The organism is uncultured Thiohalocapsa sp., assembly GCF_913062725.1.
Classification (GTDB): domain Bacteria; phylum Pseudomonadota; class Gammaproteobacteria; order Chromatiales; family Chromatiaceae; genus Thiohalocapsa.
In genome coordinates, this window is record NZ_CAJXWY010000029.1 from 1 (window position 1) to 49,027 (window position 49,027).

Here is a 49,027-nt window from a genome sequence, read left to right on the forward strand (position 1 = left end):
CTCGGCGAGGAAGCCCGGATAGTCCATCTGATGGCGATGGTTGTTGAAGTAGGTCCAAGCGCTGTAGGCGTCGTCGCTGGCTTGTGGCGAGCACGCGGTGCGACGCGAGAGCCGACAAGATCAAGGTCATCAAGCGTCGCTGCTATGGCCTGCTCAACCGCAACCATCTCTTTCAACGGCTCTATTTGGATCTCTTCGGCTACGCACTCTACGGACCGAGAAACAATGGGTTAGCGCCGACACCCCTCGGGTCGATGGCGTGATGACTTGTCACGGTGTGGACGCTAACCCGTTGAAGTGACGAGATTATTTTTCCACGGGAAATCCTGGAGAGCTGGGGACCGATCGCAAGCCACAGTTTCAAAAAGTAAAACGAGCTTCTCGTTCAGGCACAAGATAGCAAAGTAGTACTATAAAGCTGGTGGTTGTTGGGTGGATACATTTCTCTTGGCCACAAGCGCAGTTCCTGATTTATTGATTCCTCAAAACCGACATACCCCTTGGTGGTATCGCTTGATCCAGAACCATTTTGTTTTTTTTCGCGTTCCAAGTAAACGCCCTTTCACAACATTTTGCGCTAGCTCTAACGGCGAAGTTAGGATCTCCACAATAAAGACCACAAAGACTAAGCCAAACCTTATCTCCTTCGACAGAAATCCCACCCGCAGGATTTTCACCTGCATTTAGATACGTAGACCGTCTTGAGACAAAGAAGTAAGCATCCCCGCCGCTATTTCCAGTAAAAAAGGATGCAGAGATATCACATCCTAAATCACCAGAGTAAACTACATAATCAGTAGAGTTATCGCTGTTAAAATTACCTTTATAAAGCGCTTTTTCCTTACCTATAAGCGTCCCACCAATACCTTTACATTTTTCCTCAAAATCACTAAGAAGAGCATACACAGGGGCAGGCAGCGCCTTATCTGAAACCTCACTGGATCTGAAAGCATTATCTTGGCATCTAACCAATCGACTAGGAAGATCTACTTGACCAGAAATCTCAAGCTCATTATTTCCATTGGCTTTTAGAGAGAACGTAACCGCCTCTGAGGAACCTTCTTCGCCTCTCAGCTCATAAAGAGCTGTGAAGACAGAATCGTTTTCAAGCACTTTAATCAGGTAGTAGCTTTGATAGTAAGCTGGAGTGATGGCAGTTGGTTCTATAAAAATGTTTCTGCTTGGAAGTCCTTTGTCTTCTGGTTCACATTTTCCAGGAGCGTTCCAAATCCCGTGATAACGACTTGGTATTACCGAAGCAATTTCTGAGCTTACCGTTGTAAGAGAAAAAGATCTGTCTACTTGTGCTAACGTTTTAGCAACCTGATTACCTATTTCCCCGAACGTTTCAATGTCTTTATAAACCTCGTTAGAAACGCAAGCGGAAGAAAGCAGCAGGATAACAATAGGGAAAATCGTTCTGTTCTGTTTCATAGTCGTTCTCCAGTACCTCAAATACAGGATCGATCAAAAATACTATTTTTTGTCCTTGAAGATTATCAATCTCTAATGGATAGTAAATCCAAGTCACCTTGAGCGCCCAAGTGGGCTCAGGTCATGATCCAGCACATCAACATTAAATTTTTTAGCGAGTATATCAGCATATTTAATAACACCATACCGGCCATCAATATTTTTCAATGCCACATTTCCGTCGGGAAGAGGAATCAAATGATCAAGCGGGTGCTCCAACGCATCAGCGGTAGTCTCCAGCAATGATTTAGACCATTTCATTTCAGCGCCTCATTTTGAGATAATTTACAAGAGCCTTTCGAGCATGACATGGGCTTTTCACAAGATTGACTATTAGATTCAAATCAAATTATAAATACCTATCATTTTTTGCGCTTGCTCTGCCATGGTGTCGTGCAAAGCTTCGGGTTGAATCACCTCCAGATTATCCAACAGAACCAGTCAGACAGACTCAAGTCGCCTGCAACGGCGCTGCCTGCTTCAATCGGCACTCCACCACCAGTCGCCGCAGAAACTGCTCGGGCGTCCAATCGGCATCCAGCAAGGCCCGTTGGCGGCACACATTGGCAAAATCACCCACAGTGAGGCTATCCAGCGCCGCCAGGTTGCGGCTGATCAGTGCCGTTACCTCGGCCTGGGCATCGCCATGGACCTCCCGTGCGAAGAGCGCCACGCGCTGCTCCGGTTTGAGCGCCTGGAAATGCAGCTTGATATCAAACCGGCGTAAGGCGGCCGCATCGATGCCGCTCATCAGGTTGGTCGCGGCGATGAAGATACCGGGGAATCTTTCCATCTGCTGCAGCAGTTCATTCACCTGGGTGCGCTCCCACTGGCGCTTGGCATCGGCGCGGTTGGCCAGGAAGCTGTCCACCTCGTCGAGCAGGATGATGCTCTGGGCGGGATCGGCCCCATTGAAGAGCACGGCTAGATTCTGCTCGGTCTCGCCGACATAGGGAGAGATCAGGTCCGAGGCCTGGCGGGCGATCAATTCGCGATCCAGCGCATCGGCCAGTACTTCGGCGAACTGGGTCTTGCCAGTGCCGGGTGGCCCATAAAAGCAGAGACTGCCGCGCCCCAGCCGTTCCAGCGCGCGCAGGATCATCGCCGGTGTGAACTCCCCGTCCAGGTTCAGGAAGGCCGCATTGAAGTCGGTGGCGGGCTCGCGGCGACGCGGACCGGCGCTGCCACGCAGCAGGGTGCGCTGGGCACTGATGGTTGTGCGTGCGACCTGATTGGGATCGGTCCCGACGCGCAGATCGGCGAGCTTGCGCGCCACTCCGAACTGGGCCGGCGTTAGCTGATCATCCGCGGCCAGGTCATCGAGCAACTGCGGCGACAGGCCGATTTCACCAAGGTGCCGGTCCACCATCTGGCGACGCACCGAGAGCGGCGGCGTGCGAAAGGCCAGCGGCAGCACGAAACGGCGCAGGAAAGCGGGATCCATGCCGCTGGTGTTGTTGGTGATCCAGATCGCCGGGACCTGGTTGTCTTCGAGAATGCGATTGATCCAGCCCTTCTGGCGACCGACCTGACGTGGACGGAAGAAGGCCAGGCCTTCGAACTCTGACTCGAAGACGTCCTCAATCTCATCGAAGATGAGGATCGCATCGCGCCGGCGCGAGAGCAGGCGCTGGGCCAGCAGATAGGCCGAGAGCCGACCGCGGCGATTGAGACCATCGCCGTCTTCATCGCCGCTGCGGACCTGAAAGACGCGCAGCCCCTGATCGGCGGCGATGGCGCGCGCGAACTCGGTCTTGCCGGTGCCGGGTGGGCCGTGGAGTAGGGCATTGATGCCAGGGGTGCGGGTGCTGAGGGCGCGTGCCAGGGACTCCGACAGGTGACTGGCGGCTTCTTGCAGGTGCGGGAAATCGGCCTGCGACCACTCGGCCTTGGGCGCTGCCTCGATCAGCAGGCCGAGCAGTTCATCGACCGTCTGGACCTCGACATCGAGCAACTGGCGGAGAAGACCAGACGGCCGGATAAAGTCCTCCATGTCCGCATGTTCCTCGTAATTGAGCAGACCGAAGGCGCGCAAGGGAGCGACCGCCTTGAGCGCCTGGGTGACCTGTACGGGATCCAGGCCCAGCACCTCGGCCAGGCGCGCCCGCTGGACGCGAGCGCTGTCGTGCGGGCAGTCGCGCAGCATGTCGCGCAGGGGTTCGGAGGCGACGTAGTGGTCGAGGTAGTCGAGGATCTGTGCCTCGGTGTCGTCGAGTTGCAGTGCGTCGACCAGCAAGCGGATGCCGGCGCTCAGCGGCTGCCTGTCGTCGATGTCGCGCAGGCGTTTGCGCAAGCGATCGGGTCTACTCTGCAGCAGGTGCTTGGCCAGCAAGTTGGTATCCGAGCTGTCCATGGTGTCTTGGAACGCGGAGATCGCCTGGGGGCTGTCATCGGCATTGAGCAACGCGATTGCTGCCAGTGTCTCGGGTTCCAGCCGCTTTTCATGTTCTGCCGCCCATTGCTGAAGTGCCGTGGGATCGATCAGTGGCAGCAGGAGTTGGAGCAGTTCCTCGCTGTTGGCGAGGCCGGCATAGGACCGGTCTATCGACTGAATGGCGATCGCCAACTGGGCGAGGCGCAGGGTGCGGGCGTGCAGGGCGCTGAAGTCGGTGCGCCAGAGATCCGGCTTGCGTTGACGGGTGGAAGCTATGCGGGTTGTCGTGCGGGCCGGCGAGGTAGCGCCCGGGCGACGCTGGGAGTGGTTGGTGCCTTGGGTGGTCCTTTTGCTGTTGTTGCTGGGCATTGGGGTCTCCTGAGCATGCGATGCCTGGTTGTTCGTTTCGGGGCAGTTGTCTGACGACTGCGCGACAGGGTTTCGATCAGTTTGCGCGATCAGTCCTGCGTCCAAGGCTCGAAGCGGCGACCATCGACATGGAAAGTCACGAAGTCGCCACGGTTGGGGTTGCGATCCCAGATCAGCCCGATCACCAGCGACAAGGGTTCGCGGAAGTAGGTGCTGCCGCTCTCGGGGGCGTTATCCATGATGGGTGGATCCAAGACCTCCATGACCACGGCTGGCGTGCCGTTACGCGGGCAACGGCGATTGGCGAGTCCGGGCTTCCAGCGCACCAGGTCGCCGGGCTTGAACGCGTGCGTCACCTGCATCTGCTGTTGGCGCGCGCGCAAGACGGCGCCGAGGTCGCCATCGAGGTCGTCGAGCAGGCTGTCGAGCGGTTCGTCTTGCAGCAGGCTGTCGGGCTGGTCATCGCCGAGGCCGAGGCGGTGCAGGAGGTCTTTGGAGGAGAGGGGTTGGTTCTTGCGTGACATGGGCGCTTCTGGATGATTGCTCGTGATGTGTCCATTAAAACCGATGGGTGCGTCAGGCTATGTCGCCCAGCGACGGAGACTATCTGACGCACTCTGGGAGGCTATCCGGCTTATCGGGGTATCGGCCGGGTACAATAGGGCCGGGTTGTCGCAGACAAGCGTGGCTGCCACGGCGGTCAACTTCGTGACGGTGGATCGGGAGACGCCGGACATGTCCGCCGGGGGCACGGCATGGACCGGTCTCCGTCGACGCGCCCGGCTGGTCGTTTCCCGCTTGGCGCCCCGGGTTGCTTATCGGTAGACTCCGGGGTTTGGGGAATTTCCCCACTCCCGGCGGTCTCATGCGGGCTGCCCGGATGTTTCCCTCGCTGACAGCAGCAGTTTTCGGCTTCAAGAGATCCTCATGGCGAACGACAGCAACGTCACCTGGCATGAGCACCAGGTGACACGCGAGGCGCGCGAGCGCCTCAATGGGCACAAGGGCTGTGTGATTTGGTTCACGGGCCTCTCGGGCTCGGGCAAGAGCACGGTGGCGAACACGCTGGACCACCTGTTGTGGGGCTACGGCTTCCACAGCGCCGTGCTCGACGGTGACAACGTCCGCCACGCCCTGAACGCCGGGCCGGGCATTCTGCGCGAGGCGCATGGGGAGGATTTCGCGCAGCGCTTCGGGCTGGGCTTCTCGGCCACGGACCGGGAGGAGAACATCCGCCGCATCGGTGCGGTTGCCAGTCTGTTCTGCCAGGCGGGGCTGATCGCGCTGACGGCCTTCATCAGCCCGTACCGGCTGGATCGGGATCGGGTGCGCCGCAACCTGCCCGCCGGGGAGTTCATCGAGGTGTTCGTGGACACGCCACTCGCGGTCTGCGAGCGGCGCGACCCCAAGGGCCTGTACAAGAAGGCGCGCGCCGGCGAGATCAAGCAGTTCACCGGCATCGACGACCCCTACGAGGCGCCGGCGGCCCCTGAGCTGACTCTGCTCGCCGGCGAGCGTACGCCGGAGGAACTGGCGCATCAGGTGATCGACTACCTGGTGGCGCAGGCGATCATTCCGCAGCCCGCCGGGCGTTGAGATCCGCACCGCTGGCGCACGGCCCGGCGGCGTGCGCGGTGGAGTCGGCGCGCGGGCCTTGCATCCGGGCGCTACCGGCGGCGAGCGTCGCGGGGTCGGCTGCCAGAGCCGCGGCGGTGCTGGTTCTGGCGCTGGCGGCGGCAATGCTGCTGCTCACCGCCGGCTGCGCACGTCAGCGTCCACCGGCGGATACCCTGGTTGTCGGGCAGGTGGCGGCCCCGCGCTCCCTCGACCCGCAGGTCACCACGGCGCTGAACGACTTCCGCATTCTGGTGAATCTCTACGAGGGGCTGGTGCGCTATCGCCCCGGCAGCCTGACGTTGATGCCGGGGCTGGCGGCGTCCTGGACGGTCTCCGAAGACGGTCTGGTCTATCGGTTCAAGCTCCGCGAGGGCGTGCGCTTCCACGACGGCAGCCGGTTCGATGCCGCGGCAGTGCGCTTCAATTTCCAGCGCATGCTGGACCCGGAGCATCCCTTCCACCACACCGGGCCGTTCCCGCTGGCGTTCTTCTTCCAGCAGGTGGAGCGCGTGGTGGCAGAGGACCCGCTGACGGTGCGCTTCGAGCTCAGCGAGCCCTTCGCGCCCTTCCTCTCGAATCTCGCGTATCCCTCGGCCTTGCTGGTGTCGCCGGCGGCGGTGCGCCGTTGGGGTGACGAGTACGGCCGCCATCCGAGCGGCACCGGGCCATTTCGCTTTGCGGGCTGGCAGCGCGGCGGCCAGGTGCGGCTGCGGCGGTTCGAGGCTTGGCATGGCGGCGAGGTGCCGCTGTCGACCCTCATTTTCCGCCCGCTCACCGATCCCATGACCCGGGTTGCGGAATTGATGGCCGGCGGCGTCGATCTGGCACTGGAGTTATCGCCGGACAATGTGGCGGCCTTTCGGGCGCGCGCCGGCTACCAGGTGTTGGAGGCGACGGGTCCGCACCTGTGGTTCCTGATACTCAACACCCGCGACGGCCCCCTGCGCGATGTGCGCGTGCGCCGCGCGCTGAGCCATGCCATCGACCGGCGGGCCTTGGTGCAGGACGTGCTGCGGGGCACGGCGGAGGTGGCGGACGGGCCGGTGCCAAGGGCCTTCCATTGGGCCTTTGATCCGCATGTACCCAGTTATGCCTACGATCCGGCGCGCGCCCGCGCGCTGCTCACCGAGGCAGGATATGGTGATGAGCTTACCCTGAATTTTGTGGTGCCGCAGGGGGGCTCGGGCATGCTGGCGCCCCTGGCAATGGCCACGGCGGTGCAGGGCGATCTGGCGCGGGTGGGGGTGGAAGTACGTATCCAGAGCTATGAGTGGAATGCCTATCTGGCGCGCGTCAATGACGGTCTCGACGGCGAGACGGACCTGGCGGCCATGGCCTGGATGACCAATGATCCGGATACGCTGCCCTCTCTGGCGCTGCGCTGCGGCGCGGTGCCATCGGCGGGCGGCTTCAACTCCGGCTGGTACTGCAATCCGGCGGCGGACCAGCTCATCGAGCAGGCGCGCACGGCCACTGATCGCAAGGCCCGCGCCCGGTTGTACCGGGCACTGGCGCAGGTCGTGCAGCGCGATGCACCCTGGGTGACCATCGCCAGCTGGCGGCAGAATCTGGTGCTGCGCGACGACGTGCGCGGCATCGGCCTGGAGCCGTCCTTTGCGCTGCGGCTTCAGCGCGCCAGCAAGCGGTAGCCGCCGCCTGCGCAGACCATGGCTAGGGCTTGCCGCCGGTCTCGATGCGGATGGGAAAGCCGCCGCCCGACGGGGGCTGTTGCGGGCGTTGCTGCCAGGGGGCGGTCAACTGGTCGGCGAGCCAGATGCCGAAGGGACCGAGCAGCGCCAGCCAGACCCAGGCGGGCAGCGGCAGGCCCAGGAGCTCCGGGCCGCCGATGAGCGGCAGCCTGATGAGCCAGGCCGGGCCCAGCAGGGCATTCAGTGCCTGCGCCACCACACCCAGCAGCAGGGCCGCCAGGGCGGGCAGCAGGATGCGGCTCCAGTCGCCGTTGGCGATGCCGGCGAGCGGTGTCGGACGCCCGCGCAGTTGCTGCAGCGCGATGGCCAGCAGCAGCGGGGCGGTCATGGCCAGCCCATAGAGCCAGTCCGGCCAGAGTGCGGCGCCGGCGAGGGCGAGCAGCGCCACCAGCAGCACAATCCAGCCCTCCTGCGGCGCCGTCTCGCCGGCATCCAGCGGTGCTGCCCGGCGTACCATGCCGAGGATGCGCGGAAAGGAGGCGAGCCACTGCCGCAGGCTGAGCAGCGCCGGCAGCAGCACGGCGTAGCCGAGGGACGTGCCGAGCACGAAGGGCACGGTTTCCGTGGCGCCGGGATAGACCCACAGCTGCAGGAAGAGGTTCAGCCAGTGGAATAGCCAGCCCGCGACCAGACTGGCGGCGAACAGGCTGCGGAAATAGCCCGGCTGCCGGGTCATCAGGGCGCTGCCGGTGCGCCGCTGGGTGTCGGCGTTGGCGAACAGGGCGAGCGCCAGCATCACCAGACCGGTGGCGGTGCTCACGGCGGCGCCGTCGGCGGCGACGACGGCGAGCAGCAAGGCGAAGACCCCGAGCCATGCAAAGCGCGGCATGCGGCCTGGCGATGGTGTTGCCGGGCGCTCGGTGGGTGGGCGTGATGGCCATGCGAAATAGGCGGTGGCGGCAATCAGTGCCAGTGCCAGCAGGTCGGTCAGCCAGGTCCAGAGGGGGCTCGCCGCCAGCGGATCCCAGGCCCGGGCGCTGAGCGGCAGGCGCAGCAGCTCACCGAGCGGAAGGCCGCCGAGCAGCGCGCCGAGCAGCGGCAGCATCAGCACCGAGACGGCGGCTGCGGCCACCGGCAGCAGATGCCTCAGGCGTGTGTGCAGCGTCGCCATTGGCATGGTGATGACCGTCGGAACGCGCGAGCGTAGCGCTGGTGCACGGCTTAGGGGCGCACCCGATCGATGGCGACGCTCACGGTGCCTGAGCCGGTGCCGGAGACCGGGCCCGTGGCGCCCTCCAGGTCGCCGGGCTGGGGCATGGCCTGGCCGCTGGGCGAGACGCGGGCGCCCACCACCACCTGTGGGAAGGACGATAGCCGCATTTGCGGCATCATGGCCATGCTGTCGTCGAGCCGCACGGTGGCCGGCAGATCCGCAAGGCGCAGCCGTTGCACGGCCAGGGGCATGGGCGGGCCGGCGGCGGCCCGGGCGAAAACGAAAACGGTCGTGGTGGGCGGCATGCGCCCGGCGAGCTCGGGCGCGAGTGACACACGCACGTCAAGCCCCGGCGTGGCGGCGCTTTGCGGCGGGGCCGCCGCGGACGGCTCGCCCGCAGCGCCCGCAGCGCCCGCCGACGGGGCGCCGCCGGCCGCCGGCGCCGATGGGGCGGGCTGCGCAGGTGCAGCGCCGGGGGCCGGTTGGGCGGCTGGCGGGCTCGCCGGCGTCGACGCCTGCCCGGCGGCTGGCGTTGCGGCAACTTGGGCCTCGGGCGGCGACTGCGGCGACTGCGGCGCGTCGGCCCCGGCGGTGGGCTGTGGCTGTTCGCTCGCCGCGGCGGTGGTGCCCCCGGTGTTGGCCGCAAGCTGCATGTCTGCCGGGATGCCGGCGCGCTGTTGTGCCTCGCCGATGAGCTGGCGCAGCTCGGCGGCGTCTTCGCTGTCGGGGTCCACCTGCTCGAGCACCCGTTTCCAGGCGGTGGCCGCGGATTGGAACTGCCCACGCTGGAAGGCCACCATGCCCGCCAGCCAGCGCGCCGTGGCATTGTCCGGCTCGGCGGCGAGGGCTTCGGAGATCAGCGCCGCCGGCCGGCCTTCCAGGTCGCGGTTGTTGTTGGCGGCGATGCTTTCCGCGTAGGCCAGCGTCACTTGGGTGTCGTCCGGCAGCAGTTCGTGGGCGCGTCCCAGGGCCTGCTCGGCATCCTGCATACGCCCCATGGCGAAGTAGGTGCGCCCGAGCATGGTCCAGCCCTCGCCGTCGTCGGGGACCTGCTGCAGGCGTTCTTCCAGACGCTGCACCAGCACCGTCAGCGACGGCAGGCCGTCGGCGCCGGCGGGCTGCTGCGTGGACTGACCACCGCCGCCAGCCATGCGCTCCAGCTGCGGGATGATGGCACGCTCGCCGAGCGCCAGGTACAGCACCAGCGCCAACCCGGGCACCGCAAACACCAGGGCGGCGGCGGTGAGCGCCGGCCCAGGGAGCTTGATGTGGGCCGCGGGCTTGGGGTCTTCGGGGCCCAGGTCGGCGGTGTCACGCAGCAGCTCGCGCTCCAGGTCGCGGCGGGCCGCCTCGTACTGGGTGCGGTCGAGCTTGCCGGCCGCCAAATCCGTGTCCAGCTCCGCGACCTGTTGCTTGAACAGCTCGAGGTTGATGCGAGCCTGGTCGGCTTCCGTGGCGCCGTCGCCGCTACCGCGGCCCGCGAGCAGTGGCGCGGCCATGAAGAGCGCCGCCAGCACGGCGAGGCCGGCGGCGAGAATCCAGAAAATGGTCATAGCAAAGAGGTGTCGGGGCGGTTCGCGGGCGCGTTCTGGGCCTGTGGCGGGGCGAAGCGCTCAGATGGATTGTTTCGGCGTCGGCGGGCTGGGCTCGCCGGCACGGATATCCGCATCGGTGTCGAGCAGTGTGCGCAGGCGCTCCCGCTCGGCATCGGACATGGCGTCGTCGCCGGTGGGTTTGCGCCGCAGCACCGAGCGCACCATAAAGAAGGCGGCGACGCCGATGATGACGAAGGGGCCGAACCACAGCACATAGGTGGAGGGCTTCAGCGGCGGATCGTACAGCACGAAGTCGCCATAGCGCGCAACCAGGAAGTCGAGGATTTCGTCCTCGGACTGGCCGGCGCGCAGCATGCGATAGACCTCGTTGCGCAGATCCTGTGCCAGCTCCGCCTGGGAGCCGGCCAGCGACTCGTTCTGGCACACCAGACAACGCAGTTTGGCGATAAGCGCCCGGAATTCCTGCTCCTGGGCCGGGCTGTCGAACTTGAACTCCTCCAGCGTGTAGGCGGGCGCGGCCGCCGTGACGGCCAGCAACGCGGCGAAGAGCAGGGGTCTGATCAGTGGTGACATGGGTTTTGTTCGAGTAAGGCGTCCGTCGCACGACCTGGATGCTGCGCCGGGGCGGCCGCAGGGTCGTATCGATGGCACGCGATCCGATGGCTTTGAGTCGTTGCAGCCGCTCACACCGCCGGGTGGGCCGGGGGCTGTCTGGCCCCCGGCGGGCGGCGCTGACCGGCTCGGTGCTCGCTAGCTCCTGGCCCGCAGCTCCGCAACCAGGGGCTGCAGCTTCTGCTCCCACACCTCCCGGTCGATGGGGCCGATATGCTTGTAGCGGATGATGCCTTCCTGGTCGACGACGAAGGTCTCAGGCGCACCGTAGACACCCCAGTGGATGCCGACGGTGTTGTCCGGGTCGTAGCCGTTCAGGTCGTAGGGATTGCCCGTGAGCTGCAACACGCGTAAAGCATCCGTGGCCTCGTCCTTCCAGTTGAGGCCGACGATCTGAAAGTCGGGAATCTCCGACAGCACCATCAGCGCCTGGTGCTCGGCCCGACAGGAGTTGCACCAGGACGCCCAGACGTTCACCAAAGAGATCTTACCCTTGAGATCGGCATCGGAGACGGTGCGGTCCGGGTCCTCGAGCGCCGGCAGGCTGAACGTGGGCACCGGCTTGCCGATGAGCGGCGAGGGCACCTCCCGGGGGTCCTGACCGAGTCCCCACACCAGCAACACCACCAGACCCGCGAAGACGATCAGCGGGGTCAGATAGCGCACGGACTTGGACATTGCCATGACCGGCGCCTCCCTAGGCCGTGACCGCGGCGGTATCCGCGGCGGACTTGCGCGCCCGGGCACCGGCGAGGCGATAGCGCGGATCGGACACCGCAAGGGCGCCGCCGAGGGCCATCAGGATGGCGCCGAGCCAGATCCAGCGTACGAAGGGCTTGTAGTAGAGTCTGAGCGCCCAGTCACCGCCGTTGCCGACGGCCTCGCCCAAAGAGACGTAGATGTCGCGGAACAGGCCCGGGTCGATGGCGGCTTCGGTCATGGGCATGCCGCCGCCCATGTAGGCGCGCTTCTCGGGGAACAGCTGCGTCACCCGGCGCTCGCCGCGATAGACGTTGAAGGCGCCGCGCTGGGCCATGTAGTTGGGCCCCGGTACCTGCTGGGCACCAAGGAACTCGAAGCGATAGCCGGCGAGCTCGTAGCTATCGCCGGGCGCCATGCGCACGTCCTCTTCCAGTTGGTAGTTGGAGAGGACGGTGACGCCGACGATGAACATCGCCACGCCCACGTGGGCCGTCACCATGCCATAGAAGCTGCGCCCGCCGCCGCGCAGGTCGGCCAGGATGGCCGGACCCATGCGGCTCAGCCCGCCCTTGTTGCGCAGGCGTTCGTACACGATAGCGACGTGGGCGAAGAACAGCCACGCGGCCAGCGCCAGGCCCACCGGCACCCACAGGGTGTTGGTGCTGAACACCGGCAGGGCGCTGATGACCAGCACCGTGGCGCTCAGCGCCAGTGCCCACCACAGGGTCTTGAGCATGCGCACGGGCTCATCGTGCTTCCAGCGGGTGGCCGGCCCGATGCCGATGAGCACCGCGAGGAAGGGGGAGAGCGCAAGGAACATCTTGTTGAACCAGGGGAAGCCGACGGAAATCTTGCCCCAGTTGAACGCCTCGTAGATGAGCGGTGCCAGGGTGCCGAACAACACCAGCACCGTGAAGGCGACGAAGATCAGGTTGTTGCCGAGCAGCGCCGACTCCCGGGACAGCAGGCTGAAGCGACCGCCGTCGGAGACCTCGGGGGCGCGCCAGGCGTAGAGCGCCAGCGAGCCGCCGACGACGATGCACAGAAAGATGAGGATGAACAGACCGCGGGACGGATCGGTGGCGAAGGCGTGCACCGATGTGAGCACGCCGGAGCGCACCAGGAAGGTGCCGAGCAGGCTGAGCGAGAAGGCACAGATGGCGAGCAGCACCGTCCAGCTCTTAAAAGCCGCGCGCTTTTCCGTCACCGCCAGGGAGTGGATCAGGGCGGTGCCCACCAGCCAGGGCATCAGCGAGGCATTCTCCACCGGGTCCCAGAACCACCAGCCGCCCCAGCCGAGCTCGTAGTAAGCCCACCAGGAGCCGAGCATGATGCCGATGGTGAGGAACACCCAGGCGACGGTAGTCCAGGGCCGGGACCAGCGGGCCCAGGCGGCGTCCAGCCGCCCGCCGATCAATGCGGCGACGGCGAAGGCGAAGGCCACGGAGAAGCCCACATAGCCCATGTAGAGCATGGGCGGGTGGATGGCGAGCCCCGGGTCCTGCAACAGCGGGTTCAGGTCACGGCCGTCGGCGGGCACGGGGAAGATCCGCTCGAAGGGGTTGGATGTGAGCAGCATGAACAGCAGGAAGCCGATGGCGATCATGCCCTGCACCGAGATAACCCGGGAGACGACGGTGAGCGGCAGGTTCTTGCTGAAGGCCGCCACGGCCGCACCCCAGGCGGCCATCATCAGCACCCACAGCAGCAATGAGCCCTCGTGCCCGCCCCAAACCGCCGAGACCTTGTAGATGGTGGGCAGCAGGGAGTTGGAGTGCTCGGCGACGTAGAGCACCGAGAAGTCGCTGGTGAGGAAGGCTTGCGTCAGCGCCGCGAAGGCGACGGCGAGCAGGGTGAGCTGCCCGTAAGCCAGGGGCCTCGCCATGGTCATCCAGGGGCGGTTGCCCGAGAGCGAGCCGGCCAGCGGGAAGGCCGCCTGCACCACCGCCAGCAGCAGTGCAAGGATGAGTGCGAAGTGTCCGAGCTCGGGAATCATTGGGTCACCGTCCTGCCTGCGGCGGGCATGGATTGGCCTGCGGTCTCCACCACGCCCTCGGCGTGGGCGGTTTGCAGCGTGTCTTCCACCTCGGGCGGCATGTACGACTCGTCATGCTTGGCCAGTACCTGGTCGGCGTAGAAGACGCCGTCGGTGCCGATGCGGCCCTTGGCCACCACACCCTGGCCCTCGCCGAACAAGTCCGGCAGGATGCCGGTGTAGCTGACGGGGACGGTTCGGGCGTTGTCGGTGACGTCGAAGCGCACCGTCAGGCCGTCCTCCTGGCGCTTCAGGGTGTCCTCCACCACCAGCCCGCCGACACGGAACACGGCATCGGTGGGATGCTCGCCGGCGTGCACCTGGCTTGGGCTGAAGAAGTAGGCGATGTTGCTGTTGAGCGCGCTCAGCGCGAGCGTGGCGGCGATGCCGACGCCGATCACGGCGACGCCGACGAAGATCAGGCGTTTTTGTCTTGCTTTCATCGATGCTCTCCCGGTGGCACGTTCTGCATACGCAGCCTGGCCAATCGACCGACGCGCTGCAAAATGGTTCGGCGGCTGCGGCGCAGCACCAGCGCCTCTGCGATGAGCAGGGCGAAGGTCATGCCGAAGGCGCTCCAGACATAGAAGGCGTAGCCGCCCTGGCTGAGGAAGTCGATCAGACCCTGCATCAGGCGCTCACCCCCCGGCGGTTCGCATCCAGCGCGTCCCCGCCGCCCGCGTTGGCCGGCCCACCGGCGCCCGCCGCATCCACCATGGTGCGCACCCAGGCGCTGTCCTGCTCGCGCAGCAAAATGATGTTGCGCAGCCGCGCGAAGGCGGCCGCAAACGAGTACAGCCAGAAGCCCAGGGTCATGACCAGCATGGCGGTGAGGATGTTCGATTCGATGTCGGTGAGAGAAGAGCGCTGGTGCAGCGCCGCGCAGTTGTTCGGGTCAGGGCAGTTGATGGACCAGTAGATGATGGGCAGCATCACGAGGCCGACGATGGCCAGCAGCGCCGCCGCCCGGTCCGCCCGACGGCTGTCATCGATGGCCGAGTGCAGGGCCATGAAGCCGATGTACAGGAAAAAGAGAATCAGCTCGGAGGTGAGCCGGGGATCCCAGTCCCAGTAGGTGCCCCAGCTGGGGCGGCCCCAGAAGGCCCCGGTCCAGAGCGCCAGGAAGGTGAAGATGGCCCCCGTGGGCGCCACGGCATTGGTCATCATGAAGCTCAGGCGGGTGTTGAACACCAGCCCCACCGCCGACCAGGCCGCCAGCACCAGGTAGAGCCACATGGACATCCAGGCCGCCGGCACGTGGATGAAGATAATGCGGTAGTACTCTTTTTGCGGATTGGTGCCGCCGAGGCGCTCGGGCGTCTCGAAGAAGCCCCAGTAGAGTGCAAACAGCACCAGCGCCGCCGCGGCCACCGCGAGCACGGGCACCAGACGGCCGGCCAGCGGATAGAAGGCGGTGGGGGCGGCGTATTTGAACCAGTTGATCTTCATGGCCTTTGAGCGCTTATCAGTGTATCACCGTCGCTTCGGAGTGCGTGGGTGAGGATAGGGCGTCGAGATCAGTGGAACCCGCAATACTTCGGGGTTACCGATGGCAGACGCGCTGGCACCGTGACTTACGACATCCCTTATTCCATAGAAATCCGCAGCGCCGCGGCGGCCGCCGGCGGCGCCAGCACCAGCCCGCCGAGCAAGAACGCTCCTAACAGGGCGAAGTAGGGTTGCGTATCGGCGATTTCGATGACGCTCACGCTCACGGCGCCGGCGCCGTACACCAGCACCGGGATGTAGAGCGGCAGGATCAGCAGCGACAGCAGGATGCCGCCGCCGCGCAGCCCCAGCGTCAGCGCGGCCCCGATGGCCCCGAGCAGGCTCAGTACCGGGGTGCCCAGGGCGAGCGCGGCCATCATCACCCAGATGGCGGTGGCTTCCAAGGCATATTGCATGGCCATCAGCGGCGCGATGATCACCAGCGGCAGTCCGGTGAGGAGCCAGTGGGCGACGATCTTCGCCAGCACCAGCAGCGACAGCGGCTGGCCCGCCAGCAGCAGCTGCTCCAGGGTGCCGTCGTCGTAGTCCGCGGCGAACAGGCGCTCCAGCGCCAGCATGGAGGCCAGCAGCGCCGCCACCCAGACCACGCCCGGGCCCAGCAGGCGCAGGAGCTCGCGCTCGCTGCCCACCCCCAGGGGGAACAGGCTCACCACGATGACGAAAAACAACAGCGTCGTCAGCACGTCGGTGCGGCGGCGCAGCGCCAGCGTCAGGTCGCGGTTCAGGACGCACAGGAAAACGCTCAGCATCCGATCGCCCCCAGCTCCAACCGCCGAATCTCGCCCCGTGTCAGCGACACTTCCTGATGGGTGGTCAGCACCGCGGCGCCGCCGTCGGCGACATGGCCGGCGATGAGGCGCTCCAGCAGGGCCACCGCATCCGTGTCCAGTGCCGTGAAAGGCTCGTCCAGAATCCACAGCGGCGCCTTGCTCAAGATCAAGCGCGCCAGCGCGACGCGCTTCTTTTGCCCCTGCGAGAGCATGCGTGTGGGCAGATCTTCGAAGCCGGCGAGTCCGATCTGCGCCAGGGCGTCGGTGATTGCGCCATCGGTCAGCGGGTCTTGATCGAGGGTCGCGGCCACGCGCAGATTCTCCTGTCCCGTCAGGTCGGCCTTGATGCCGTTGAGATGGCCGAAGTACAGGATCTCGCGATTATAGTCGTCCGCAAGCTCGCTGATAGGCTCTCCGCGCCAGCGGATGGCGCCGGCGTCCGGGCGCAACAGCCCGCACAGCGCCCGCAGCAGCGTGGTTTTGCCGCTGCCGTTGCGCCCGCGCACGTGCAACAGCGTGCTCGCCGGCAGCATGAAGCTGAGGGCCGTGAACAGCGTGCGGTCGCCCCGCCGGCATGACAGGTTGTCGACCTCGAGCATGGGGCTGGATGGGCTATCGGTTGGCATGTTTGCGGGTGTTGGCAACCCCAAAGGCGGTAGAGACGATACAGGCTGGCCGTCGCGGCCACAACCTGCGCCGTGGCGGCGCGGTATCCACCCGTGCCCGGTTAGAATGTCGCGTGCGCCCCTGCCCGCCCGGGCGGGTGCTCAAGGGTGTGGTGTTGTCGCCGCATCGTCGCTGTCTTTTGGGGAGCCCTGCTTTGGAGCCGTTCTACATGATGGTGTTCGCCGCCGGCCTCGCGGCCGCTGGCCTCGTGTTCCACGTGCTGGGGCTGTTCTCGCGCCTGCTGCGACCACGCCGGCTGCTTGCGTACCAGCGCCGCGAGGGCTTTCTGGACTTCCAGCAGCGGCTTTGTCTGGGCACCATCGAGGAGGCGGTCGGGGGCGATTTCCGCATCTTTGCGCGTGTGGCCGCGGGCGCCGTGCTGTCGGCGGATGAGCGCCTGGGCCGGCGCCGACGGCGCGCTGCGGAGCGGGCGTTGGCGGGCGGCGTGCTCGACTTCCTGGTGTGCTCGGCCGCAGACACCTATCCGTTGTGTGCGGTGCTGGCGAGCCCGCCGGAGCCGGGTCGAGCGCGCCGTCGGGCGCTCGCCGCGCTGCGCATGGCCTGCGATGATGCGGGGCTGGCGCTGGTGGAGCTGACCCTCGCGGACGGCTATGACCTTGGCGCGATCCGCCGGGAGCTGCTCGCTGCCATCGGCGGTACGGAGGTGCAAAGCGCCTCCGCACCCGATCCGGTGGCGCCCGAGGAGGAGTCGCTGTTGGCGGAGCTGGCGGCGGTCATGCAGGAGCCGGACGGCCACGATACCGGCGCCCGGGGGCGGCGCTGAGGCACGGGCGTCACCCGCCGCCGTCAGGTCGCCGGTCGGGAGGTGTCCAACAGCAGGCGGCCGTCGCGCTCTAGCAGGCGGAATGTGGCGATGGGCTCGTCCGCCGGTGGCTCCTGGGGCTCGCCGGTCTCGAGGCTGAACCAGCTGCCGTGCAGGGAGCATTTGATGTAGGCGCCATCCAGGCAGCCGTACGACAGCGGATAGTCTTCATGACTGCAATTGTCCTCGACGGCATAGAAGCGATCTTCGACACGCGCGATGATGTAGCTGCGCCCGTCGATCTTGGCGGTGGTGAATTTGCCGGGAGCGAGATCGGCGGCGGCACCGACATCCTGCAACTGCGCATCCATGGTGAAGCCCCCTCAGCGCAGCCGCCGCGCCGCCGCACCCGAATCGAGCACGGCGCGGATGCGATCGGCCCCCGCCTGCTGGGTCTGCGCCCGCCCCAGATGCCAAAGCACCAGGGCGCCGGCGCACACCAGACTGTCGTAGGTGGGACCGCGCTGCCCTTCGAGCGCCGCCATGCCGGCGTGCGCCGCGGCCTCGGCGGTGGCGCGCACGTCGACGGCCACGGCGATGTCGTCGCCCGGGCGGCTCGCGGTGGGCAGATCTTCGGGCAGCTGCGGTGCGCGTACGCTCTGCTCGATGCCGAGTGCGGCGGGGTCGATGTCGAACGGTTGTTCCTCGCCCATGTGCTGGTAGTTGAAACACACGCCCTTCTGGCGTAGCGAGGGCACGACGCCGCCCTCGACACCGCGCACCAGCAGGGCCGAGTCGAAGCCGGCATGGCGGGCGAGCAGGGCGTAGATGCGCGGGTAGGGCTTGTGCACATAGCCCGTCACCAGGTGGGTTTTCTTGCGGCCATGGATGGGTCGGGCCATGACTTCGACGGTGGTGATCACCTGGCGCTTGACGATGGTGCCGCGCAGGGGGACGAGATCGTGCAGTTTCGGCGCGAAGGCGCGCTGGTCGACATAGCTCCAGCCGATGGCGGGGTCTGCGATGCGTGTGGCGGCGTCCTGCGGCGAGAGGTCGACGGCGATGCCGGCGGCCTCCAACACGTGGCGGTGGGTGACGCCGAACTTCGGGCCGACGGCGTCGAGCCCATGGCTCACCGCCGGCATGCCGCACTCGGCGAGCACCGGGGCCAGGAAGGGCGAGGCCGGCAGGCAGCGGTTGTAACCGTCGTAGGGGTCGGCGATGTCCACCACCTCGTCGACGTCGGCCACCTGATGCAGGGTGGCGGCGCGCACGGCCTCGAGCACGCCGCGCTGCTCATCGTCGGTCTCGCGCTTCATGCGCAGGGCGATCATGAAAATGCCGCTCTGCACCGGGTCCACCTCGGCGTCGAGGATGGCCCGCATGCCGAGGCGCGCCTCGTCGAGGGAAATATCCTTGGAGAGCTCGGGACCCGTGGCGATGCGCTGGATGATGGAGCGCATCGAGCGTTGAATGTCGTTCATCGCGTCTGACTACCTGCTGTGTTGAGTCGTCGCGCCACCGCGCGTCGTTGCCGCATGCACGTCGGGGTTGCAGGGCGACGCTTCAACCTGGCAGCCGCCGTCGACGGCGTCATGCTCGTGGCGAAGACCAGCACGGCGCATCGGCGTCAACGTTTCTTGGGTGGCAGCAGATCCGTGATGGAGCCGTGGGCCATTTCCGCCGCAAGCCCGATGGTCTCGTTCAGCGTCGGGTGGGGGTGGATGCTCATGCCGATGTCTTCCATGTCCGCGCCCATCTCCAGCGCTAGCACCGTCTCGCCGATGAGCTCGCCGGCGTTGGGGCCGACGATGCCGGCGCCGAGGATGCGCTTGGTCTCAGGGTCGAAGAGCAGCTTGGTCAGGCCCTCGTCGCGGTGGATGCCGAGGGCCCGGCCGCTGGCGGCCCAGGGGAAGACGCCCTTTTCCACCGCGATACCTTGCGCGCTGGCCTCGTGCTCGGTGAGGCCCATCCAGGCCACCTCGGGATCCGTGTAGGCGACGGATGGAATGGTGAGCGGGTCGAACAGCGCGGGCTCACCGGCGATGACCTCCGCCGCGACCTTGCCCTCGTGGGTGGCCTTGTGGGCGAGCATGGGGCCGCCGACGACATCACCGATGGCGAAAATGTTGGGCACGTTGGTGCGCATGTGCTGATCGGTTTTGATGAAGCCGTGCGCGTCCACGTTGACGCCGGCGGTCTCGGCGTTGATGAGCTTGCCGTTGGGCCGGCGGCCGATGGCCACCAGCACCTTGTCGTAGGTGGCCTCGCCGGGGGACTTACCCTCGAATTCCACCTTGATGCCCTCGCCGGTGGCTTCCATGCGCGCGACCTTGGTCTCGAGGAAGATCTTGCGGTAGCGCTTCTTGATCACCTTCTGGAAGGCGCGCACCAGGTCCAGGTCGACCCCCGGCATCAGCTGGCTCTTGAGCTCCACGACATCGATGTGACTGCCCAGGGCCGCGTAGACGCTGGCCATTTCCAGGCCGATGATACCGCCGCCCACCACCAGCATGCGCTCGGGGATGGCGTCGATTTGCAGGGCATCGGTGGAGTCCATGACCCGCGGATCATCGTGGGGGAAGCCCGGGATGCGGATGGGCGCGGAGCCGGCGGCGATGATGCAGTTGTCGAAGGTGACCGTCACTTTGCCCTCGCGGCTGTCCACGCCGATGCGATTCGGCGCCTCGAAGCGCCCGCTGCCCTGCACCACCTCCACGCCGCGTTGCTTGGCCATGCCGGATAGGCCCGTGGTGAGCTTTTTCACCACCTTGTCCTTGCCGGCGCGCATTGTGTCCAGATCGATCTCGGGCGGCGCGAAGGTGACGCCCATGGCACCCATGGTTTTGGTCTCTTCGATGATGGCCGCCGTGTGCAGCAACGCCTTGGACGGGATGCAGCCGACATTGAGGCAGACGCCACCGAGGGTGGGATAGCGCTCGATGAGCACCACGCGGAGCCCCAGGTCAGCAGCGCGGAAGGCCGCCGTATAGCCGCCGGGCCCGGCACCGAGTACGGCGACCTGGGCGCTGAGCTCTTTGACGGAAGGGGAGTCGGTCATGGGCGTGCCTCTGGCGTGCGGAGATGGGTCGGTTGCCTGGGGTGGCGTCTGATGCGGTGGTTTCTGGCCAGCGGGGCAGCCGCGGTGAGCCCCGGCGGGCTCAGGCATGACGCAGCAACGACGTGACCGTCACCGCGACATGCCGACGGTCGGGTCGACGCGCAGGCCGAGACGCTCCGGTCCCGGCGCTGGCGCTGGCGTTGGTGGGATGATGCGCCCATTCGCCCATCCCAGCCAAGCCCAGCGGTGCTGAATGGCCCCGTCGCCGGGGATTGGGCGCATGGATCACGCGACGATTGGGCTGCAGCCGTCGGCGGCCGGGCATGCCGACGGCGCGCAGCCCGGGCGCGCTCACACACGTACGCCGCAGCCGCCGAGCTGCCGACGCACGATGGGGTCGGTGCGGTTTTTCGAGGTGGCTGCTTTCATGAAGACGACGACGCGGTCGATATCGCGAATCACACCGAGCAGGGTCGACGGGTCCGGCCAGCGGTCCTTGAGCGATTCGAAGGCCATTTCCATCAGCGGCTCGTCGGCGCGGGCGATGCCCACGGCATAGGCCGTCGCGCAGGCGAGGCCGGGATGGCGGTGATGGATGCGGCTGGCGAAGCGCCGCCAGGACGTCACCCAGCCGGCCCATTCCAGATCGGACACGTCCGCTTTGGCGGTGCGCAGGAAGAGCACCGTCTTCACCAGTTCGTCCTGCCAGTGCCACTCCGGCAGACCGGTCTTGGCGCGCAGCCGGTCGATGACCTTGCCGTGGAACACGCGGCAGTGGTCGCACTGGTAGTAGAGCGCCAGAGCGTAGGCGATATATTCGCGCTCCAGCTCACTGAGGGTGAAGGGGTCGGACTCCCCGGGGGAGCCGGAGAAGGTGTGTGCATGGAGCTCGTTCAGCACATCGTTGAACGACTGACCCTGGATGGACTCTCGTACGGCTCGCCCCGTCATGATTCGCACCTCATACAGCTGCGGTGGTATTTCAGTATCAGGTGATATTGTGGGGCTTGAGCGCCGGTTTGCCCATGTCCGGGGTCACGTTTGCGCGATGCGCGCCGGATCGTGACGTCCGTCGGACATCGCAGTGCGCCTATAACAATAAGCGCCGAATATCCCCGAGCAGGCGCGCCAACAGTGTCGTAAAGCGCACGCCATCGGCGCCGTCGACGACACGATGGTCGTAGGACAGCGACAGCGGCAGCAGCAGCCGCGGCGCGAACTCCGAGCCGTTCCAGACGGGCTTCAGCTCGGAGCGGGCGACGCCGAGGATGGCCACCTCCGGCGCGTTGACGATGGGCGTGAAGCCGGTGCCGCCGATGCCGCCGAGGCTGGAGATGCTGAACACGCCGCCCTGCATGTCGCCGGGCAGGAGCTTGCCGTCGCGGGCCTTGGCGCTCAATGCCATCAGCTCACGGGCGAGGTCGAACAGGCCCTTCTTGTCCACGTCCCGCAAGACGGGCACCACCAGGCCGTTGGGCGTATCCACGGCGACACCGATGTGGGTGTAGTGCTTCATCACCAGGTGCTCGCCATCGGCGGCGAGGGAGGCCTTGAGCACGGGCATTTGCGCCAGTGCGCCGGCGACGGCCTTGAGCAGGAAGGGCATGAAGGTGAGCTTGACGCCGGCTTGCTCGGCGGCGGCTTTCTGGTCCTTGCGAAAGGCCTCGAGCGCCGTGATGTCCGCCTCATCGAACTGTGTGACATGGGGCACGGTGAGCCAGGCCCGGTGCAGGTGGGCGCCGCTCAGTTTCTTGATGCGCGACAGCGGCTGGGTCTCCACCTGCCCGAACTTGCCGAAGTCCACCGCCGGCGCCGTCGGCAGCTGCAACGGCAGGCCGGTGGTGGTGGGCGCCGCGGCTGCGCCGCCGCTGAGGGCCTGCTTGACGAAGGCCTGGACGTCGTCTTTCAGGATGCGGTTCTTGCGGCCGCTGCCTTTGACGCGCGCCAGCTCCACGCCGAGCTCGCGGGCGAAGCGGCGCACGGCCGGACTCGCATGCGCGCTGCGCCCGCTGGCGATGGCCTGCATGTCTTCCGGGCGCGGTAGCACGGGCGCCTTGCGGCGCTCGGACTCACCGGGGAGCGGCGCCGCGGCGGCGGCGGATGGCTGTGCCGCGGGCACCGCCGTTGCGGCCTGTGTCGACGCGCCCTCCTCGGCGGTGCCGTCGGGCTCGCCTGCCTCCGGGATGGCCCCGGCGCTGCCCTGGAGCGTCAGCAGCAGGTCACCCCGGTTGATCTGGTCACCCACCTTGACGCTCACGGCTGTCACTTCACCCGCGGCGGGCGAGGGGATTTCCATGGTGGCCTTGTCCGACTCCAGCGTCAGGATGGACTGGTCCACGGCCACCTGATCGCCGGGGGCCACCAGGACCTCGATGACGGGGATGTCGGTGAAGTCGCCGATATCCGGCAGGTGCACCGGGATGGATGCTGCGGCGGCCGGGGCCGACACCGACGATGTCGGGGGCGCCGCGGCGGCGGCCGCGGGCTCGGCGCCCTGCGGCTGGGCCGGTGCCGCCGGCGCCGCCGCCCCGGCAGGCGTATCCGCCGATGCCGTATCCGCCGCGTCCGGGGCCTCAGTGGCGCTGGTTTCCACGGTCATGAGCAGCCCGTCCTTGCTCACCTTGTCGCCGACGGCGACCTTGAGGGCCTTGACCGTGCCGCCGACGGGCGACGGTATCTCCATGGTGGCCTTGTCGCTCTCGAGCGTCAGGATGGACTGCTCGGGCTCGATGGTATCGCCCTCGGCGACCAGCACTTCGATGATCTCGACCTCGGTGAAGTCGCCGATGTCCGGCAGCAGGACCTTCTCTAAGCTAGCCACGGCGGGTACTCCTGGATGCGTTTGGTGCAGTAATGGGTTGCGTTGGTCGCAAACAACACCGTGGTTAGACGGTCATCGGGTTCGGCTTGTCCGGATCGATGCGATACTGATCGATGGCCTCGCGCACCCGCCCGGGGGTGATTGCCCCCTCGTCGGCGAGCGCCTTGAGGGCGGCGACGGCGATGTACCAGCGATTGACCTCGAAGAACTTGCGCAGTTGGCTGCGCATATCGCTGCGGCCGTAGCCATCGGTGCCCAGCGTGGAGTACCGCCGTGGCAGGTAAGGCCGGATCTGGTCCGGATAAGCGCGGATGTAGTCGGTGGCGGCGACGATGGGGCCCTCGGTGGCGTTCAGCTGCTCGGCGACATAGGGCCGGCGCGGCGGCTCGTCCGGGTGCAGCATGTTCCAGCGCTCGGCGTCGATGCCGTCGCGGCGGAGCTCGTTGAAGCTGGTGACGGACCAGACGTCGGCGGCGACATCGAAATCCCGTGCCAGCAGGTCGGCGGCGGCGATGACCTCGCGCAGAATGGTGCCGCTGCCGAGCAACTGCACCCGGTGCTTGCCGGCGTTGGCGGTGCTGAAGCGATAGAGACCCCGGCGGATGCCGTCCTCGGCCCCCGCCGGCATGGCCGGCATGGGGTAGTTCTCGTTCATGACGGTGATGTAGTAGAAGCAGTTCTCCCGCTCCTGGAACATCCGCCGCATGCCGTCGTGCACGATGACGGCCAGCTCGTAGGCGAAGGCCGGGTCGTAACTGATGCAGTTCGGGATGGTGGCGGCGACGATGTGGCTGTGCCCGTCCTGGTGCTGGAGCCCTTCGCCGGCGAGTGTGGTGCGTCCGGCGGTGCCGCCGAGCAGGAAGCCCCGCGCCTGCATGTCGCCGGCCGCCCAGATGAGATCCCCCACGCGCTGGAAGCCGAACATGGAGTAGTAGATGTAGAAGGGGATCATCGCCTGGCCGTGGTTGGCATAGGCCGTGGCGGCGGCGATCCAGGACGACATGGCCCCGGCCTCGTTGATGCCCTCCTGCAGGACCTGACCGTTCTTCTCCTCGCGGTAGTACATCACCTGATCGGAGTCCACCGGCTGATACAGCTGACCCACGTGGGAGTAGATGCCGAGCTGGCGGAACATGCCCTCCATGCCGAAGGTGCGCGCCTCGTCCGGCACGATGGGCACCACCAGCTTGCCGATCTGCTTGTCGCGGATGATCATGGTGAGCATCCGCACCAGTGCCATGGTGGTGGACATTTCGCGCTCGCCGCTGGCCTCCAGCAGCGGCTTGAAGGTGTCCAGCCCCGGGATCGGCAGCGGCGCGAAGTCGGCCTTGCGCGCCGGCAGCGGCCCGCCCAGGGCCTCGCGGCGGGCGTGCAGATATTGCATCTCCGGGCTGTCCGCCGGCGGCTTGTAGAAGGGCGCGGCGCCGATCTGGTCGTCGGAGATCGGAATATTGAAGCGGTCACGGAAGGCCTTGAGGGCCGTCTCACCCATTTTCTTCTGCGAGTGGGTGATGTTCATGCCCTCGCCGGCGACGCCCATGCCATAGCCCTTGACGGTCTTCGCCAGGATCACCGTCGGCTGGCCCCGGTGTTGCATGGCGGCGGCATAGGCGGCGTAGACCTTCGCCGGGTCGTGGCCGCCGCGATTCAGGCGCCAGATGTCCTCGTCGGTCATGTTGGCGACCATGTCCGCCAGCTCCGGATACTTGCCGAAGAAGTGCTCGCGGGTGTAGGCGCCGCCCTTGGCCTTGTAGGCCTGGTAGTCGCCGTCGACGCACTCTTCCATGCGCTTGAGCAGCAGCCCCTGTTTGTCCCGCGCCAGCAGCGGGTCCCAGTAGCTGCCCCAGATGACCTTGATGACGTTCCAGCCGGCGCCGCGGAAGACGGCCTCGAGCTCCTGGATGATCTTGCCGTTGCCGCGCACCGGGCCGTCCAGGCGCTGCAGGTTGCAGTTGACCACGAAGACCAGGTTGTCGAGGCGCTCGCGGGCGGCGAGGGAAATGGCGCCCAGGGACTCGGGCTCGTCCATCTCGCCGTCGCCCAGGAAGGCCCAGACCTTGCGGCCCTCGGTGTTCACGATCCCGCGGTCGGCGAGGTAGCGCATGAAGCGCGCCTGGTAGATGGCCATGATGGGGCCTAAGCCCATGGACACCGTCGGAAACTGCCAGAAGCCCGGCATCAGCCAGGGATGGGGATAGGACGACAGGCCGTGGCCGTCGACCTCCTGGCGGAAGCCGTAGAGCTGCTCCTCGCTGAGGCGGCCTTCGAGGTAGGCGCGGGCATAGATGCCCGGCGCCGAATGGCCCTGGACGAACACCAGGTCGCCGCCAAAATCCTTGTTGGCGGCGCGAAAGAAATGGTTCAGGCCGACGTCGTACAAGGTGGCGCTGGAGGCGAAGGACGAAATATGGCCGCCCAACTCCGTCGACAGACGGTTGGCCTGCACCACCATGGCCATGGCGTTCCAGCGTACGAAAGACCGAATCCGACGCTCCATGGCCCGATCCCCGGAAAAGCGTTCCTGCTTTTGCACCGGGATGGTGTTGACATAGGCTGTGTTGGCGCTAAACGGCAGGTACGCTCCGGAGCGACGCGCCTTGTCGATGAGGCGCTCGAGCAAATAATGGGCGCGCTCGGTGCCCTCGTGCTCGAGCACGGCGTCGAGGGACTCGAGCCACTCCTGGGTTTCTTGAGGGTCGATATCGGGCTTGCTGGCCATGGACCTTCCTGTGCAATGGGGAGCGGGGCTGGGGGCGTGCTCGGCGACCGCCGGGCTGGATCGATGCGCCCGCCCTGGGATGCGCGCTGCCGTGCCGCGGCGACGAGACGACCGCGCCGGCGCAGGCAGTCACGCTACCTTAGGGACGGAATATTGGCAAATACTGATTATTGTCAGTATGAATAATGGCTGTCCCCAACGCTGTCCGCTGGATGCTCCCGGGTGTTGCCGAGCAAGCGGGTTGTATCACCAACGCAAAAATCCCGCGCAGCGACGGCTGCCCGGGGTTGTGCTGCGGCTGTGGCCGATGTGCAGTCCACTTGCGCACCGGGCAGGACTCGGCCGTGCGCCTCAGCTGGCTGGGGTCTGCTTCCGGCGGCGATGGGCGCTCCCCGAATGCCGGCGGCGCTGGCATGCGCGGGCACTGTCCGGGCTCGGCCATGGCTGCGAAGTCGGGGCGCACCCTTAGACGACGTGGGCGATGCAATAGGCAATGTCTATGCTGGCGCCGTATGTGGTGGTGCACGCCGGTGTCGACACTAAGCCGGCGGGTCGTGGCGGCTGCGCTCACGCAGCACCCCCAGCAGACCGCCGACATTGGAGCGTTCCCGATCCAGCACCAGCGTGATGGCGATTTCCTCCAGGGCCGCCAGCACCGCCACGGCGGCCGCCGCGCGGAAGGGCCAGGCCGCCACCTCGAGCAGCAGCAGGAACAGCCCCACGGCCGTCGCCGCCACGGCCACCTTCACCAGTCGCGTGTGGTAGCTGGTAAAGCGGCGGAAGCGCACCAAGCCCACCAGCGCCGGCAGCACGAAGCTCGCCACCACGGCGGAGAAGGCGAGCCACTCCTGGCGCACCAGCCCCGGCCACAACAGCAGCATGGAAACCGCCACCGCGGCATAGACGGCAACATCCGCCCAGGAGTCGAGCATGGCGCCGAAGCGGCTCGCCTGCCCGGTGAGTCGTGCCAGGGTGCCGTCGATGGCGTCGGTGAAGAAAGCGACCGCCAGCAGCCAGAGGAAAGGCTCCCGGTGGCCCTGCGAGGCGAGCAGCAGCAGCACCGGCGCCGCCACCAGCCGAAAGGCGCTGAGCAGATTCGGCAGTCGCCAGTGATGCATGTCCGTCATAGCTGGAACCAGGCCTGCAAGGGGGTGTGGTCGGATAGCCGGTGCCAGGGGGCGAGCCCGAGGCGCTCCGCGCGCAGCGGCGCCACGCCGCGGCAGTAGATGCGATCCATGGGCAGTACCGGGGCCACCGCGGGCCAGGTGCGGGCGTGGCGGCCGTGCAGACGCCGGAACACCTCGGTGAGCTCCAGCTCGGCATTGAAGTCCCGCTCGGCGCGGCCCGACCAATCATTGAAGTCGCCGGCGACGATGAGCGGTTCGTGGTGGGGCACATGGGCCTCGATCCGCGCGGACAGACGCTGAATCTGTGGTCGGCGCTCGGCGCCGAAGAACCCGAAGTGCACACAAACGACGTGCAGGCGCTGTTCGGCGCCAGGTACCTCGATGACGCCATGCAGCAGCGAGCGGCTGGCGGCGAAGGGGTAGGGGGAAACGCCGATATTCTCCCACTGGCGGAAAGGCCAGCGGCTCAAAATCGCGTTGCCGTGGTGTCCCTGGTCATAGATGGCGTTGCGGCCATAGGCATGGTGGGGCCAGACGGTATCCGCCAGGAACTCGAACTGGGGATAATCCGGCCATTCGTGCAGACGCTGGGCGTGGCTGGCGTGCTCGCCCAAGGCCTCCTGGAGAAACACCAGATCGGCCCGCGTATGGGCCAGGGCGTCGCGCATGCGGTGCAGGACGAACTGCCGCCCCCCCATGCTGAAGCCCTTATGGATGTTGTAGGTGAGGATGCTGAATTGATGGCTCATGCGATGCTTCGACGCGCCGGTGCTGCGCACTGGCTCGGAATGGGGCTCGCCGGCAGCGGCTCGACTGCGGCGTCGGCTTGCCGGTGCGCCCGCGGCTTCCGGTGTCTACCAGGGGCGACGGCGGATGCGTAACCGGTAGAGCAGCGGCGAGAGCCAGGCGTCCAGCAGGCTGAACAGGATAACCAATCCCAGGATCTCAGCGCCGCCCAGATGCAGCGGCTGCATCAGTCCGACTGCCGGGCACAGGGATTCGGGGACCGTATCCAGCAGCAGCGCGCGGCTGCTCCGTGGTCGGCCCAGCCGCCGCTTGACGAAGCTGGCGAGCAGGTCGCCGGCCATGGCCAGGGCGCCGGCGGCCAGGCCAACCAGCGGCGACAGGCCGAGCAGGGGCGCCAGGGTGGTGCTCGCGGCCAGCGCCACGGCGAGACCACGCCAGGTTTTGGCGTCGCCCAGCAGCCGGCGGCCGTCGGCCAGGCGCAAGCCGCAATCGACGGGGACCGCCCAGCGCGCACCCAGCATGGCGTGCACCAGCACCGGTGCGCCATTGGCGGCGACGATGAGCAGCAGCAGTCCTAACACGCCAGCGATGGCCGCTGATCGCGTACAATCGGCATTCGGTCGATCATTGAGAGTCGCTCTTGCTGCAGTTGCTCGCCATCGCCGGCGGCGGCGCGCTCGGCGCGCTGGCGCGGTTTTTCGTCGCCACCGGCGTCTACCGGCTGCTCGGGCGCGACTTCCCCTGGGGCACGCTGAGTGTCAATGTGCTCGGCTCCTTCGCCATGGGGCTGCTGTTCGTGTTGCTGCTGGAGCGCAGCCTGCTCGCGGCGGAGCTGCGGGCGGCGATCCTCATCGGCTTTCTCGGCTCCTTCACCACGTTTTCGACCTTTTCGCTGGAGACCTTGACGCTGGTGGAGCAGGGCGAGATGCTGCGGGCGCTTGCGAACGTGACCGTCAGTGTTGTGGTCTGCATCGCCGCCTGCTGGGCCGGCATCGTCGCCGCGAGGGGGCTGTGAGCATGGTGCGATCATCCAATGAAGCTGTCGAGCGGCCCTTGGGCGGGGCGACCATGGTACGCGTCTACCTGAGCGAGTCCGATCATGGCCTGAAGCCGCTGCTCAAGTGTCTGCATGACGAGCTCGGAGTCCGCGGCGCCACCGTCACGCGGGGCGTGGCGGGCTTCGGCGCTTCCGGCGTGGTGCATGGTACGAGCCTGCTGGATCTGTCGTCGGACCTGCCGCTGGTGCTGGAGTTCTTCGACCGCCCGGATCGGGCCCGCGCCGCCATCGAGCGTATCAAGGACTTCGTCGAGCCGGGTCATGTCGTGTCCTGGCCCGTCGACGTCGAGAGCAGCGGCGACCCGGGCCCCGCGTGACACTTCGGGTGGGCTGCGCCGGGCCATCGGCTGCCGCGGCCAAAGCCATCCGACGCCGCCGTTCCCATCCCCGCATTTCCGACAAGAGCCGACACCGTCATGCTGGACCCAAAACTTCTGCGCGCTGATCTTGCGCACGTCGCCGCTGCGCTCGCCCGTCGTGGCGTGACGATGGACACCGCCCGCATCGAGACGCTGGAGCGCCGCCGCAAGGCGCTGCAAACGCAAGTGCAGGAGCTGCAGAGCCTGCGCAACACCCGTTCCAGGGCCATCGGCAAGGCCAAGGCGGCGGGGGCGGACATCGAGCCGCTGAAGGCCGAGATCGCCGGCCTCGGCGACCAGCTGAAGGCCCTGGATGCCGAGCTCGGCGAGCTGCAGGCCGAGCTGCGTGACATCAGCCTGGGCCTGCCGAATCTCCCGGACGCGAGCGTGCCGGATGGTGCCGACGAGTCCGCCAACCGCGAGGAGCGCCGCTGGGGGACGCAGCCGAGCTTCGCGTTCACGCCCAAGGACCATGTGGATCTTGGCGTGCCCAGCGGCTGGATGGACTTCGACGCCGCCGCCAAGCTCACCGCGTCGCGCTTCGTGGTGCTGAGCGGGCCGCTGGCCCGGCTGCACCGGGCCCTGATCCAGTTCATGCTCGATGTGCACACCACCGAGCATGGCTACACCGAGACCTATGTGCCCTACCTGGTGAACGCAGACAGCCTGCGGGGCACGGGCCAGCTGCCCAAGTTCGCGGCGGACCTGTTTCGGATACCGGGGCTGAGCGGGGAAGCCGAGGGCGGCGGCCGGGATTTGTATCTCATTCCCACCGCCGAGGTGCCGGTGACGAACCTGCTGCGGGATGTCATCGTCGAGGCCGAGGCCATGCCGCGCCGATGGGTGGCCCACACCCCCTGCTTTCGCAGCGAGGCCGGCTCCTACGGCAAGGACACCCGCGGCATGATCCGCCAGCACCAGTTCGAGAAGGTGGAGCTGGTGCAGGCGGTGCGCCCGGAGGACGCCTTCCATGCGCTGGAAACCCTCACCGGCCACGCCGAGGCCATTCTGCAGCGCTTGGAGCTGCCCTACCGGGTGGTGACCCTCTGCACCGGTGATCTCGGCTTCTCCGCCGTCAAGACCTTCGACCTGGAAGTCTGGCTGCCGGGACAGGACCGCTATCGGGAAATCTCCTCCTGCTCCAACTTCGGTGACTTTCAGGCGCGGCGGCTGCAAGCGCGCTGGCGCAATCCCGACACCGGCAAGCCCGAGCTGGTGCACACCCTGAATGGCTCGGGCCTGGCGGTGGGCCGTACCCTGGTGGCCGTTCTGGAGAACTACCAGCAGGCGGACGGCAGCATCCGGGTGCCGGCGGCGCTGCTTCCCTATCTGGGCGGACTGGAGGTGCTGCGGTCGTAGGCGGGTGACGAGCGTTGGATGCTGCTCGGGCTGAGCGTGGGCCGCGGAGTCGTGCCCGGCGGGGCACGCCCGGCGCCGCCGGATCACTCCACGGTGACGGTGACCTGTTCGGAGTAGACGGGCGGGTCATGGGGCACATGCTTCATGTCGCCCAGGATCAGCCGGAGTGTGTGGGTGCCGGGCTCCAGCGTCACTTCGGTCTGGGTCTGACCGCCGCCGAAATGCATGACATCGCCGCCGATGGGCTGATCGAAGGGCGGCAAGGCCTGGTCGATGAGCAGGTGATGGTGCCCGGTGGCGGCCTTGTCGGTGCCGGCGGGGGCGACCCCCATGTTCTCGAGCCCGAATTTGACCGTAAAGGTCTGCCCCACCGTGGCGCCGTCCGCGGGCTCGATGAAATAGACCTTGGCGCCCGCGGGCGACGGGGTGCGCTCGATCTCGGCTAAGGCCGGCAGGGCGGCGAAGGCGACGGGGACCGCGACCAGGGCGGCGATGGCATATTTGAGCATGGTGGATTCTCTCCTCGCTGTTTTATGCGTTTTGGCACGCCGGGGTCTGAGGGCTTTCCGGCCGTGCGTCAAGCTAGGTCGGGCGATCCGGTGCCGATTCAAGGACGCGCCGATCGATTGGCGGACGCCCGCCGCACGCAATACCGCAGGCTCCGGGACGGGAGCCGTTCCCGCAGGACGCCGGCGCGGTTACCGCCAGTGTTGCGCGAGCGTGTGACCACGCGTTCAGCGTCGCCATCAGCCTTGCAGGCAGAAGCGCTGGATCAGTCCCCGCAGCATGCCGAGCATCGGCTCGATGCGCTCTGTGGCCAGGAACTCGTCGGGCTGATGGGCCTGGGCGACGTCGCCGGGGCCGAGCACCATGGTCTCCATGCCGAGGGCGTTGAAGAAGGGGGCCTCGGTGCCGAAGCTGACGGTCTCCGCCGCATGGCCGCTCAGCGCCTCGCCGGCGCGGACGATGGCGGCGGTGGCCGGCGTGTCCGCCGGCGGGATGCTCGGAAACAGCGGGTCCACGGTCCATTGCAGCCCTCTGGGCTCGGCGACGGCCGCCACCCGCCGACGCAGTTCCAGGCGCAGTGTCTCCGGCTCCTGGCCGGGCAGCGGGCGGATATCGATGTGCAGCTCGCACTGACCGCAGATGCGGTTGAAGTTGTCGCCGCCGTGGATGTGGCCGCAGTTGAGCGTGGGCCAGGCGATGCGAAAGGCCGGGTCGCGGTGGTCGTGCTGCAGCCGCTCGCGCCATTCCAGCAGGGACGTCAGCACCTGATGCATGCCCTCGATGGCATTGTTACCCAGGCTCGGGTCGCTGGCATGGCCGCTCTGACCGACGAGGCGGATGCTCTCGCCCATGACACCCTTGTGGGCGCGCACCGGCCGCAAGCCCGTGGGCTCGCCGATGACGGCATGGCGTCCCAGCGGCCGGCCGGCGGCAACCAGTGCCCGTGCCCCGTGCATGGCCGACTCTTCATCGGCGGTGGCCAGGATCATCAGCGGATGCTTCAGCTGCGCGCCGTCCAGTCCGCGGGCGGCCTCGAGGGCGAGCCCCAGGAAGGATTTCATGTCTGCAGTGCCGAGCCCGTAGAGGCGTCCGCTGTCCTCGGTGAGCTTGAGGGGATCGCGCTGCCAGAGGGCGGGATCGTAGGGCACGGTGTCGGAGTGGCCGGCGAGCACCAGCCCCCCCGGCCCGCTGCCGAGGGTGGCCAGCAGATTGGCCTTCTGCGGATGCCCGGGGATCTCCAAGACTTCCACTTTGAAGCCCGCCGCCCGCAGCCAGTCCGCCAACGGCTCCAGTACCGGCCGGTTGCTCTGGTCCCAGGCCGACTGCACGCTGCTGACGCTGGACGTGGCGATGAGCTGTTCCAGCATGTGGCGCAGCGGCGGTGCCTCGGTGGCGGGAATGTGATGCATCGAGCGCTCCAGGTGTGACTGTGATGTGCTGTGGTATCTGTCGGCCGGTCCATGGGCGCCGGCCCCGCTTTTTCTGTAGATTGCCCCGTTCTCGTGCCGTTTCATCCCCGAGCGCAGCGCCCGCATGTCACACGCCGACCCATCGACCCCGCCGCCAACCGCCGGCGCGCCAGCCCCAGCGCAGGCCCCAGCGCAGGCCCTGGCGCAGGCCCTGGCGCGCTACCGCCCCCTGTTCGGAGCGGTGGTGGATGATTGGGACGGCTTCATCGACAGCCTGCGTCGCCCGCTCGGCACCTGCATCTGGAGCCGGCCCGGCCGCATCGACGGCGATGCGCTGGCCGCACTGTTGGCGGATCAGGGCGTGTCCAGCGCGCCCGTGCCCTGGCTTGCGGCGGCGCCCGGCACCGCCTTGGCGCTGCCGCCGGGCTTCCGCGCCGGCCAGCACTGGTGGTATTGCGCCGGCCTTGCCCATGCCCAGGAGGCGGTGTCACAGCTGCCCGTGCTGGCGCTGGGATTGGCGCCCGGGCAGCGGGTCCTGGATCTGTGCGCGGCCCCCGGCGGCAAAACGGCGCAGATCGCGCTCAGCCTGGGCAACCGCGGCACGGTGCTGGCCAACGACTTCGCCATGGACCGCATCGCCGCCTTGCAGGGTAATCTGGACCGGCTCGGCGTGGTCAACGTCAGCACCACCCGCTACGACGGCGGCAATTATCCCGCCGCCGCCGGCCCCTTCGACCGCATTCTGGTGGATGCGCCCTGCTCCAGCGAGGGCACGCTGCGACGCAATCCGGGCCTGGCCAGCAAGCTCGGCCCGGAGCGCAGCGCCCGCATGGGGAGCCGCCAGCGGGCGCTGTTGCGCAAGGCCGTGCAACTCTGCCGCCCGGGCGGGCGCATCGTCTACTCCACCTGTACCTTCGCGCCGGAGGAGAACGAACTGGTGGTGGCGGACGTGCTCGCCGAGCAGCAAGGCCGTCTGCGGCTGCGGCCGGCGTCCGCATGGGCGCAGCTGCCCGGACTCGTGGGCGGCCCCGGCGTCACACTCTGGCAGGGTCGGCCGCTGCCGCCGGCCCTCGGCGGCTGTCTGCGCCTCTGGCCGCACGCGAACGACACCGGCGGCTTCTTCATCGCGGTGTTCGAGAAGGACGCCGCCGCCGCGGGGCCGCCCGAGCCCGAGCCCGAGCCATTGGCCCACGAGTCCGCCGGCGAGGACGCCGATTGGTGCGCCGGCCTCGCCGCGCACTATGGCATCACGGAGCCGGTTACGGCGCAGTTTCGGGTCCACCGCCAGACCCGCCGGGGTCTGCACGTGGCGGCACGGGACCACGCGCCACCCGCGGCACCGCAACCAGAGGGCAGCGGTCTCTTCTTCTACCGCACCAATATCCGCCCGCCAAAGCTCACCACCGCGGGGGCGCTGCTGCTGGGTGGCCAGGCCACCCGCCAGGTGCTGGACCTGGAAGCCCCCGCGGATCGCGATGCCTACCTGCGCCGGCGGACCCTCCAGCCAAGTGCGGCTGCGACGGCCGCCTGCCGGCCCGGGCAGGTGATCATCCGCCACCGGGGCCATCCGCTGGGAGTGGCGATACTGCATCGCTCCGGCGAGCTCGAGAGCCTTTTCCCGCGTAAGTGGAGCGGTTGTACCGCGGCGGGCTAGGGGCCCGCTGGAGGCTCGCCATTGTTCGTGTGCTGGTGGCGGGAAGCCGGTGCATGCTAGCCTTCGGGGATTTTTGATCCTACCGTCGGGCACCGTGACCAACCCTGAGCTGCTGACCCAACTGCTGCGCCTGCTCGCTGAGCTGACCGAGGAGTCCGAGGGCTACCTCGAGCGCGAGGACGACTCCCAGCGCTGGTACAACCGTGGCTACGCCAATGGTATGGCGGCGGCGCTGACGCGGCTCGGTCACGGCGACGCCGTCGCGCGCACCGTGGCGAGCGACCCCTACGACCGCGCCCGCGACCAAAAGCATCTGCCCTGGGGCAAGGCCTACGAGCACGGCCGCGACATGGGAGAGCGCGAGACGCACGAGGTACTTTGACACCGCTCGCCATCCCGCCGCGATTCCCCAGCCCGGAGCCCGTACCATGGCCACCTTCGTCTCCTTCAACATCAACGGCATCCGCAGCCGCCCGCATCAGCTGGAAGCCATCAAGGCCAAGTACGACCCGGAGGTGATCGGCATCCAGGAATCCAAGGTGGCCGATGAGGCGTTTCCGTTGACGATGGTCCAGGGCCTGAGCTACCAGGCGCATTACCACGGGCAGAAAGGCCACTACGGGGTGGCGCTGCTCAGCAAGGCAACGCCGCTGGCGGTGTGCAAGGGCTTCCCCACAGACGGTGAAGAGGCGCAGCGGCGCGCCATCACCGGCCGCTTCACCCTCCCGGACGGGGAGGCCGTCACCGTCGTCAACGGCTACTTCCCCCAGGGCGAGAGCCGCGATCATCCGGTCAAATTCCCGGGTAAGGCAAAATTCTACGCCGATCTGAGCGCTTACCTGAGCGAGCGCCACCGCCCCAACGAGCCACTGATCGTCATGGGCGATATGAATGTCGCACCGGCGGATGCCGACGTCGGCATCGGTGATGACAATGCCAGGCGCTGGCTGCGCAGCGGCAAGTGCAGCTTCCTGCCGGAGGAGCGGGATTGGCTGCGGTCCCTCATGGATTGGGGCCTGCTCGACGCCTACCGCCTCGTGCACCCGGATGTGACGGACCGCTTCAGCTGGTTCGATTACCGCTCCCGTGGCTTCGAGCGCGAGCCCAAGCGCGGCCTGCGCATCGACCTGATCCTCATCACCGAGCCCCTGCGCCGGCGCCTGCGTGACGCGGGCATCGACTACGACATCCGCGCGCTCGAGAAGCCCTCGGACCATTGCCCCGTCTGGATCGATTTGGCGTGAGCGCTGCGCCGCCCGCGCAGGCGGCTGCGCGCGTGGGCCGCCGGTGTGCGCGCCGCCCGGCATGCGCCCTTTGCGATGGCTGACGCGCGTCAGACCGCGTCGTCGTTCGTCGTGCGCAGCCGCACCGTCTCCGCGCTGCCAAGAAACTTCGGAGCACGGCCGACGACGATGTCCAAGACAGCGGCGACGCGCGCCAAGACCTCGCGGGCCCGGACTTTGAGCAGGCCCTGGCTGGTTGGATCGGCCGCTGCGAGTCCGCTGGCCTCCAGACCGAAGTGGCGGGCCAGGAAGATGGCGCGCTCGGCATGGAAGCGTTGGCTGACGATGACGACCTGCCGCTGGCCGAAGACTTCCTTGGCGCGGATGACCGAGTCGAGGGTGCGAAAGCCCGCGTAGTCCAGGGTGATGAACTCCGGGGGGACGCCGGCGGCGATCAGATCCTTGCGCATGGCGATGGGCTCGTTGTACCAGCGCGTGGCGTTATCGCCGCTGACGAGGATGCCCTGAACCTTGCCGCTATGAAACAACGCCGCCGCCGCCTCGATGCGGGCCTGGTAGAACTCGTTCGGCCGGCCGGCGACGGTGCGCCGCGCTGTGCCGAGGAGCAGCGCGACGGGCTTCGGCTCCACGTCATCGACGCCGCTGGCAATGGCATGCACCGTGCTTGCGGATACCATGGTATCGATGGCCGCCGAGACCGCCGCAGCGAGCAACAGCACGCCGGTGGCCGCGAGCAGCGCGATGCGCAGGCCCTGACGATGACTTGGGCGCTGCGCAGCGGCCGTGGGCCGGCCGTCCTGCGCCGCTCCCGCCGGCGCGGGCGCAGACATGGGCTGCACGGCCGCGCGGGTCGACACAGCCGGCGGCGGCCCGGCGGATTGCGGCGATGTATGGGACGGTTTGGCCACGGTGGATGTCCTGGTCTCGCAGAGACTTGTCGGACGTTCCCCGATTGTAGGCACAAACGTGCGCTGCTTCGCCACCTTCGGGCGCAGGTCGGGCGACCGACCGACGCGGGTCTCTGACCCGGGTCATGGTTGTATGCCGGGCCAGCCGCACGCATGCCATGCGCATGCTGGCGATCCCATCCATCGCCCTGATCTGTGTCTCCCAACGGCGTTCGCCGTGGCCACGCCAACCGCCCCCGACAGCCAGACCTGCAACCCATGCCTGACCATGCACTCATCCGCTACCGCGTCACCCCGGCCCGCCCGGCGGCGCACCTCTTTGCCATCGAGCTGCACATCCCCGACGCCGGCGGCGACCCGGCGCCGCTGACGCTGTCGCTGCCGGCCTGGATCCCCGGCAGCTATATGATCCGGGACTTTGCCCGCAACATTGTGCGCATCGGCGCCGAGCGCGGCGGCGCACCGGTGACACTCGAGAAACTGGACAAGCAGACCTGGCGGGCACCCGCGGGCGGCGGCACGCTCAGGGTGCGCTACGAGGTCTACGCCTGGGAGCTTACGGTGCGCTCCGCCCACCTCGACCGCACGCACGGCTATTTCAATGGCCCGAGCCTGTTCCTGCGGGTGCATGGACGCGACCACGAGCCCTGCCGCGTCGAGCTGCTGGCACCGCCGGATGCCGCGTGCGGCGATTGGAGCGTGGCCACCAGTCTCATGCGCGACGGCGCCGAGCGCTGGGCCTTCGGCGCCTACCGGGCCCGGGATTACGCCGATCTCATCGATCATCCGGTGGAGATGGGCCGATTCGATGTGATCGCCTTCAAGGTCCGGGATGTGCCGCACTGGATGGCCGTGAGCGGCCGTCACCGCGCGGACCTGACGCGCATCGCCGCGGACTTGGCACCCATTTGCGAGGAGCACGTGGCGCTGTTCGGCGAGTTGCCGGCGGACCGTTATCTATTCCTGACCCAGGTGGTGGGCGATGGCTACGGCGGCCTGGAGCACAAGTTTTCCTCCAGCCTGCTCTGCAGCCGGGATGATCTGCCGGCACAACCCGGCACGACGGCGCCGGGCACGGACGCGGGCCATGCCGGAGGTGACTACCGCAAGTTCCTTGGGCTCTGCAGCCATGAGTACTTTCACCTGTGGAACGTCAAGCGCATCCGCCCGGCGGCATTCGTCGCGGGCGGGCTCGAGCGTGAGGTGCACACCCGGCTGCTCTGGGCCTTCGAGGGCATCACGTCCTATTACGACGACCTGGCATTGGCCCGCAGCGGCCGCATCGACACCGAGGGCTATCTGGCGCTGCTGGCGGAGACCATCACCAAGGTGATGCGTAACCCGGGGCGCCTGCACCAGAGTATCGCCGAGTCGAGCTTCGATGCCTGGACCAAGTTCTACAAGCAGGACGAGAACGCACCCAACGCCATCGTCAGCTATTACGGCAAAGGGGCGCTCACGGCGCTGGCGCTGGATCTGACCATTCGCCGCGATACCGCGGGCCGTCGCTCGCTGGATGACGTCATGCGGGCGCTCTGGGAGCGCTATGGCGAGCGCCGGGATCACCCCGGTGCCGGGGTGCCGGAGCGCGCCATCGAGGCGCTGGCGGCGGAAGTCACCGGTCTGGATCTGTCGGCGTTCTTCGAGCAGGCGTTGGACGGCACGGCGGACCTGGATCTGCCGGGACTGCTGGCGACGGTCGGTGTGGAGATGCGCCTGCGCCCGGGCAAGGGGCCGAAAGACTTTGGCAATGTGACGGCTGCGCTGACGCCCGTCGAGCCGGTGTCCGACGTCGGCCTCAGGCTCGCGCCGGGCGTCGAGGCCAAGGTTGCCGTGGTGCTGGATGAGCGTCCCGCGCAGCGGGCCGGGCTCGCGGCGGGCGATGTCATCATCGCCGTCGACGGCCTCAAGGTGGATGGCCACAACGCCGGCAAGCGCCTGCGGGCGCTGCCGATGGGGCAGCCGGTGAGCGTGCACGCCTTCCGCCGCGACGAGCTCATGACCTTCGAGCTAGCACCGGCGGCGGCGCCGGCGGATGTCTGTGAGCTGCGCGTGGACGACCAGGCATCGGCGGCGGTGCTGGCGCAGCGCCGGGCCTGGCTCGCGAGCGTCGCCGGTGTCTGAGCAGCCCGGCGGGCCGGGCGGTTTGCGCCGCCACGCGCTCTCGTGGGATGAGCCGGCGTGAGCAGCCGTGACGCGATCCTGCATCTGCTGGCGGACGGCGCGCTGCACTCCGGTGCCGAGGTGGCCGCGCGGCTCGGCATCAGCCGGGCGGCGGTGTCCAAGGCCCTGCGCCGGGCGAGCGATGAGCTGGGCCTGGAGATCGAATGCCGGCGCGGGCAGGGTTATCGGCTCAGACATCCGCTCGAGCGACTGGACGCCGCGCGCATTCGGGCCGCGCTGCCGGATGGGGCCCGCACGCGGCTCGCACACATCGAGGTGCTGGAGGCGGTGGACTCCACCAACACCCGGCTCATGCGGGCGGCGGCGGATGGCGCCGCCTGCGGCAGCGTCTGTCTCGCCGAGCGCCAGCACGCCGGGCGCGGGCGCTCGGGGCGCCGCTGGGTCTCGCCCTTCGGCGCCAATATCTACCTCTCCATACTCTGGCGCTATGCGCTGGCGCCGGCGGCGCTCGGCGGACTCAGCCTGGCCTGTGGCGTGGCGGCGGCACGCACGCTGCGGGCCAATGGTGTTGCGGACATCGGTCTCAAATGGCCCAATGACCTGCACTGGCGCCGCCGCAAGCTCGGCGGGCTGTTATTGGAGGTGGCCGGGGAATCGCAGGGCCCGAGTCATGTGGTCGTGGGCCTGGGCGTCAATCTGCGACTCAGCGCCCGGGACGCCCGGGACATCGACCAGCCCTGGAGCGATCTCAGCCGTGTGCCCGGCGTTGCGCGACCCGGGCGCAACGCCCTGGCGGCACAGCTCATCGCAAGCCTGGTCGGTGCGCTGGCGGACTACGGCGAAGCGGGGCTCGCGCCATTTCTGCCGGACTGGCATGCCTTCGATCGCTATCTCGGCGAGCCGGTCGAGATCGTGACCGCGACGCAGCGGATTGCCGGCACCGTCGCCGGCATCGACACAGACGGTCATCTGTTGCTCGATACCCGCGAGGGCCGACGTCGCTTCCACAGCGGCGAGGTCAGCCTGCGCGGGGGTGGTGGCTCGCAGGCGTCTCCCTGAGTCGGCCCGCTATCCGAGCCGGGCTCAGGGGCTCTCTGCGGCCTCCATCTCGACGACGGATGCCGGTTCTCGGTCGACGTCCATCACGTCCGGGTCTCGGCTGGGCAGCGTGCCCATATCCGCGGCGGCCGCGCGCTGATCGCCCGCCGCCAGGGCATCCACGGCCTCAGGGTTGGCATTCGGCAGATCTTCGAGGTTGGCCTGGCGCCTGGCGTCGATTGTGCCTGCGGCGACCGCGTCCGGTGACGGGCTGGCGGCGCCGTCGCAGTCGCCGCTGAGGCAGGCACTGAGCTGGTTGACGACGCAGCCGGTGGCGGGGATGTTCGCGTCGGGCGCCGGATATTCGGCCAACAGCTGGTTCATGAAAGCATCGTTGGAGAGGTCACCACGGTAGAGTCGGGTGGTGAGCTGGCGAAACGTGGTATCACTTCGCAGGAGCTCGGCGATGGGCTGGCCACCCACCGTCCGGTCGCCGCAGTGCTTGACCAGCAGGGATTCGAAGTCCTGCTCGGTGGGGCTGCCAAAGGGGTTGCCGACGCTCTCGCGCAGGGCACCGTGCATGGGGTTGTCGGCGGCACAGCCGGCGAGCATCAGCGCCAGCAGGGCGACGGCCGGCGGTACTGCGTGCCGTCGACGGGTGTGTGCCCGGTTTCGGTGTCCCTGGTCGGGCGAGGCGGGCTTGGTGTGGGTGGTGGTGCAGGTGGAGCGGGTGTTCGGCATCGGCTGGCTCGTTCGCGGGTCTGGGTCAAGGTGTGGGCATGCGTGGCACGTATGCCCGATGGCTTTGTGCGGGTGCACCGGTGCGCCGGATTGCGTTGCGTAACGAGCGCAACGTCGGCTATTGGGCACGCATCATCATCGGTTTGTGACCGTTTTCCTGGAGCTTTGCCCGCACCGCATTGGCGTCACCCTTGGCGTAGGCGCCGGTGCGTACCCGATGATACGTCTGGCCGCTGTCGATGGTGACCGTCTGGATCGAGGTCTGAATGCCGATCAGCGCCAGTTGTGCCTTCAGCCGCTCGGCGTCATTGCTGCGCCGGAAGGAACCCACTTGCAGCATAAAGTCCCCGGTGCCGGCTGTCTGTGCCGGCGCTGGGTCTGGCTGCGCCGGCGCTGCGGTTGGTTGCTGCGACGGTGTCACAGGTAACTGCTCCGGTGCCACAGGAGGCTGTTGCGGCGGCAGCGGGACGGGCTCGGGCTCGCGCTCGGCGGGCACCACGATTTCTTGCTTGGGCAGCATGTCGTAGAAATCGAACCTGGGTGGCGGCTTGCGCTCGAGCGGTCGTTCCGTCGGCGGCACGGCCGCAGCCGTGGGCTCACCGGTGTCGACGGGCTCGTGATAGAGCCAGGCGGCGCCGACACCGAAAGCACCCACCAAGCCGCCTGCGAGGAACCAGAAGGCGCAGGTGCCACGCGGTTTCTTGTGCCGGCGTGGGGGTGGGGTGCCCTTGCGATAGTCCAGGGTCATGCGGCGGTTCCGATCACATGCGCTCCGGGGCGCCGACGCCGAGCAGGCTCAGGCCGTTACGCAGCACCTGCCGCACGGCGAGGATCAGCTGTACCCGCGCGTCGCGCAGCGCCGCGTCGTCTACCAGAAACTGGTGGGCGTTGTAATAGGTATGGAAGTCCTGGGCCAGGGTGCGTAGATAGTGGGTGAGTTGGTGCGGCTCTTCGGTGAGGGCCGCCGCTTCCACGGCCTCCGGCCAACGCGCCAGCGTTTTCAGTAGGGCAATCTCGTGGTCTTCGGTGAGACGCTCCAGCTTGCCGTCGCCCGGCACCGGTGTCAGCGCCAGGGCGATGCCCCGATCAGCGGCCTGTTGCAGCACACTGGCCACACGGGCATGGGCGTATTGCACATAGTAGACGGGGTTGTCGGCCGATTGGCGCTTGGCCAGATCCAGATCGAAATCCATGTGCTGCTCGCACCGGCGCATGACGTAGAAGAACCGCGCCGCGTCCCGGCCCACCTCTTTGCGCAGTTCCCGCAGGGTCACGAACTCCCCGGAACGGGTTGACATCTGCACTTTCTCGCCGCCGCGATAGAGCACCGCGAACTGCACCAGCAGCACGTCGAGCCGGCGCGGATCATCACCGAGCGCCGACAGCGCTGCCTTCACCCGCGGCACGTAGCCATGGTGGTCGGCGCCCCAGACATCGATGACCCGGGTGAAGCCGCGCTCCATCTTGTCCATGTGGTAGGCGATATCGGAGGCGAAATAGGTGGTCTGGCCGTTCTCGCGCACCAGCACCCGATCCTTGTCATCGCCGAAGGCGGTGGAGCGGAACCACAGTGCGCCGGCCTGCTCGTAGACGTGGCCTGCCTCGCGCAGGCGCTCCACGGCCCGGTTGACGGCGCCGGATTCCACCAGCGAGCGCTCCGAGAACCATGCTTGGTAGGTGATGCCCAGCTCGGCGAGGTCGCCGCGGATGTCGTCGAGGATGGTGTTGAGCCCCAGCTCGAAGACGAAGCGGTAGCGGTTGTCGCCGAGCAGGCGCTTGGCCGCGGCGGTGAGGGCATCGATGTGTGCCTCTTTGTCGCCGCCGTCGCCCGGCGTGAGCTCATCCAGTGGCAGGCCCTCGCGCACCACGTCGGCGGCGACGCGGTAGTCGTCGCCGTGCTCGCGGTGCAAGCTGGCGGCGATGTCCCAGACATAGTCGCCCTTATAGCCGTTGGCCGGAAAGTCCAGCGCCTCGCCGCAGAGCTCCAGATAACGCAGCCACACGGAGGTGGCCAGGATGTCCATCTGGCGACCGGCGTCGTTGACATAGTATTCCCGATGCACGTCGAAGCCCACGTACGCCAGCAGGTCCGCCACGGCGGCGCCGTAGGCGGCGCCACGGCCATGACCCACATGCAGCGGGCCCGTTGGGTTGGCGGAGACGAACTCCACCTGCACGCGCTGACCGGCGCCGAGCCGGGAGCGGCCGTAATCCGGACCCGCGCGCAGGATTGCCGGCACCAGGGCGCGGTAGGCGGCTTCTGCGATGTGGATGTTGATGAAGCCGGGGCCGGCGATCGCCACCGCTGCGATCACCGGCGACGCCGGCATGGCGGCGACGATGCGCCCGGCGAGATCCCGTGGCTTCATGCGTGCCTGCTTGGCGAGCACCATGGCAACGTTGCTGGCGAAATCGCCGTGTGCCGGGTCACGCGTGCGCTCCACCTGCGCCGCCGCCGGCAGATCAGTGAGTACCCCCTCGGCGTGCAGTGCCTCCAGGGCCTGTTGCAGGGATTGCTGGATCTCGGACTTCATCGGTGATGCGCTGCTCGCAGAACTCTCGTGGACAATGGCGACGTCAGGGAAGCGTCAGGGACGCGTTTCGGCTGTGCTCGTGCGGTATCGGCGGGTGCCGGTCGGTGGCAGGGTCAACGCCGCGGGGGGCTGTCTGATCAACGTGCCTAGTATACCTGTCGCCAAGGGGTTTTCGGTGCTTGCGGATGCCTCGGGCAACCCCGTAGGACGCGCCCGCTTGGCTTCGGGGCCGCTTCTGCGCCATCGAGATCCCCGCCGACCGCCGCCCAGCCCGCTGCAGCTCGCGCCAAACGTTGATCGACGCCGGGTATTTTTCAGGCCAACATCGCTGTCCGCTCAGAGACTCTCCTGCGGATCCACGTCCATGCTCCAGCGCAGATCCCGCGACGCCTTGAGCCCGCGCAGTGCCGGCAGCAACGGCGCGAGCACGCCTTGCAGCAGGCTGCGGGTTGGTGCCTGCAGGAGAAGCTGGGCGCGCACGCGACCGGCGCGGCGCTCCATCTGCGCCGGTGCCGGCCCCCAGAACTCCACCTGCGCCGGTGCCAACGCCCGCGCCGTCGCCAGCGCCTGCGTCAGGAAGTCCAGTGCCGCCTGCGCTTGCGGGCTGTCTGCGCGCAGCATGGCCTGATGGCTGAACGGGGGCAGATTGGCCTCCTTGCGCTCCGCGAGTGCCGCCGTCGCAAAGGCACCATAGCCCGCGCGCAGTAAGCGCTGCAGCATCGGATGCTGTGGATGGCGCGTCTGCACCATCACGGTGCCTGGGCGCTGGGCGCGCCCGGCGCGGCCCGCCACTTGCACCAACAGCTGCGCCATGCGCTCGGTGGCGCGGAAATCGCTGCCGTAGAGACCATGATCCAGGTCGAGCACGCCCACCAGGGTCACGCCCGGCAGATGATGGCCCTTCGCAAGCATTTGCGTGCCCAGGAGGATGCGGTGCTCACCGCGGGCGGCGGCGGTCAGCAGTCGTTCCAGTTCACCACGGCGGCGGGTACTGTCACGGTCGATACGCGCCAGCGGCAGGCCCGGAAAGCGCTGGCGCAGGGTGTCCTCCACGCGCTCCGTGCCTTGGCCCAGCGGGCGTAGGTCCGGCGATTGGCAATAGGGGCATTGCACCGGCCGGGCTTGCTCCAGGCCGCAATGGTGACAGACGAGCAGCGCCCGGTCACGATGCAGCGTCATACGTGCGTCACAATGCGCGCACTCGCTCACCCAGCCACAGTCATGGCAGGTGAGCACGGGTGAAAAGCCGCGGCGGTTGAGGAACAGCAGCACCTGATTGCCGGCGTCGATCTCTTGCTCCATGCGTGTCAACAGGGCATGGCTCAGGCCGGTTTGTAACGGTTGCGCACGGATGTCGGCGAGCAGGATCTCGGGCGCCGCGGCGTTGCCGGCGCGCTCGGGCAAGCGCAAGTGGCGGTAGCGGCCACTGCGGGCGTTGTGCAGGGTCTCCAGCGCCGGCGTCGCCGAGCCCAGCACCACGGTACAGCCGGCCTGTTGGGCGCGGCGCACGGCGAGATCCCGGGCCGAGTAACGAAAGCCTTCCTGCTGCTTCAGGGACAGGTCGTGCTCTTCGTCGACGATGACGAGCCCCAGGTCTGGCAATGGTGTGAATACGGCAGAGCGCGTCCCGAGCAGCAGCCGTGCCTGGCCGGCGGCGGCGGCGCGCCAGGCCCGCTCGCGCTCCGTCTCCGAGAGTGCGGAATGCAGCACCGCCATCGGCGCTGGTACGCGGCGCGCAAAACGCTCGCGCAGCTGCGGCGTCAGGCCGATCTCCGGCACCAGCACAAGCACCTGCTGGCCCGCTCCCAGGGTGCGGGCGATGAGCCGCAGATAGACCTCGGTTTTGCCGCTGCCGGTGACGCCATCGAGGAGAAAGCAACCGAAACCTTCGCCCGCGGCGATGGCCGCCTCGGCGTCGGCCTGGTGTCGGTTCAGTGCCGGCGGCGGGTCGGGTTGCGGATGCTGGGTGAGCACTGTTGCGGTGGATACCTGCAGGCGACAGCGCTGCACGAAACCGCGTTTCGCAAGGGCGCGCAACGGGCTCGTGCAGTCGCCCAGCGCCGTGTGCAGCGCCGCATCCGTGAGTCCTTGGGGGGCCGTGCTGAGCAGCGCCAGCACTTCGCGCTGGCGTGGCGCGCGCGCCAGGTGCGGCTGCACCGCTGTGGCCGGGGTGAGTGCCCGCCATCCCAGCGGCCGATCGTCGAGGGGCGGGTGCGCGCGGCGCAAGCGGCCGGGCAAGGCGCCGAACAGGGCCTCGCCGGGATCGCCCCGGTAGTAGTCCGTTGCCCAGAGCAGGAAGCTCAGATCCTGTGCGCGCAGCAGGGGGGTGGTGTCCAGTACCGCTGTGATGCGCTTGAGTCGTGCCACCGGCACACTGGTGGGCTGATTGACGGCGACAACCATGCCCAGGCGTCGCCCGCGGCCCAGCGGCACCAGCACTCGCTGCCCAGGGCTAATCTCGCCGGACGCCGGCCCGAGATAATCGAGCAGTTCCCCCAAAGGCGCTGCGACGGCGACGCGAGCCACCACGACGGGGGGATCGGATGGGTCTGTACTGGCAGCGGGCATGCGGCGCCTGGCTGGGTGGGAACGGATTGCCGCGTTGAGGCGGCGGCAGCGATGTTGCGGTTGGCGTGCCGTCGGTTTTCAACAGCTGCTGTGGATAAGTTGGTGGATAACCCGTTGGGACTACCCACGAGCGTGCGTCATTGTTGCGATTCGGCAAAACTGGCCAAGCATTGGTCACCCTGCGCTGTTGCCTTGGAAAACAGATACTTGAAATATTTCGTCAGTGGCTGATCGAGATCAATTCCAAGTTTAACCCTAATCTGCATGGTGGTTCCCCGTCCCCCGGAGGACTGTGCATAACCTGAAGTCGCTGCTGCGGTCAACTCGGTGCGCCGGCTCAAAGAACAGGGGTTTACCTGAATGCTGGCAACCATTTTGCACAAGGCGTTGCAACGAGCCACCGGGCCTGTATTATGCTCGCCAACTCCTGACCGGTGTCGAGTCATGGTGTCTCTCAGCCAACAGGTCCTGCACACCCAGATCCTGCGCACCGACTTGGCGGGCATGCCGCTGGAGTGGGTGGACTACAAGGCGGCGGCGCGCCTGTATTTTTTGGGACAGGTAGCCTACGCCTGTGGTAACCCGCTGCTGTTGCTGCGTGGCGGCATCAACGCCCAGACGCGCCGCCGCAGCAGCCTGCAAATCCACAGCATCATCGCCACCCATGGCGCCAATCACGCACTGAGCAAGCTGCGTGAGGATTACGCACCGCCGCTGTCCAATCGCACGCTCTTCCAGCGCGACGACCACCTGTGCATGTACTGCGGCGGGCGGTTCTCGGCGCGCCATCTCTCCCGGGATCACGTGCGGCCCATCAGTCGCGGCGGCGAAGATGTGTGGACCAACGTCGTCACCGCATGCGTGCGCTGCAACAACTATAAGGCTGGACGCACCCCGGAGGCGGCTGGCATGGAACTGCTCGCGGTGCCCTTCACCCCCACCCATGCCGAGTACATCTTCCTCATGGGTCGGCATGTGCTGGCCGACCAGATGGCGTTCCTGCGCGCGCACTTTCCGCGCACTTCGCCGCTGCTGCGCCGGCTGACGGCGGCCCGGCCCGGTGGACCGGTGGCCTGAGGGCGCCCGCTGCCCGGCGTCATGCCCGTGAGTCCGCGGCTCTGCAACCCAGCCGTCACCCAGCCGCCAAACGACCGAACATCCACCTGTGACGGGCGTGCTCATCCATGACGGACTGGTCCGAGATCGCAACCCAGATCGCCGCGGCCAGCGGCGAGCCATTCCAGCCGACGTCACCGCGGCAGGTGGGCGGCGGCTGCATCAATGCCGCCGCCGTGCTCGCCGACGGTGGCCGGCGTTGGTTCGTCAAGCTGAACGACGCTTCGCGGCTCGACATGTTCGAGGCCGAGCACGACGGGCTCGCCGCCATGGCGGCGACCAACAGTATCCGCGTGCCCCAGCCCTTGTGCTGCGGCACCAGCGGCCGGCACGCCTTCATCGCCATGGAATACATCGCATTGGGTGGTAGTGGCGGGGCGACCGCGGAGCGCGCCGGTGAAGCGCTCGCGGCCATGCACCACAGCAGCGCCGATGCGCACGGCTGGCACCGGGACAACACCATCGGATCGACCCCACAACCGAACCACCGCGACCGGGACTGGGCGCAATTTTGGTGCCAGCGACGCCTCGGTTTTCAACTGGCACTCGCCGCGCAAAACGGTTACGGCGGGCGGCTCCAGGACCGCGACGCGCGCCTGCTCGAGCACGTCGATGCGCTGCTGGACCATACGCCGGCCCCCTCTCTGTTACACGGCGACCTCTGGGGCGGCAACTTCGGCGGCGATGACCAGGGCAACCCGGTGATCTTCGATCCGGCCTGCTACTACGGCGACCGCGAGACTGACATCGCCATGACCGAGCTGTTCGGCGGCTTCGGCAGCCGGTTCTACGCTGCCTACAACGCCGCTTGGCCGCTGCCGCCGGGATACGCGACGCGCAGGATGCTCTACAACCTCTACCACATCCTCAATCATCTCAATCTCTTTGGCGGTGGCTACGGGAGCCAGGCCGAGCGCATGATGGATCGGCTGTTGGCGACGGTGGGCTGATCACACCCGACGCGCCGCTCGCCATATTCCTTGCAAGTGAGGGTTGTGTTAAGGTTCCTAAGGCGTGTCGCCTGAGCACAGCCGCTCCCGCATATCCCGGATGATTTCCCCCGCATGCCACGCGAGTTGCTGATCCTGCGCCACGCCAAGTCGGACTGGGACGGCGGTGCCACCTCGGATTTCGAGCGACCCCTCGCAAAGCGGGGCCGCAAAGACGCGCCGCGGGTTGGTGAGTGGCTCTACCGTGAGGGCATGATCCCCACGCTCATCATCAGCTCGCCTGCGCAGCGGGCGCGGGAGACGGCACTCAAGGTCTGCAAATGCCTCGACCTGGCGAAGAGAGACATCGTTTGGGACGCAGACATCTACGAGGCGGACCTGCCAGCGCTGTTGGGGGTGTTGAGTCGGGTGCCGGCGTCGGCGCGCCTGGTCTTGCTGGTGGGCCACAACCCGGGGCTGGAAGACCTGCTGAGATATTTGGCGGGGGCCGACGTCGACGAGCCGGATGACGGCAAGCTACTGCCCACGGCCGCCGTGGCCCGCCTCGAGATGCCCGATGACTGGTCACACCTCGAGCTCGGCTGCGCCGGGTTGGTGGGCATCGTTCGCCCCAGGCAGCTGAAATAGCCGCTGCGGGCCAATTTGGCTTACCCCAATTAGTGCCTGAAAGAAAACCCGGTGGTAACCGTTCACGGACTCAAACTTAGCGGACCCCATCGGTGCTGGACTCAGACGCAGGATCGGAGTACCGTCGTGGCCATGCATTAGATCATGGTCACGATCCAAGGCGAGCGCCGTGCGCCCGATGTCGGTCTCATCCGACGGCTGCTGTCGAAGCATCCCGACTGGGGGCGCAGCCGACTGTCGATTGCGCTGTGCGAGTTGTGGGATTGGCACGCCGACAACGGTCGGCTCAAGGATATGGCGTGCCGCAGCCTGTTGTTGCGCTTGGAGCAGGCAGGGGCGATCAGGCTGCCGCCGCGCCAGCGCCCAATGGGTTGCGCAACCGCTCTGCGCTTTAGGTCCCCCATGGCCGCGAACCGATCGCCTGTTCGCTGACGGAGCTGACGCCGCTTGAGCTCACCTGTGTAGAGCACGCCGGCGAGGGGGACCGGCTGTTCCGCTGCCTGCTCAACACCCATCACTACCTGGGGTTGCGCAACACGGTGGGCGAGAACATGAAGTGCCTGGGCGGCGGCCAATCTGTAAACAAGCTGCGCCGCGAGATGGTCGATCAGCGCCAGTGGGGTGAGCGACAGCGCCGTGGTGCCGTCACGTTGTGGTTTGGGCAACCGATAGACGACACGTTCGGCGTCGAGCAGTTCCAGACGCTCGAGCGCGAACGGCGGGCGGGCACAGTAACGCAGCAGGCGCTCCGGGCCGGCGCGCTCGTGAGCGCCCACGCGCACCGCGGCATCCAGCGAGAATCCGCTGTTCTCCCAGGCCAGCATGTCGCGGACATCGTCCGCCTCGATCAGCCCGCTGCGGGCGAACCACCGCAGCACCCGCACGCGCACCTGCTCGGCGATGGCGGCGACGGCCTCCGGCGTCAGCTCAGCGGCGGGGCGAAAACGCACGGATTGCGGAATATCACCAGCCTCCTCGGCCGGCTCGAAGACCCCGTCGATGACGCAGCAATGGTAATGGACATGGCGGTTGAGGGAGGCGCCGAAGCG

Annotated in this window: 45 protein-coding genes; 14 read left to right on the plus strand and 31 right to left on the minus strand. The window is 67.4% G+C overall.

Features of this window, described 5'->3' with window-relative positions; genetic code table 11:
* Positions 1-471: 471 nt before the first annotated feature.
* The 4 genes from QZ588_RS09555 to QZ588_RS09570 all read right to left on the minus strand — a co-directional run bounded on the left by QZ588_RS09555 (position 472) and on the right by QZ588_RS09570 (position 4,740).
* Complete coding sequence (locus QZ588_RS09555) at positions 472-1,434, minus strand: hypothetical protein (protein WP_295542116.1); 963 nt, start codon at positions 1,432-1,434, stop codon at positions 472-474.
* 93 nt (positions 1,435-1,527) lie between these two features.
* Positions 1,528-1,734 (minus strand): hypothetical protein, encoded by a 207-nt coding sequence (locus QZ588_RS09560; RefSeq protein ID WP_295542118.1) that lies wholly within the window; start codon positions 1,732-1,734, stop codon positions 1,528-1,530.
* 190 nt (positions 1,735-1,924) lie between these two features.
* Positions 1,925-4,321, minus strand: a complete 2,397-nt coding sequence (locus QZ588_RS09565) for an ATP-binding protein (RefSeq protein ID WP_295542120.1) — start codon at positions 4,319-4,321, stop codon at positions 1,925-1,927.
* Complete coding sequence (locus QZ588_RS09570; protein ID WP_295542122.1) at positions 4,306-4,740, minus strand: hypothetical protein; 435 nt, start codon at positions 4,738-4,740, stop codon at positions 4,306-4,308. The genes QZ588_RS09565 and QZ588_RS09570 overlap by 16 nt, the downstream gene beginning before the upstream one ends.
* A gap of 403 nt (positions 4,741-5,143) precedes the next feature.
* Between QZ588_RS09570 and cysC the strand changes: the two genes are divergently transcribed.
* Positions 5,144-5,812 (plus strand): adenylyl-sulfate kinase, encoded by a 669-nt coding sequence (gene cysC, locus QZ588_RS09575; protein WP_295542124.1) that lies wholly within the window; start codon positions 5,144-5,146, stop codon positions 5,810-5,812.
* 116 nt (positions 5,813-5,928) lie between these two features.
* A complete protein-coding gene (locus tag QZ588_RS09580) occupies positions 5,929-7,482 on the plus strand; it encodes an ABC transporter substrate-binding protein (protein WP_295542126.1) in 1,554 nt (517 codons plus the stop codon).
* A gap of 22 nt (positions 7,483-7,504) precedes the next feature.
* Here the strand turns inward: QZ588_RS09580 and QZ588_RS09585 are convergent, their stop codons facing one another.
* The 10 genes from QZ588_RS09585 to ccmA all read right to left on the minus strand — a co-directional run bounded on the left by QZ588_RS09585 (position 7,505) and on the right by ccmA (position 16,478).
* Entirely contained in the window at positions 7,505-8,659 is a 1,155-nt protein-coding gene (locus QZ588_RS09585) for a hypothetical protein (protein ID WP_295542128.1), read from the minus strand.
* A gap of 44 nt (positions 8,660-8,703) precedes the next feature.
* Positions 8,704-10,248, minus strand: coding sequence for a c-type cytochrome biogenesis protein CcmI (gene ccmI, locus QZ588_RS09590; RefSeq protein WP_295542130.1), 1,545 nt, complete (start codon positions 10,246-10,248; stop codon positions 8,704-8,706).
* Positions 10,249-10,308: 60 nt separating this feature from the next.
* Positions 10,309-10,824: a cytochrome c-type biogenesis protein gene (locus QZ588_RS09595; protein WP_295542132.1), complete on the minus strand. Its 516-nt coding sequence runs from the start codon at positions 10,822-10,824 to the stop codon at positions 10,309-10,311.
* Between the two features lie 177 nt (positions 10,825-11,001).
* On the minus strand, positions 11,002-11,547 hold the full coding sequence (locus tag QZ588_RS09600) for a DsbE family thiol:disulfide interchange protein (RefSeq protein ID WP_295542134.1): 546 nt from the start codon (positions 11,545-11,547) through the stop codon (positions 11,002-11,004).
* A 13-nt stretch (positions 11,548-11,560) separates the two neighbouring features.
* The gene (locus QZ588_RS09605; RefSeq protein ID WP_295542137.1) at positions 11,561-13,561 is read right to left on the minus strand and encodes a heme lyase CcmF/NrfE family subunit; all 2,001 of its coding nucleotides are present in this window, start codon (positions 13,559-13,561) and stop codon (positions 11,561-11,563) included.
* Positions 13,558-14,043 carry a cytochrome c maturation protein CcmE gene (gene ccmE, locus QZ588_RS09610; protein ID WP_295542139.1) on the minus strand — a complete coding sequence of 162 codons (486 nt, stop codon included), beginning with the start codon at positions 14,041-14,043 and terminating at the stop codon, positions 13,558-13,560. Before ccmE ends, QZ588_RS09605 begins: the two co-directional genes overlap by 4 nt.
* Positions 14,040-14,231: a heme exporter protein CcmD gene (ccmD, locus tag QZ588_RS09615; protein WP_366929552.1), complete on the minus strand. Its 192-nt coding sequence runs from the start codon at positions 14,229-14,231 to the stop codon at positions 14,040-14,042. Before ccmD ends, ccmE begins: the two co-directional genes overlap by 4 nt.
* Positions 14,231-15,049, minus strand: a complete 819-nt coding sequence (ccsA, locus tag QZ588_RS09620) for a cytochrome c biogenesis protein CcsA (protein ID WP_295542141.1) — start codon at positions 15,047-15,049, stop codon at positions 14,231-14,233. The genes ccmD and ccsA overlap by 1 nt, the downstream gene beginning before the upstream one ends.
* A gap of 137 nt (positions 15,050-15,186) precedes the next feature.
* The gene (gene ccmB, locus QZ588_RS09625) at positions 15,187-15,858 is read right to left on the minus strand and encodes a heme exporter protein CcmB (protein ID WP_295542143.1); all 672 of its coding nucleotides are present in this window, start codon (positions 15,856-15,858) and stop codon (positions 15,187-15,189) included.
* On the minus strand, positions 15,852-16,478 hold the full coding sequence (gene ccmA, locus QZ588_RS09630; RefSeq protein WP_295542145.1) for a cytochrome c biogenesis heme-transporting ATPase CcmA: 627 nt from the start codon (positions 16,476-16,478) through the stop codon (positions 15,852-15,854). The genes ccmB and ccmA overlap by 7 nt, the downstream gene beginning before the upstream one ends.
* A gap of 221 nt (positions 16,479-16,699) precedes the next feature.
* On the opposite strand from ccmA, the gene QZ588_RS09635 reads away from it, so the two are divergent.
* On the plus strand, positions 16,700-17,329 hold the full coding sequence (locus QZ588_RS09635; protein ID WP_295542147.1) for a DUF2726 domain-containing protein: 630 nt from the start codon (positions 16,700-16,702) through the stop codon (positions 17,327-17,329).
* Between the two features lie 23 nt (positions 17,330-17,352).
* Here QZ588_RS09635 and QZ588_RS09640 read toward each other — a convergent pair whose 3' ends face one another.
* The 9 genes from QZ588_RS09640 to QZ588_RS09680 all read right to left on the minus strand — a co-directional run bounded on the left by QZ588_RS09640 (position 17,353) and on the right by QZ588_RS09680 (position 28,364).
* Positions 17,353-17,679, minus strand: coding sequence for a non-heme iron oxygenase ferredoxin subunit (locus tag QZ588_RS09640; RefSeq protein ID WP_295542149.1), 327 nt, complete (start codon positions 17,677-17,679; stop codon positions 17,353-17,355).
* Positions 17,680-17,691: 12 nt separating this feature from the next.
* Positions 17,692-18,792 (minus strand): anthranilate phosphoribosyltransferase, encoded by a 1,101-nt coding sequence (locus QZ588_RS09645; protein WP_295542151.1) that lies wholly within the window; start codon positions 18,790-18,792, stop codon positions 17,692-17,694.
* Positions 18,793-18,938: 146 nt separating this feature from the next.
* Positions 18,939-20,369, minus strand: coding sequence for a dihydrolipoyl dehydrogenase (gene lpdA / locus QZ588_RS09650; protein WP_295542153.1), 1,431 nt, complete (start codon positions 20,367-20,369; stop codon positions 18,939-18,941).
* 351 nt (positions 20,370-20,720) lie between these two features.
* Positions 20,721-21,320: a hypothetical protein gene (locus tag QZ588_RS09655; protein ID WP_295542156.1), complete on the minus strand. Its 600-nt coding sequence runs from the start codon at positions 21,318-21,320 to the stop codon at positions 20,721-20,723.
* A 139-nt stretch (positions 21,321-21,459) separates the two neighbouring features.
* On the minus strand, positions 21,460-23,190 hold the full coding sequence (aceF, locus tag QZ588_RS09660; protein WP_295542158.1) for a dihydrolipoyllysine-residue acetyltransferase: 1,731 nt from the start codon (positions 23,188-23,190) through the stop codon (positions 21,460-21,462).
* A 64-nt stretch (positions 23,191-23,254) separates the two neighbouring features.
* Positions 23,255-25,909, minus strand: a complete 2,655-nt coding sequence (gene aceE, locus QZ588_RS09665) for a pyruvate dehydrogenase (acetyl-transferring), homodimeric type (RefSeq protein ID WP_295542160.1) — start codon at positions 25,907-25,909, stop codon at positions 23,255-23,257.
* A 539-nt stretch (positions 25,910-26,448) separates the two neighbouring features.
* On the minus strand, positions 26,449-27,036 hold the full coding sequence (locus QZ588_RS09670; protein WP_295542162.1) for a CDP-alcohol phosphatidyltransferase family protein: 588 nt from the start codon (positions 27,034-27,036) through the stop codon (positions 26,449-26,451).
* Positions 27,033-27,785 (minus strand): endonuclease/exonuclease/phosphatase family protein, encoded by a 753-nt coding sequence (locus QZ588_RS09675; protein WP_295542164.1) that lies wholly within the window; start codon positions 27,783-27,785, stop codon positions 27,033-27,035. The genes QZ588_RS09670 and QZ588_RS09675 overlap by 4 nt, the downstream gene beginning before the upstream one ends.
* Positions 27,786-27,890: 105 nt before the next feature.
* Positions 27,891-28,364: a CDP-archaeol synthase gene (locus QZ588_RS09680; RefSeq protein ID WP_295542166.1), complete on the minus strand. Its 474-nt coding sequence runs from the start codon at positions 28,362-28,364 to the stop codon at positions 27,891-27,893.
* A gap of 59 nt (positions 28,365-28,423) precedes the next feature.
* Between QZ588_RS09680 and crcB the strand changes: the two genes are divergently transcribed.
* The 3 genes from crcB (at position 28,424) to serS (ending at position 30,558) form a co-directional block, all read left to right on the plus strand.
* Positions 28,424-28,798 carry a fluoride efflux transporter CrcB gene (gene crcB / locus QZ588_RS09685; RefSeq protein ID WP_295542168.1) on the plus strand — a complete coding sequence of 125 codons (375 nt, stop codon included), beginning with the start codon at positions 28,424-28,426 and terminating at the stop codon, positions 28,796-28,798.
* 53 nt (positions 28,799-28,851) lie between these two features.
* Positions 28,852-29,157, plus strand: a complete 306-nt coding sequence (locus QZ588_RS09690) for a DUF190 domain-containing protein (protein ID WP_295542170.1) — start codon at positions 28,852-28,854, stop codon at positions 29,155-29,157.
* Positions 29,158-29,256: 99 nt separating this feature from the next.
* On the plus strand, positions 29,257-30,558 hold the full coding sequence (gene serS / locus QZ588_RS09695; protein ID WP_295542172.1) for a serine--tRNA ligase: 1,302 nt from the start codon (positions 29,257-29,259) through the stop codon (positions 30,556-30,558).
* 83 nt (positions 30,559-30,641) lie between these two features.
* Here serS and QZ588_RS09700 read toward each other — a convergent pair whose 3' ends face one another.
* Together QZ588_RS09700 and argE are read right to left on the minus strand one after the other, a co-directional pair.
* The gene (locus QZ588_RS09700; RefSeq protein ID WP_295542175.1) at positions 30,642-31,067 is read right to left on the minus strand and encodes a DUF4399 domain-containing protein; all 426 of its coding nucleotides are present in this window, start codon (positions 31,065-31,067) and stop codon (positions 30,642-30,644) included.
* Between the two features lie 237 nt (positions 31,068-31,304).
* Positions 31,305-32,474 (minus strand): acetylornithine deacetylase, encoded by a 1,170-nt coding sequence (argE, locus tag QZ588_RS09705; protein ID WP_295542177.1) that lies wholly within the window; start codon positions 32,472-32,474, stop codon positions 31,305-31,307.
* A 124-nt stretch (positions 32,475-32,598) separates the two neighbouring features.
* On the opposite strand from argE, the gene QZ588_RS09710 reads away from it, so the two are divergent.
* From QZ588_RS09710 to xthA, 3 genes are all read left to right on the plus strand, one after another.
* Positions 32,599-34,128 carry an RsmB/NOP family class I SAM-dependent RNA methyltransferase gene (locus tag QZ588_RS09710; RefSeq protein WP_295542179.1) on the plus strand — a complete coding sequence of 510 codons (1,530 nt, stop codon included), beginning with the start codon at positions 32,599-32,601 and terminating at the stop codon, positions 34,126-34,128.
* 94 nt (positions 34,129-34,222) lie between these two features.
* The gene (locus tag QZ588_RS09715) at positions 34,223-34,510 is read left to right on the plus strand and encodes a hypothetical protein (protein ID WP_295542181.1); all 288 of its coding nucleotides are present in this window, start codon (positions 34,223-34,225) and stop codon (positions 34,508-34,510) included.
* Between the two features lie 46 nt (positions 34,511-34,556).
* On the plus strand, positions 34,557-35,372 hold the full coding sequence (gene xthA, locus QZ588_RS09720; protein WP_295542183.1) for an exodeoxyribonuclease III: 816 nt from the start codon (positions 34,557-34,559) through the stop codon (positions 35,370-35,372).
* An 89-nt stretch (positions 35,373-35,461) separates the two neighbouring features.
* Here the strand turns inward: xthA and QZ588_RS09725 are convergent, their stop codons facing one another.
* On the minus strand, positions 35,462-36,202 hold the full coding sequence (locus QZ588_RS09725; protein ID WP_295542185.1) for an ElyC/SanA/YdcF family protein: 741 nt from the start codon (positions 36,200-36,202) through the stop codon (positions 35,462-35,464).
* Between the two features lie 336 nt (positions 36,203-36,538).
* Here QZ588_RS09725 and QZ588_RS09730 point away from each other — a divergent pair, with 336 nt between their 5' ends.
* Positions 36,539-38,404: a PDZ domain-containing protein gene (locus QZ588_RS09730; protein WP_295542187.1), complete on the plus strand. Its 1,866-nt coding sequence runs from the start codon at positions 36,539-36,541 to the stop codon at positions 38,402-38,404.
* A gap of 57 nt (positions 38,405-38,461) precedes the next feature.
* The gene (gene birA / locus QZ588_RS09735; protein WP_295542189.1) at positions 38,462-39,463 is read left to right on the plus strand and encodes a bifunctional biotin--[acetyl-CoA-carboxylase] ligase/biotin operon repressor BirA; all 1,002 of its coding nucleotides are present in this window, start codon (positions 38,462-38,464) and stop codon (positions 39,461-39,463) included.
* Positions 39,464-39,487: 24 nt separating this feature from the next.
* On the opposite strand, the gene QZ588_RS09740 is transcribed toward birA, so the two are convergent.
* From QZ588_RS09740 to QZ588_RS09755, 4 genes are all read right to left on the minus strand, one after another.
* Positions 39,488-40,183, minus strand: coding sequence for a hypothetical protein (locus QZ588_RS09740; protein ID WP_295542191.1), 696 nt, complete (start codon positions 40,181-40,183; stop codon positions 39,488-39,490).
* 118 nt (positions 40,184-40,301) lie between these two features.
* A complete protein-coding gene (locus tag QZ588_RS09745) occupies positions 40,302-40,931 on the minus strand; it encodes an SPOR domain-containing protein (protein WP_295542193.1) in 630 nt (209 codons plus the stop codon).
* Between the two features lie 13 nt (positions 40,932-40,944).
* The gene (argS, locus tag QZ588_RS09750; RefSeq protein ID WP_295542195.1) at positions 40,945-42,717 is read right to left on the minus strand and encodes an arginine--tRNA ligase; all 1,773 of its coding nucleotides are present in this window, start codon (positions 42,715-42,717) and stop codon (positions 40,945-40,947) included.
* A gap of 336 nt (positions 42,718-43,053) precedes the next feature.
* Complete coding sequence (locus QZ588_RS09755) at positions 43,054-45,285, minus strand: primosomal protein N' (protein WP_295542197.1); 2,232 nt, start codon at positions 45,283-45,285, stop codon at positions 43,054-43,056.
* Positions 45,286-45,729: 444 nt separating this feature from the next.
* Here QZ588_RS09755 and QZ588_RS09760 point away from each other — a divergent pair, with 444 nt between their 5' ends.
* The 3 genes from QZ588_RS09760 (at position 45,730) to QZ588_RS09770 (ending at position 47,978) form a co-directional block, all read left to right on the plus strand.
* Positions 45,730-46,362 carry an HNH endonuclease gene (locus tag QZ588_RS09760; protein WP_295542199.1) on the plus strand — a complete coding sequence of 211 codons (633 nt, stop codon included), beginning with the start codon at positions 45,730-45,732 and terminating at the stop codon, positions 46,360-46,362.
* A 107-nt stretch (positions 46,363-46,469) separates the two neighbouring features.
* Positions 46,470-47,351, plus strand: a complete 882-nt coding sequence (locus tag QZ588_RS09765) for a fructosamine kinase family protein (protein ID WP_295542201.1) — start codon at positions 46,470-46,472, stop codon at positions 47,349-47,351.
* 114 nt (positions 47,352-47,465) lie between these two features.
* Positions 47,466-47,978, plus strand: coding sequence for a histidine phosphatase family protein (locus QZ588_RS09770; protein ID WP_295542202.1), 513 nt, complete (start codon positions 47,466-47,468; stop codon positions 47,976-47,978).
* 137 nt (positions 47,979-48,115) lie between these two features.
* Here QZ588_RS09770 and QZ588_RS09775 read toward each other — a convergent pair.
* Positions 48,116-49,027 (minus strand): transposase (locus tag QZ588_RS09775; protein WP_295542204.1); only part of this gene is annotated, 912 nt, incomplete at its 5' end.

Bases quoted from the DNA above. Each gene is read 5' to 3' on its own strand.
- QZ588_RS09605 (WP_295542137.1), bottom strand. From the start codon at position 13,561: ATGATTCCCGAGCTCGGACACTTCGCACTCATCCTTGCACTGCTGCTG.
- lpdA (WP_295542153.1), bottom strand. From the start codon at position 20,369: ATGACCGACTCCCCTTCCGTCAAAGAGCTCAGCGCCCAGGTCGCCGTA.
- serS (WP_295542172.1), top strand. From the start codon at position 29,257: ATGCTGGACCCAAAACTTCTGCGCGCTGATCTTGCGCACGTCGCCGCT.
- QZ588_RS09640 (WP_295542149.1), bottom strand. From the start codon at position 17,679: ATGGATGCGCAGTTGCAGGATGTCGGTGCCGCCGCCGATCTCGCTCCC.
- QZ588_RS09570 (WP_295542122.1), bottom strand. From the start codon at position 4,740: ATGTCACGCAAGAACCAACCCCTCTCCTCCAAAGACCTCCTGCACCGC.
- QZ588_RS09585 (WP_295542128.1), bottom strand. From the start codon at position 8,659: ATGCCAATGGCGACGCTGCACACACGCCTGAGGCATCTGCTGCCGGTG.
- ccmB (WP_295542143.1), bottom strand. From the start codon at position 15,858: ATGCTGAGCGTTTTCCTGTGCGTCCTGAACCGCGACCTGACGCTGGCG.
- QZ588_RS09600 (WP_295542134.1), bottom strand. From the start codon at position 11,547: ATGGCAATGTCCAAGTCCGTGCGCTATCTGACCCCGCTGATCGTCTTC.
- QZ588_RS09770 (WP_295542202.1), top strand. From the start codon at position 47,466: ATGCCACGCGAGTTGCTGATCCTGCGCCACGCCAAGTCGGACTGGGAC.
- QZ588_RS09745 (WP_295542193.1), bottom strand. From the start codon at position 40,931: ATGACCCTGGACTATCGCAAGGGCACCCCACCCCCACGCCGGCACAAG.
- argE (WP_295542177.1), bottom strand. From the start codon at position 32,474: ATGCATCACATTCCCGCCACCGAGGCACCGCCGCTGCGCCACATGCTG.
- ccmD (WP_366929552.1), bottom strand. From the start codon at position 14,231: ATGCAGGGTCTGATCGACTTCCTCAGCCAGGGCGGCTACGCCTTCTAT.
- ccmE (WP_295542139.1), bottom strand. From the start codon at position 14,043: ATGAAAGCAAGACAAAAACGCCTGATCTTCGTCGGCGTCGCCGTGATC.
- ccmI (WP_295542130.1), bottom strand. From the start codon at position 10,248: ATGACCATTTTCTGGATTCTCGCCGCCGGCCTCGCCGTGCTGGCGGCG.
- QZ588_RS09560 (WP_295542118.1), bottom strand. From the start codon at position 1,734: ATGAAATGGTCTAAATCATTGCTGGAGACTACCGCTGATGCGTTGGAG.
- QZ588_RS09670 (WP_295542162.1), bottom strand. From the start codon at position 27,036: ATGACGGACATGCATCACTGGCGACTGCCGAATCTGCTCAGCGCCTTT.
- argS (WP_295542195.1), bottom strand. From the start codon at position 42,717: ATGAAGTCCGAGATCCAGCAATCCCTGCAACAGGCCCTGGAGGCACTG.
- cysC (WP_295542124.1), top strand. From the start codon at position 5,144: ATGGCGAACGACAGCAACGTCACCTGGCATGAGCACCAGGTGACACGC.
- ccmA (WP_295542145.1), bottom strand. From the start codon at position 16,478: ATGCTCGAGGTCGACAACCTGTCATGCCGGCGGGGCGACCGCACGCTG.
- QZ588_RS09700 (WP_295542175.1), bottom strand. From the start codon at position 31,067: ATGCTCAAATATGCCATCGCCGCCCTGGTCGCGGTCCCCGTCGCCTTC.
- QZ588_RS09655 (WP_295542156.1), bottom strand. From the start codon at position 21,320: ATGACGGGGCGAGCCGTACGAGAGTCCATCCAGGGTCAGTCGTTCAAC.
- ccsA (WP_295542141.1), bottom strand. From the start codon at position 15,049: ATGAAGATCAACTGGTTCAAATACGCCGCCCCCACCGCCTTCTATCCG.
- aceE (WP_295542160.1), bottom strand. From the start codon at position 25,909: ATGGCCAGCAAGCCCGATATCGACCCTCAAGAAACCCAGGAGTGGCTC.
- QZ588_RS09645 (WP_295542151.1), bottom strand. From the start codon at position 18,792: ATGAACGACATTCAACGCTCGATGCGCTCCATCATCCAGCGCATCGCC.
- QZ588_RS09725 (WP_295542185.1), bottom strand. From the start codon at position 36,202: ATGTCTGCGCCCGCGCCGGCGGGAGCGGCGCAGGACGGCCGGCCCACG.
- QZ588_RS09675 (WP_295542164.1), bottom strand. From the start codon at position 27,785: ATGAGCCATCAATTCAGCATCCTCACCTACAACATCCATAAGGGCTTC.
- QZ588_RS09595 (WP_295542132.1), bottom strand. From the start codon at position 10,824: ATGTCACCACTGATCAGACCCCTGCTCTTCGCCGCGTTGCTGGCCGTC.
- QZ588_RS09710 (WP_295542179.1), top strand. From the start codon at position 32,599: ATGTCACACGCCGACCCATCGACCCCGCCGCCAACCGCCGGCGCGCCA.
- QZ588_RS09760 (WP_295542199.1), top strand. From the start codon at position 45,730: ATGGTGTCTCTCAGCCAACAGGTCCTGCACACCCAGATCCTGCGCACC.
- QZ588_RS09730 (WP_295542187.1), top strand. From the start codon at position 36,539: ATGCCTGACCATGCACTCATCCGCTACCGCGTCACCCCGGCCCGCCCG.
- QZ588_RS09690 (WP_295542170.1), top strand. From the start codon at position 28,852: ATGGTACGCGTCTACCTGAGCGAGTCCGATCATGGCCTGAAGCCGCTG.
- QZ588_RS09765 (WP_295542201.1), top strand. From the start codon at position 46,470: ATGACGGACTGGTCCGAGATCGCAACCCAGATCGCCGCGGCCAGCGGC.
- xthA (WP_295542183.1), top strand. From the start codon at position 34,557: ATGGCCACCTTCGTCTCCTTCAACATCAACGGCATCCGCAGCCGCCCG.
- QZ588_RS09555 (WP_295542116.1), bottom strand. From the start codon at position 1,434: ATGAAACAGAACAGAACGATTTTCCCTATTGTTATCCTGCTGCTTTCT.
- QZ588_RS09755 (WP_295542197.1), bottom strand. From the start codon at position 45,285: ATGCCCGCTGCCAGTACAGACCCATCCGATCCCCCCGTCGTGGTGGCT.
- QZ588_RS09740 (WP_295542191.1), bottom strand. From the start codon at position 40,183: ATGCCGAACACCCGCTCCACCTGCACCACCACCCACACCAAGCCCGCC.